Raw genomic sequence first — 55,013 nt, 5'->3', positions numbered from 1 at the left:
GCGAAGCGACGGGCGCCGGCTATGGAGGTGACTACGCCGAGGCGCCGACCGGCATCCTCCAGAAATGGGCCCTGCTCGATGTGCGCCTCGAGATAGCCCACGAGGCTTCCCGGGCGGCGAAAAGCTCCGGGCAGGCGGGCGGGGTCGAGGCCGAAGTCCTGAAACGCCTCGGCGAGGGTGATCCCGTCTTTGTCGGTGAGCTGCCACCAGTCGTCGTTCCAGGTTCCCGCCAGCGCCCGGCTGCCGAGCAGGGCCATGCCGAATCGAGTGCCCTCTTCGTCACCGAACGCGACAACTTCGAGAGCGAAGGGAAGGGGGATGCCGCTGTCGCGGATTCGCGAGACGACCTGAATGGCGAGCAGCACCCCGAGCATGCCGTCGTAACGACCGGCATCGGGGACGGTATCGAGGTGGGAGCCGAGCAGCAGCGCCGGAAGGCCAGGCTCGCTTCCCTCGAGGCGCCCGCACTGGTTTCCGGCGGCGTCCTGCCAGGTGGACAGTCCCGCCTCGGCCATCCAGGTCGCGGCCAGCTCGTTGGCGGCCTTGTGCTCGGGCGACAGGTGAACCCGTTCCATCCGCTCCGGGTGACGGGAGAGTCCCGCCAGGTCGTTGCAGCGCTCGAGGATGAGTTCCGCCTCGGCCAGGGTGGTGGGGTTGGTCGTGGCGAGCGTGGTGCTCGGCGTATGACGGTGGGTGCGGCTCACGCGGCATCCCCCTCGCTCTCATAGAAGTCGAGCGCGGCGCCGACACCACTGCCGCCCGTGACGCTCACTCCCCCGCGGCGGAGCATCTGCTCCAGGGCGGCGAGGGTGAGCAGCACGGTGTCGCGGCGGGCGTTGTAGCCCATGGTGCCGATGCGCCAGACGCGGCCGTGCAGGGGTCCGAACGAGGTGCCAATCTCGATGCCGTAGTCGTTCAGCATCGCCGCACGCCCGGCGTCGCCGTCGATGCCATCGGGGATTTCGACGCCGACGACGTTGTTCATCTTGTAGTTCTGGTCACCGAAGAGCTCGAGGCCCAGGGCGGACAGGCCGGTCGCCATGGCCGCGCCGTGCAGGCGGTGGCGTTCGACGGCCTGCGGAAGCCCCTCTTCCACGAGGAGGCGCGCACATTCGCGCGAGCCGAACAGCATCGTGGTCGCCTCGGTGTGGTGGTTGAGGCGCTTGGGTCCCCAGTAGTCGAGGATCATCGCGAGGTCGAAGTAGTTGGACCGGATCGGCGACGACGAAACCGCGTCACCCTCCACCCGGATGCCCGCCTCGATCGACTTGCGACTGTTGATCACGTCCACTGCCCGCGCGGACAGGCTGATCGGCGCGCTGCCGGACGGCCCGCCCAGGCACTTCTGCAGGCCGGCCGTGGCGACGTCGATACCCCAGGCATCCAGTTCGAAGGTGTTGCCGCCGAGTGACGCCGTGGCATCCGTGTATAAAAGGACTCCGTGTTTGGCGCAGATTGCGCCGAGTTCGTCGAGCGGCTGGGCGACCGTCGTGGAGGTGTCGCCGTGCACCACCGCGAGCAGCTTCGGGGCCACCTTGTCGATGGCCGCCTCGATCTCGCCCGGCGTGAAGACCGTGCCCCACTCGCGTTCGATCACGTGAACCTCGGCGCCGCAGCGCTCGGCAATCTCGCGCAGCAGGTGCCCGAAGCGACCGAAGATGGGAACGAGCACGCGGTCGCCGGGTTCGATCAGCGAGACCAACGCCGCCTCGATCCCGGCCCGACTGGTTCCGTCGATGAGCACGGTTGCCTCGTTTTCGGTGCGGAACACCTCGCGATACAACTCCATCGTCTCGTTCATGTACGACGTCATCGCCGGGTCATACTGGCCCAGCAGCTGCGCCGACATCGCCCGCAGCACCCGCGGGTCAGCGTTGATGGGTCCGGGGCCCATGAGCAGCCGCTGCGGCGGATTGATCTGGTTGGGCACGGCGCGGGGGCTGGGGTTTGGCATAACGACCTTCCGGGGCTGAATCATCTGTTTCAGGTTCCCATGTTACGGAACACCTGTTTCAACGGTGTTACGGATCAGGGTGCTTGATGTACATTTTAAAGATTTAGATGTACATTTTCATTATGTCCACAACGAGCGTCACCGATGCGCGCAGCCGGCTGCCCGAGCTGATCGCGCTGGCCAGCAGCGAGGCCGTCTTCCTGGAGCGTCGAGGAAAGGTTGCCGCCGTCCTCGTCAGTCCCGAGCAGTTCTCCCGCATGCAGGAGGCTCTCGAGGATGCTGAAGATGTCGCCGCCTTCGACACGGCGATGGCCGACGAAGGCGAGAATATTCCCTGGGCGCAGGTCAAAGCCGATCTCGGCTGGTGAGCAAGTACCGCATCAAGCTGCGTCCCGCGGCCGTAAAGGCACTGAGGCACATCGACCCGCAGGATCGCGGTCGACTTCAGGGAGCGATCGCGTTACTGGGTGATGACCCGCGTCCGCCGGGCGCGAGGGCGCTTCAGGGGCGGGACGGTTATCGCGTGCGCGTGGGCAACTACCGGATCATCTACACGATCCACAACGACATCCTTCTCATCGTCATCGTCACCGTCGGGCATCGCCGGGACGTGTACAACCCGTAGGTGACCAGGTAAGTGCAGCGGCGGTCTCAGTCCGGAGGAGGCGGCGCATCGGTGGGGTGCGGCACGCCGCTGCTCTCCAGCCAGTGCACGCGGCTCAGCGCGGGCGGAAGCGGTCCCGTCCCCCACGCCGCCAGTGCCGAACCGCCCACATCAGCGTGCGCGACGAACCCCTGGTCGAGTATCCGGAACCGGAGTGCGTACGCCACGCGCTCGAGGACCATCGGAGTGAACGACCAGCTCGCGTGATCGCGCGCGAGCTCATCGCCCTGAGCGACCACGGTCCGGGCGAGGCGTTTGGCCTCCGCGCGCTGCAATCCCTCGGGAAACGTCTGCAGCAACAATCCGGTTGCTGCCATGCTCGCGATGGAGACCCAGTCGGTAGCGACGCCGTGCACGACGCCCGTCGTCGGGTGCATCCGCCTGCCAGTGCGTACCAGCGTTCGCACCGTAAACGGCTGCTGGGCGCCACCCGGACGAATCGAGATCGAGACGTCCGTCTCCACCCCATCGTCGCTTCCACCGCCGACAACCTCAGACCCCGGAATCCAAGGGTCGGGGACTAGTGCGAGCATGCGCACCAGTAGAACGCGCCGGACCGGACCGGGTCCAGCCCCAGTTCTGGGAGACATGCCCGCGCCGTGCGCCTGTCAGCGGAATCATGCCGGTGTCGTACGCGCCCGTAACCGATAACTCGAAGGTGACTCGCCGAGGTGCCGCTTGAACGCGTTACTGAAGGCGCTCTCCGACGAATATCCGAGCTCGAGGGCGAGCGATCGGATGCGCGTGTCCGGCAGACGAAGTTGCCGTTGGGCGAGCAGCATCCGCCAGTCGATGAGGTACGCCAGCGGAGGGGTGCCGGCGGTCTGGCGGAAGCGTTCCGCGAAGGTGGTGCGCGACATCGATGCCGCGCGCGCCAACTCTTCCAGGCTCCACGCTTTGGACGGCTGCTCATGAATCAGCGCGAGGGCGGGTCGGAGCCGTTCATCGGTGAGCACCTTGAGCCATCCGGCGGGCATGTCCGCGTCGTGCATGTAGCCGCGAACCACGTCGAGCAGGAGGAGCTGACCGTACTGACGGATCGCGAACTGGGAGCCCACACGGTTGCCCGTGATCTCTTCAAACAGGCGTTGCACGTGGCCACGCAGTGGAGCGCCGACCGAACTGAACGGCCCGACGTGCATGACCGGAGGCAACGCTCTCAGCAGCAACTCTCTCCCCGCGGGATTCAACTCCACGCGGCCGCCGATGAGCACATCCGCGCCGTCGGCGTGTGCGTCCTCCGCCCGAATCGTCGACCCCGCCGCCGGAGGCTCGACGCGCACCGGTTCCGCGTCGCCGGTCCCGCCCTCGAGCGTCAGCCAGGTGCGCCCGTTGAGCACCGCAACATCGCCGGAGTTCAGCTCGACGGGTTCCGTCAAACCGTCGGTATTCAGCCGCGCGTGGCCGTGTACCACCGCGATGAACTTCAGGTCGTCGTCGATGGTGCTGCCGGTCTGCCAGCGCTCGCGCATGACGGAGCCGCCGGAGACGACGCTTTTCACTTCGATGAGATCCAGGATCTCCGACAGACGATCTGAGGGCATAACAGGACTATAGAGCAACAAAAGCGAACTAAGCGCTATTCAAAATCCGCACGGTGATCGTCAAGCTTGAGTCACCACCCACTCCCACGAAGGAATATCCATGATGAACTCCATGATCGCCCTGGTCACCGGCGGCAACAAAGGCATCGGTCGCGAGATCGCCGCCCAGCTCGCCGAGCTCGGCCACACCGTGGTGATCGGCGCGCGAAGCATCGAGCGCGCGGAAGCAACCGCTGCCGAACTGCGAGCGAACGGCGGCGAAGTAACGGCGGTCGCCCTCGACGTGACCGACCCGGCGTCGGTCGCGGCCGCAGCCGGGCAGGTGGAGGCCCGGTTTGGCCGCCTCGACGCGCTGATCAATAACGCGGGCATCAGCCATCAGCCCGGTGCCGACTTCGCCGGTCAGCTGCCCCGGTCAGCCGACGTCGACCACGTGCGGTACGTCTTCGAGACGAACGTGTTCGGCGTTATCACCGTCACGAGTGCCTTCCTCCCTCTGCTGCGGCGGTCGAGCGCACCCCGCATCGTGAACGTCTCCAGCAGCGCCGGGTCGTTGGCCTCCATCTCCGACTTTGCCAATACCGACCCCGTCGCCCTCGGATATGTTCCGTCGAAGACCGCGCTCACCGCCGTCACCATGATGTACGCCCGTGACCTCGTTGGTGAGGGCATTCTCGTCAACGCCGTCTGCCCGGGCTTCGTCGCCACCGACCTGAACAACCACCGGGGCATCCGCACTCCCGCTGAGGGCGCGACATCGGCGGTGCGCATGGCAACGATCGACGCCAATGGCCCCACCGGAACCTTCACCGACGATGCGGGCCCTGTGGCCTGGTAGCAGATCGGGATCGATTATGATCCACCCCATGCTTCACTTCGACGGCGCCGGGGCGATCTTCGCCGGGATCGGGCTCGCCACCCTCGCAGCGGCCCTTCTCCCGCGTGTGCTCGGCAAGCTCCCCGTTTCCATGCCAATGGTGTTCCTCGCCGCCGGAATGATCGTGTTCTCCGTCATCCCGGATCTGCCCGACCCGATTCCCAACACCCACCCGGAGATCGCGTTGCACCTCACCGAGGTCTGCGTGCTGATCTCGTTGATGGGAGCCGGTCTCGCGCTGAACCGGCCGCTCGGCAGACATCGGTGGTCGTCGACCTGGCGCCTGCTCGCCATCACCATGCCCCTGTGCATCCTCGCTATGGGATTTCTGGGCTGGTGGGTGCTGGGCCTTGGGGTTGCCAGTGCCGTGCTTCTCGCCGCCGCGCTCGCTCCCACCGACCCGGTTCTGGCGACCGAGGTGCAGGTGAGCGAGCCGGTGACCGACTCCGAGGGCGAGGACGATGAGGCGCGGTTCGCTCTCACCTCGGAGGCCGGACTCAACGACGGACTCGCCTTTCCCTTCACCTACGCCGCAATCGCTATCAGCATCTCCGGCGTTGCGCCGTCGGGGTGGCTCGGAGAATGGTTGTTGGTGGATGTCGCGTGGCGCCTGACCATCGGAGTGGCACTGGGCCTCGCCGTAGGCTGGCTCCTTGGCCGACTGTTCTTCTCCCGGGTAGCAGACCGGCTCCAGCTGACCGAGAAGGCCGAGGGTTTCGTAGCCATCGCCGCGACCTTCCTCGCCTACGGGGTCACCGAGTTGGCCGAGGGCTACGGCTTCATCGCCGTGTTTGTCTGCGCCTGCGCCATCCGCGGATCCGAGCGCGCACACGGGTACCACGGCGTCCTGCACAAGTTCGTCGAGCAGATCGAGCGGCTGCTCACGGTCGCCGTGGTCATCCTCCTCGGTGGTGCGGTCGCCCGGGGGTTGCTGGCCGACATCGGGTGGCCGGAAATCGCGGTGGCGCTCGCGTTCCTGCTGATCATCCGTCCCCTGGCCGGCTGGATCGGTCTCACACCCGGCAAAACCGGACCGAAAGAACGTGCCGTGATTGCGTTCTTCGGGGTGCGCGGGGTGGGATCGCTGTTCTACATCGCGTACGCGCTCCAGGAGGGTGACTTCCCGGGTGGCGACCGACTGTGGTCGATCGTCGGCCTCGTTGTGGTTGGCTCGATTGTCATTCACGGCATCGCCGCGACCCCCGCCATGACGTTCCTCGACCGGCGTCGTCGGCGCGCGGCGAAAGCACTCGGCGACGGCGAGCACGGGGTGGCGTCAACCCCGGTGTAGAGCGTCGCCCGATGTTGCGGCCGCGGCATCCGCCATTTCCTCGAGGAAGCGCGGCATCCGCCCGGCCCCGAAATCGAAGTACCGCGCCCACGTCGGCTCGATCGAGATGCGCACCATCTGTGCGTACATCGTTCGGACCTGCGTCTCGAACTCGGCGAGGTCTTCTGGCGCGAGGTTCTTTGCCGCCGCCTTGAGGTACTCGTCCGGGATGCCGTCAACCGTGTCCAACGTCGCGGACCCGCGGATCAGAAGAGCTTTCGCGTCTGCGGGAGTGTCGCCGACATCGAGTGTGAGGGCGACCTCCGGACGTGCGGACAACGCGGCGACTTTCGGCGACGTCGTCGCAGTGCACACCACGACGAGACCGCGAGTCCAGAGAAAGCCGATCGGAATCACCCGCGGGAAGCCATCTGTGCCGGTGTACGCGAGCCGCACCACCGGCCGCTCCACGAGGAGCTCGCTCGCGCCCGGCTGCTCGAGCTCAGCTGTGATCTGCCGTCGATCCATGGGAGCCTCCTCGCCGGGTGCGTGACAACAGTGTGTCCGCCGTTGCCCGTCAGGGGAAGGGCTTCGCTTCTTCCGTTCATCTTGTTCATGGCCGAGGCCGTACGGGGATGACTCATGTTTTCTGCCCGGAGTCCTCCGACGAGCGCTGCACGGTGGCGCTGATGCTCGCGCCGACGTGCGCGAGTCGATACTCTATATAGAGTCTTGATATAGGGAGTACTCATGGCCATCACATCTATCGACATCGATCGTGACCTGTTGCGTGATGCCAAGGAGCTGCTCGACGCGCCTTCGAACAAAGAAGCGGTCAGGCGTGCGTTGCAGTACACCATCACGATGCAGCGCCAGCGCTTGGCACTGGAACGCATCGCGCACCGGGAGTTCGACAGTGAGCAAGTGAACGCCCCCCAAGTCGACTACCCGCACTAATGGCAACGCGCTTCGCCTCCGGTCGCAGCGGCATCGAGGGCCCGGGCTATCTTGTCGACAACAGCATCTTGCAGAAGCTCTCGCGAAGCTCCAACATCCTGCGACGGTACAGCGCGATAACGAACCAGTTCCCGATCTACACCTGCCCACCGCAGGTTCTGGAGTACTGCTGGTCGGCTCGAGACCCGCAGGAGTACGCCGAACTACGCCGCGATATGGAGCTGTACACATCTGCACCCACCGCGCCGCCACAAACTCTAGTCCTCGACATCCAACAGGCACTCTGGGACAACGGGTTGCTTCGAGGCGCCGGAAACGCCGATGTGCTTATCGCTGCGTACGCAATCGTCAATGGGATCACCATCCTGACCGCAGACCACGACTTTGAGCACATTCAGCGCGCGCTGGGAGACGGCGTTCTGCTTCAGGAGTTCGTCTCAGAATGATGACGCTGAGCGAGATGTACCGCTAGAACGCCCTCAGCGCCGAGGTCCCTCTCGACTGGCTTCGGTACGCAGTGTCCACGCGCGAGACTTGATCTCCGAGATGACGTCAGTCTTGGCATCCGCGTAGGCGTTCATGTCATCCCAATCCTTCGCGAGCAGGCGTCGCTTGGTCTCCTCGTACAGCGCGCGGTCGTCGGCATCAGCGCGCAGATGGTCGCGGAAGACGAGGTACTCGGTCACCGCCTGGTCCCCGCGCTCGTAGATGTGGACGTGCACATCTCGCTCGGGAGTGCGCATCAGACGGTGGCCCGGCTCACGCACCCGCAACTCGTACCCGACTCCGCCCAGGGCGTCCAGGTACTGACCCTCGGCCGTGAGGTCGTTCACGGTAACCGCGATATCGATGATGGGTTTCGCCGCGAGTCCGGGCACGGACGTCGACCCGATGTGCTCGACGTCGCTGTCTGACGCCGCGAGCGCGTCGCGTATTCGGTGGGCATGGTCGGCGAAAACCGCTGGCCAGCGTTCGTCGTAGTCGTGGAGTTCGAGAAGTCGCTTCTCGGTGCCGCCGACGAGCAGCACTTGAGGTGCGGACGGATCCCTCACCAGAAACACGCCGACCGGGTCGGCGTGTTCGAAGACGAAACCGTGACGCTCGTACAGGCGACGGGCCGGGCTGCCCTGCAAAACATTGAGGCGGAACGGGCGCCCGTCGCCGTGGGCGTCGATCATGCTCCGGAGCACCTCGGAACCCACGCCGAGCCCCTGAATCGAGGACTGCAGGTAGAAGTGCTCGATCCAGTGGGCGTCGTCCTCCGAGCGAACCGCGATCAGTCCCACATCGCTGCCGTTCACCAAAATCACCGAAGTCCTGGCCGGATCGAAGGCGTCGAGGAACCGCTGCCGGACGCGAACCGGGTCAAACCTGCGCAGTCGTTCGAGGTCGGGCTGCATCACAACAGCGCGCAGCTCTGCCATCCAATGGGCGTCGGCGGGCGCGCTGGGGCGCAGTAACCACTCCACCGCCGGGCCAGTGGCCACCGCCGGGCGAGCCGCCGCGCCCGCCGGGCGACTCGGGGCCGGGCGGCTAGACACGTCCGCGAGCGAACTCGCCCCCGACATCCACCAGGGAAAGATCGCCGAAGCGCGGCCCGACGAGGCAGAGACCGGCCGGACCGTGCGCGGTCTGCAGCAGCGGAACCGACAGTGCGGGCATCCGCGCGATCCCCGCGATGCAGGTCAGGCGAAGGGTGCCGGCCCGGGTTGCCTCGATCGCGCCGGCATCTGCCGTCGTGGCGGGAGCGACGGATGACGCGGACGGCAGGAGCAAAATCCGGTCGTCCAGGGTCGCCGCGATGCGCGCTTCGGCGACCATGAGGGCGCTGCGCGAGAGCGCTTCTGCCTCCGCGGTGATGGTGGACGCCCAGGCGAAACGGGCGGCGATATCATCCCCCAGAGCGCCGGGGTGGGCCTCAATCCAGGGGCCGTGCTGCGCCCAGGCCTCCGCGGCCTGCACCGTACGGAAGGTCTCGAACAGCTTGTCGATGTCGCCGAGTTCGACGTCGACCAGGTCGGCGAGCAAGCCCTCCTCGGTCAGTTCGGCCAGCAGGTCGCGGAACGCCGCGGCGACCTCGGGGGTGGCGAGGGAGAGCAGCGACGGCGCGACGGCGAACCGGCGGTCGAGCGTCATCTGCTTGCGTCCGGACACCGAGGCGGCTGCCGCGGCGCGCAAAGTGGTGTGGTCGCGGGTGAGCCAGCCGACCGTGTCGAAGGACTCGGCCAGCGGAAGCAGACCCTCGGTGCTGACCGCGCCGTGGGTGGTGCGCAGGCCCCACAGCCCCTGGTACGACGCGGGCACCCTGATCGACCCACCCGTGTCCGTGCCGAGGCCGATCGACGCCTGGCCGAGGCCCACGGCGCTGGCCGGTCCGCTGGAGGAGCCCCCGGAAATACCCCCGACCACGGCGGGGTTCGGCGGGGTGCCGTAGTGCGGGTTCTTGCCGGCGATGCTGTACGCGAATTCGTCGGTCTGGGCGATTCCCTGCACGTCGGCGCCGGCCACCAAGAGTGCCAACACGGCGGGTGCGGTGGATGTCGCGGGCGCCGACCCAGCGAGATAGGCGGGCACTCCGGCGCCCACAGCGAATCCGGCGACCGAGAACAGGTCCTTGACCGCAACGGTCTGGCCGTCGAGCGGAAGCGGGCCGTGCGAGGCGGGGTGATCTTCGTGCGCAGTATGCACGGTGCCGGCGACCAGCGGCGCGCCGACGACACGCCACACGGCGGAGTTGATCGCGGGGGCGGGCGTCGCCACGTGTGCGACCTCGACCGCCCAACCCGACTCGAGTTTGCGCCAGAGCTGCGTCTGCTGGCCTCGTCCGCCCTTCGGGGGAACGGTGACCGCGACCACGAGCACGGCGTCGTCGGTCACGGGACGCAGGTGTACTTCGGCGATCACGCGGGAGGGCGCTCCGCCGCGGCCGTTACGGAAGGAGCTGATGGTGTCGTGGCCGACAAGCAGGCCCGCGGCATCCCCCCTCATCGTGTTTTCACCGGGCGCGAACAGGCGGTCCAGCGCGGGGAGATCGTTCGCCATCAGGGCACGCTCGTACTCCCAGAAAGCATCGAGCAGCCCGTCCGGGGCGACAGAGCCGCTCGGCAGGTGAACGGGTACGGAATGGAAATAGGAATCAGACATTGAAGTCCTCCACACGGATGCGGGCGTGAACGCCCTTGACGAGGTCGACGACCTGGGAAATGTTGAAGTCGGTGGCGGCGCTGAGGTACGCGTAGGCGTGCTCGGCGTCGAGACCGAAGCGTGCCTGCAGCAGGGCGATCGCGGCACGCACGCAGTTCTGCACGGCCTCGTCGAGGTCGGGGCTCATGCCGGTGGGAATGAGGAACTCGTTTGTCTCGGCGAGCGGCCCGACCAGCTCACCGAACGCGGCGAGCGCCTCGGCCGCGGGAACAATGTCGAAGCGCAGGGTAGCTCGCAACGACGCTTCCATCGCGGTGAGGGAGACCTCGCCGTCGCCCTGCGCGAAGTGCGGGTCTCCCACGTAGGCGAGGGCTCCGGCAACCTGCACGGGGAGGTAGAGGGTCGCACCCTCGGTCAGCAGGTTGATGTCGATGTTTCCGCCGTGCGCGCCGGGCGGAACGGAGTGGGGTCGCTCATCACCGGTGACGGCGACACCCATGATGCCGAGGAAGGGCGCCAGCGGGAAGGCGATGCTGCGCTCTCCCCCGGCGACGCGGGCCATGGTTCCGTACGCGACTCCGGCGCGTTCCTCCACCTCCGCGAACACGCTCACCGTGCCGGGCTGCCGGGGATACTCGCCGGGCAGGGCGCCGCGGCCGTGCCGGTTGGAGATGACGCCGTAGGGCACGCGGCGCAGCAACTCCACCACCGTGATCTTGAGCAGGTCGCCGGGCTCGGCGCCGCGCACGGCGATGGGCCCGGTGATCACGTGCGGTCCGTCGACCTCCGGGTCGCGTCGGTAGCCGGATGCGGCGAGCGCGATCGCGTCATCCAGCACCTCCTCGCGGGCGACGCCATGGCCGGCGAAGAAAGTGGCCGGGTCGCGACCCTGGTCTTCGTGGATGCCCTCGTGACTGAGGGTGTCAATGGTGACCTCGGTGCCTGCGTCGATGGTGAGCACCGCGACATCCGCCGCACAGGGAAGCCGACCCCAGAGCACGGACGACGCCTCCGCGGGCAGGTACACGGCGGCCCGGATGGGACCCACACCGCTTTGGAGGATCTCGCTCGTCTGCATTCGGGCCTCTCGGGTGAGCATCGGAGAGCACGGGTGCTCTCCCTCAACTTTAAGGGTCAGCGCGTGAGCGAGTTGTAGTGGCGGTTGCGAACGCTGAGGATGACGCCTCCGATGATGGCCGAGATCAGCGATCCGGCGAGGACGCCGACCTTGACGTGGTCGTCGGATTCGCTGCCGACGCCGAAGGAGAGCTCGCCCACCAGCAGCGACACGGTGAATCCGATGCCGGCGACAAACGCCATTCCGATCATGTCGACCCATTTGATGGTCGGGTCAATGCGCAGCCCCGGCAGCCTTGTGACCAGGAACGTGGTGGCCGTGATGCCGATCGCTTTGCCGAGCACCAGACCCGCGATGATGCCGAGGGCGATGGTGTCCTGGAATGAGTCGAGGAGCCCGCTGATACCGCCGACCGTCACCCCTGCGGAGAAGAAGGCGAACAGGGGCACCGCGACCGCGGTGGAGACAACGCTCCACCGGTCAGCGAAATGAGCGGCGAGCCCGTCGTAGAGCTGCCTGCCGGTGGCGTCGACGCCGTCCTTCACCCTGGCGCGCTTGGTGGCAATGACGGGCACCATAAAGCCAAGGAGCACCCCGGCCACCGTCGCGTGAATGCCGGAGGCGTGCACGAGCGCCCAGGTGATGACGCCGAGCGGGATGAGCAGCCACCACGCCCGCACCCCGCGCTGCACGGCGAAAGCGAAGATCGCGAGCGGGACGAGGGCGAGGCCCAGCGGCACGAAGGCGATGTCGTCGGTGTAGAAAATCGCGATGATCGAGATCGCGAGCAGATCATCGACCACGGCGAGCGTGAGCAAAAACGTGCGCAGCGCGGGCGGCAGGTTTCGCCCGACCACAGCGATGACAGCGACAGCGAACGCGATGTCGGTCGCTGCCGGAATCGCCCAGCCCTGGAGCGCGTCGCTGCCGGACTGCAGGTTGACCACCACGTAGATCAGCGCCGGAACGGCCACCCCGCCCGCGGCCGCGGCGATCGGCACGATTGCCGTGCTGAAGTTGCGGAGTTTCCCGACAACAAACTCCTCCTTGAGTTCGAGCCCCACGACAAAGAAAAAGATCGCCAGCAGGCCGTCGGCCGCCCACGCCCCAACACTCAGATTGAGGTGGAGCGACTCGGGCCCGAAGGTAAAGTCGCGGAGGCCGTTGTAGAACCCCGCGGCGCCGGTGTTGGCGAGCACGAGGGCCAGCAGCGTGGCGGCCAGCAGCAGCGCCCCGCCGACGGTGTCCTTGCCGAGGGTCTGGTGGATTCCGCGCCAGATGGAGTGCGGGGCCTGGTCGACAGGAATCGCGTGAGGGCGCGAGTCGGTGTGAGTCGAGTCGCTCTGGGGCGGGTCGGTGTGGGTCACGTAGGCCTGCTTCTTTCCCGGAAGGGTCCGGTCGCGTCGAGAGCGATCCCATGACCGCCCGCCGACCAGACTTCCCGGCACACCACCGACAACCCTACGCGCTCTCGGCCCCGAACCCGAGTCTGCCGTCAACGAAACTGACACAATCGAAGGTATGCATCCCGCAGCCAGCACCACACCAACATCCAGCACCGCGCCCGCATCCAGCACCACCCCGTCGTCCGACACCCGGTACCTCCGCCAGACGACCCTCCCCGGGTTTGGTGCGTCCGGCCAGTCGGCTCTGGCCGCCGCCCGCGTTCTGGTGATCGGCGCGGGAGGTCTCGGCAGCTCGGTGCTGCCCGCCCTGGCCGCGGCGGGAGTCGGCACGATCGGCATCATCGACGACGACACCGTGGAAACCAGCAACCTCCACCGGCAATATCTTCATACCGAGGCGGATGTCGGGCGGGGCAAAGTCGCCTCTGCCGTCGACTCACTCCGTGCCCTCAACGCGCAGATCACCGTCATCGCCCATCCCGAGCGACTGACCGCGGGCAATGCCCTGCAGCTTTTCGCCGGCTATGACCTGGTCATCGACGGCAGCGACAACTTTCCCACGCGCTACCTCTCCAACGACGCGGCTGCGCTCCGCGGCATCCCGCTCGTCTGGGGCGCCGTCTCGCAGTACGCCGGCCAGGCCGGTGTCTGCTGGGCGGATCGCGGTCCGCAGTACCGCGACCTCTTCCCGACGCCTCCCCCGCCCGGCTCGGTCGTGTCGTGCGCGGTCGGCGGGGTGCTGCCCACGGTCTGCGCCGTGATCGGCGCGATCCTCGCCACCGAAACCATCAAGCTCCTCACGGGCGTTGGCACTCCCCTGCTGGGCAGGGTCACCACCTTCGACGCGCTCAGCGGCGGCTTCCGTGAGATCCAGTACGCGCGCGATCCCGCGGCGGCTCCCATCACCGAGTTGATCGACTACGACCTCTTCTGTGGCATCACTCCCGTACGGGACACCATCACGGCGGAAGAACTCGCCACTGAGATCGCGCGAGGCCACACCCGGGACAGCGCGCTGTCGGCGAGCCCGCAACTCATCACACTGCTCGACGTGCGCGAGCCCTGGGAAGTGCAGATCGCGCACCTTCCCGGCGCGGTCGTCGTCCCCCTCGGCCTCCTCGAGGCGGAACTCGGGGAGGGTATCGCGGGGCTCGATCCCGCGTCCCCGGTCGTCGCGTTCTGTCACCAGGGGGTGCGCTCCGCTGCCGCCCTCGAGATGCTCCAGCGCCACGGCTTCACCGCGGCCCGCCACCTCGAGGGCGGCATCGACGCGTGGTCACGCACGGTCGACCCCGGGTTACCGCGATACTGACGTGACCATGAATGCGCACCCTCACGACCAGGCAGACACCTCCGTAGACCAGCACGCCGAACTCATCCTCGACCTGCTGACCCCGACGCTCGGCACGCTCGGCTCCGAGCAGGTGCCGCTGGCGGACGCACTCGGCCGGGTCACCGCGGCGCCGGTGCTCTCCCCCGTCGATCTGCCCCTGTTCCGCAACTCGCAGATGGACGGTTTCGCCGTGCACGCGGAGGATCTCGCGAGCATCCCGGCGACCTTGCCGATCGTGGGCGAGGTGGCCGCACGCCCGGGCACTCCCGCGCGCCTGCTGCCCGGCACCGCGGTGCGCATCATGACCGGGGCTGTGGTTCCCGACGGCGCGAACACGGTGGTGCCCGTCGAAGACACCTCGGTCACTCTCTTCACCGACGCCGAAACGGTCACGATCGGCCGTGCCCGGGCCGTCGGTGAGTACGTGCGCAACCGCGGGAGCGACGCCCACGCCGGAGACACCCTGCTTCCCGCCGGCATCCGGCTCGGATCACGGCATCTCGCGGTGCTCGCCGCCGCCGGAATAACCGACATCGAGGTTAAGAGGCGGCTGCGGGTCGCCGTAATCACCACGGGCGCAGAGCTGATCGCGCCGGGCGAGCACGCGTTACCCGGCCAGGTGTACGACGCGAACGGGATTGCTCTCGTGGCCGCCATCATCTCCGCCGGGGCCGTCGTCGCGACCACCCACCGCGTCGTCGACGATCCAGAAGCGATGCTCGTCGCGCTCGAGTGGGCGGCGTCAACGGCAGATCTGATCGTTACCTCTGGCGGCATCTCGATGGGCGACCACGAAGTCGTGCGCGAAGTGCTCGGCCCGCTCGGCGCCCACGTCGGACACATTGCGATGCAGCCGGGAGGGCCGCAGGCCACGGGCGAGTTCCAGGGCGTGCCCGTGCTCGGTTTCCCCGGCAACCCGGTGAGCACCCAGATCTCGTTCGAGGTGTTCCTCGCCCCGATCCTCCGCGCCCTGGCCGGCCTGCCTGCCGCCGCGCGCCACCGCCGCGCGCTGAGTGCCGCGCTGCGCTCCGTACCGGGCAAGCGCCAGTTTCTTCGCGGTCGCATCCGCGCGGATGGAAGAGTAGAGGTTGTGGCAGGCCCGGGATCGCACCTCGTTGCCGGACTTGCCGCTTCCGACGTACTACTCGACGTGCCCGCGCACGTCATCGAACTGAACGAGGGCGACCTCGTGGAGACCGTGGACCTGTGACTGAGTCGATCCCTACCGCCGGCGCACACCCCGCCTCGCCCGACGATCATGCCGCCTCACCGAGTGGTCTGACCCACCTCGACTCTGACGGGCGTGCCCGAATGGTGGATGTCGGGGACAAGGCGATCACAACCCGCACAGCCATCGCCTCCGGAAGAATAGAGCTGCTCCCGCACGTGATCGCTCTGGTGCGCGCCGACAACATGCCGAAGGCCGACGTACTGGCAACGGCGCGCATCGCGGGTATCTCCGGCGCCAAGAAGACCTCGGAGCTCATCCCCCTTTGCCACCAGATACCGCTCAGCTCGGTGAAGATCGACTTCGTGTTTGCGGCGGATGCGATCGAGATCACTGCGACGGCGAAAACCACCGGCCAGACGGGCGTGGAGATGGAGGCCCTCACCGCCGTTGCGATCGCCGGGCTGACGCTGCACGACATGGTGAAAGCGCTGGATCCCGGTGCGATCCTCACCGACATCCAGCTGCAGGACAAGACCGGGGGCAAGCGAGGGCACTGGACGCGGGCGGATCGCGAGGGGGCCGCTGAGCCCGGCTCGACATCCGCGTCAGTCCCCGGTGCGACATCCGCCTCGGTCTCCGGCGCGACTGCCGACCCGGTCTCCTCGGCGACCTCGGGCACGCCCCGCCCGCGCACCGCCGCCGTCGTGGTCGCCTCCACCGGTGGCGCTGCCGGAACGCGCGAGGACACCACCGGACCGACCATCGAGCACTGGCTCACCGCCCACGGCTACGCGGTGGACGCTGTCACCGTCGTCGCGGACTCCGCCATCGCCGCGGAACTCGCCCGGGTGGTAGCCACGCGGCCCGCGGTTCTCGTCAGCACCGGCGGCACCGGCCTCAGCCCCACCGACGCCACCCCCGAAGCCACTCGACCCCTGCTCGACCGAGAATTGCCCGGGATTGCGGAGGCGATTCGTGCGCGTGGCATGGCGGTCACGCCGACCGCCGCGCTCAGCCGTGGTCTCGCGGGCACGGCGAACGGAACCGTGGTCGTCAATTTGCCGGGCTCGCCGGGCGGGGTGAAGGACGGCCTCTCCGTGCTCGACGGCCTGCTCGATCACCTCGTTGCCCAGATCAGTGGAGGCGGCCGCCATGAGTGACCCATCGACCGCAAACGCCCGCGTGCTTGCGGTGGTATCCAGTGACGTGCTCCTGACCGAGGACTTCGAGCGGTGGGTCGAATCGGAGACCAGTGGCGCCGTCGTGACATTCCGCGGGGTCATCCGCAACCACGATCACGGCGCAGCCGTGCTGTCGCTCGAATACTCCGCGCACCCCGAGGCCGAACGCTTCCTACGGGAATGCTGCGAAACGGTTGCGGCGGAGACGGGGCTGCTCGTTTCCGCTGGGCACCGCATCGGCGCCCTTGCGATCGGCGATGTCGCCTTGGTCGCTAGCGTTGCCGCTGCTCACCGGGCCGAGGCCTTCGCTGCCTGCGAGCGCCTCGTCGAACTGATCAAATCGAGCGTGCCCATCTGGAAGCGCCAGTACCTCGCCGACGGCGCAACGGAGTGGGTGGGCATCTAGTTCCGCGGTGCGTACGCCTGACTACCAGCGCAGCAGCGTCATCCCCACCGACATCCCCCCACCGAACCCGGCGAGCAAGACGATCTCGCCCTTTTTCACGCGCCCGGCGGCGTACGCGGCGTCGAGCGTAATCGGAATCGACGCCGCACCGGTGTTGCCGTAGTGCTCCAGCGTCAGGTGTGTGGCGACGGCCGGCATCTCCAGCGCCGACACCAGGTCGCGCAGCATCATGCCGTTGGCCTGGTGTGGAATGAAATGGTGGATGTCGCTGAGGGACAACCCATTCTTCGCCAGGAACGAGAGGATCATGTCCGGCATATTCTCCGCGACGAAGGTGCGCACCGCGCGCCCGTCCATACCGAAGTACCTGAGCTCTTCGCTCACGTCCGGCCCGATCGGCAACCGGCTCCCGCCCGCCGGAACCCCAATGATGTCGGTCAGGTCACCGAAGCTGTGCATTCCGGTCGCAATCAATCGGTGCCCCTCGCACTTGGACGAGTGACCGACCACTGCCGCCCCGGCGCCATCACCGAACAGGATGGCGGTGCGCCGGTCCTGCCGGTTCAATATCCGCGAATAGACGTCTGCGCCGATGACGAGGGCGAGTCCGCCGGTCGCGGCGACCATCTGCGTGACAACACCGAGCGCAAAAACGAATCCACTGCAAACCGCGTTCAGGTCGAACACCGCCGCGTTATCGGCGCCGAGCGCGCGCTGCACATAAGCCGCGGTAGGGGGCTGCGACTGGTCTGGGGTGGAGGTCGCGACAACAATCAGCCGCAACTGGTCAGCGCGGATGCCCGCGTCGGCGATGGCGCGCGCACCGGCACGGATCGCGAGGTCGGAGGTCGCCTGGTCGTCGCCCGCCCAGCGGCGCTCGCGAATGGCGGTTTTGCCCTCGATCCATTCCGCGGTCACGCCGGCGGGAGTGCCTACCTCCTCGTTGGTCACCACACGGGTGGGGACGTAGGAGCCGAGGCCGAGTATGGTCGCGCCGGTGCCGACCGCGGGGGCGGAGATCCGTTCGGCGAGCGACGAGCCGCCGGGGCCCGCGGCGACCGCCAGGCTTCCGACGACGGGCAACCGCACAGTGGCGATCGGGGTCGTTGGGGGCGAATCCTGCATCAGAACCATGGTGGCGTCCTGACTACGGCAGATGAAAACATGGAGGCCTCGTTTCGGGTTCGAGCCATCGGTGCTGTGAGGCTGACATCCTCTTGCACGAATTACCCGGGCGCAACGGCTGGACAAACACAGAAAGCGAATGCGACCCTCGCACGCGAGACACAACAGCAACGGAGGATGCCCGTGGGAAACGTCGTCGTGCAACAGTTCGTCAGCGTCGACGGCTTCGCTGCGAACGACCGGGGCGAGTTCGACATCCTGGAGGGTCTGGACGGCGATTCCTCCGACTTCGACCGGAGCAACCTGGGTTGGATCGAGCAGGCTGGCGCGATCGTACTCGCGGCACGCACCTACGAGATGTTCGTCGCCTACTGGCCGACCCCGGTAGCCGTGCACGAGGTGGTCGCCCCGAGTATCAACGCCCTGCCGAAACACGTATTTTCCCGCACCCTTACGTCGGCGCCCTGGGGCAGCTTCAACGAGGCTGCCATCGAGTCCGGCGAGCTTACCGATGTGATACCGAAAATTCAGGCATCAACCGACGGCGACCTGATCATCTGGGGCAGCCTCACGTTGACCGACGATCTCTTCCGAGCCGGTCTGGTCGACGTCGTGCGCCTTGTCGTTGCTCCGGTTGCCATCGGCACGGGCCGTGCAGTATTTCCCGCGGATGTCGGCACTCTGCCGCTCAGGCTGCGGAACACAACGCGATTCTCGGCCGGGCTGGTCGAACTGGAGTACGCGGTCGGTCAGCGGACGGCACCGCGATAGGCCGGTGCAGCGTTAGGCCCGGCACCGCGTTAGCTTGAAGCTACCCGCCGGCGAACGGTGGCAACACGTCGACCCGAGCGCCGAGCGTGCGCGCGTCGTCGCGACTGACGACCCCGTCGACCAGGAACGACCCGGATGCCAGCACGCGGGCCATGTCGTCCCCATAGCGCTGGACGAGCAGACCACGAAGGTCGCCGACGGTCGCGGTTGCGCTCGCTATCGCATCGACCGTCCCACCCTCTATCGCGCCGGCCGGTGGCCCCACCGGCACCTCGAGAGTTTCTTCCTCACGCGCCGCAGCCTCGGCGGCCGCCGCGAAGTACCGCACCGCGACCCGGGTGGTGCTCGGCACCGATATCGTCTGGTCCGCAGTCACCGTGTTCTCCGCACTCTTTCCCCGCCCGTGCAACTCGCGGCCGGGGAACCAGCCTAAGCGACGCACCCGCCGAACCGTTCCGACAGCGCACGTCAACGCAGCGTCCCCACCCTGGCGGGCGAAGGGACGCTGCGCTGCTGGTGCACACGGAACTTACGGATGGTCCTAAAACGGTCAGGCGTCAACCTTCATCTCGTTGCCGTGCACGGTAACTGCCCAGATGATCAGCACGTCGAGCGCGATCATGGCCAGCGACCAGATGGGGTAGGCGGCCAGGAACGTGATGTTCACGAGCGCGCTGCCGAATGCCAGGATGACTGCGACGATGCGGGCCCACAGCTGCCCTGCAATCAGCGCGATGCCGGCGCACAGAACGAGCACGCCGACGGCGAGGTGAATCCAGCCCCACGCCGTGTAGTCGACCTGTACCACGAGTCCCGATTCCTGAACGAGGTAGTACGAGTCCTGGAACAGGGCGACCAGGCCCTGAATGGCGTGGAAGGTGCCCATCATCAACATGACGATGCCGGCGAAGGCGATCCAGCCCAGCCAGCCGGTCGACTCCTGCGTTCCTCCCCATGTCGTGTCTTCCGCTGTTTGCGTGCCAGCGCCTGATTTCCGGGCCCCGGCTCTAGTGTCCGTGGCGTCTCGAGTGGTGTTCATGATTCCTCCCTGCGAGCCCGTTGAATGGTCTCGAGGGGCACGCTACTGCGACCCCAGCACCGCTTCGTCGCCCGAATCGGGTGACGAAAAACCGCCCATAAGACGTATGGTCGGCGCAATCTTCGCGCCGGCCGCCGCTGCGCCGGACCCCGGGGTTTCGCTAGGGTAGTCGTAACCGAAGGAGTGTCACATGGCAGTAATTTCTCGTGGATTCTTCGGGCGAAAGCGGGAGGAGAATCCCGAACTTCCGCCCGGGCAATACCTCACAGAAGACTTCCCCGTGCTCTCCGCGGGTCCGACGCCGGTTGTTGACCTGGCCGACTGGACCTTCAGTATCCAGACCGAGTCCGGCGAGGTACATGCCTGGAACTGGGAGCAACTGAACGCGCTCCCCCAGGAAGACATCCACACCGACATCCACTGCGTGACCCGCTGGTCGAAGCTCGGCACCACCTGGAGCGGCGTCTCTCTCGACACCCTGTTCGCGGGCGTCGATACCACCAACGCGTATGTGATGGTGCACTCCTACGGTGGCTACACCACGAACATGCCGCTCGCCGACCTCATGGACGGCAAAGCCTGGATCGCCACCAGCTTCGAGGGCGAGCCCCTTGACCCCGAGCACGGTGGCCCGGCTCGGTTGCTGGTACCCCACCTTTACTTCTGGAAGAGCGCCAAGTGGGTTCACGGGCTCCGCATGGTTGCCACCGACGACCCCGGCTTCTGGGAGCAGAACGGTTATCACATCTACGGTGACCCGTGGCTCGAGCAGCGGTATTGGTAGACGGACTGCGTTGGTAGACGAACTCTGGAAGGTGGGCACCGTGGTGGAAACTCGGATCCAGACGCCTTCAGCGCGCAGTATCCAGCTGGATGTTCCCGGCTGGCCCGGAAACATAGCCGGGCAACACCTCGACGTGCGCCTCACGGCGGAGGACGGCTACACGGCCGTGCGCTCGTACTCGATCGCCTCGGTCGGCGACGGCGAACGCATCGAACTCGCGGTTGACCGCCTCCCCACCGGCGAGGTCTCGCCCTACCTCGTGGAAGAACTGCGCGCCGGCGATCAGCTCGAGGTGCGGGGTCCCCTCGGTACCTACTTCGTCTGGCACCCCACCGATACCGCCCCCGTGCAGTTAATTGCCGGTGGATCGGGAATCGTGCCGCTCATGGCGATGATCCGCAGCCACGAGACATCCGGCAGCACCGTGCCCTTTCACCTGCTGTATTCAGTGCGGAGCCCGCGCGATGTGTTCTTCGCGGATGAACTCAGGGCCCTCGCCGAGTCACCCCACCTGCGTGTCACCTACGTGTACACACGCCAGGCGCCGCCGGACTGGCCAATCGCTCCTGCCCGGATCACCACGGCCGCGATCGCCGCAGACGCTTTTTCGCGCGAGGAGAACCCGGTGGCCTTCGTGTGCGGTCCGACCGGCTTCGTCGAGACCGTCGCAGACATCATGGTGGGCCTGCGGATCTTCGCGCCGCTGACGATCAAGACCGAACGGTTCGGCGGTAAATAATGTCCGCCCGTGTCGACGGAAACGCCCTGGCAGGGATCCTGTCCGAGTACTTCCGTCTCGACACGACGAGCGCGATTGTGCAGTGCAGCGGATGCGGCACCCGGGCAGCCCTCGCGCGGGAGCTGGTGTACCCCGATCCCATGGGCTTCGTGGTGCGCTGCGAACGATGCGAAGACGTGTTGATGATTGTGGTGGATGCCCCGGGGGGCGCGTGGCTGGACCTGCGAGGCGTCGACGGGGTGCAGTTCAGAGGCTGACGGTCGTGGCCGGAGCGCCGTCCGGCAGGGCATGACCTGGACTGGCCCGCACTACGCCGCACACGGCAAAGACCCAACCGAGGATTCCCGCAAGGCAGATGCGTTCGGCGAGGCCGAGAACGTCGGGGGCGGCCACGATCGAGACGCCGAGGAACACGATTCCGGCGATGGCAAGCAGCAGAAACCCCACGGCGAGCGGGTACGCCCGGCGGAGTTCCCCGGCCGATCGCAGCCACACGGTCAGCAGCGCGAACGCCGCGAGCGCGGCGAGGAACCCGGCGGTGGCCAGCACCAGGTGCACCGCTCCGGCCCCGGTCGTGGTGGCGAGGGCCGCGGAGCTGAGCCCCGCGACATCCGCCTCGCCCCCAACGCTCGCCGATGGTTCGGCTTCGACGTCAGTGGGAAAGAACGCGAGCAATCCGGAGAGGATTCCTGCCACCCCGAACAGCACGAGACCCGTCGTGCGGAGTCGCCCGGGGTTGCCGGACAGCGCGAGCGCGCCGATCGCACAGCCGCTGAGCACGGCGCGGGCCAGGAAGTTGAGGTTCATCACCCAGCCGTAGGGGCCCACTGCGAGGTTGCTCTCCGCCTCGCTGATCGGGCTGTAGTACGGCGGGAGAAATTGCAGGATCACGTCGACCACCACGTACAGCACCACGCCGATCATCGCAGCCGTCGCCAGGCGGCGGCGAAGGAGCATCGGACGCGCGGGGGCCATGAGCCCAGCTTGGCACGTGCTGCTGGCGGACCTCGCTGCCGGTGCGCTCGCTGCTGGCGCACGTGCTGCTGGCGCACGTGCTGCTGGTGGGCCGTGCTGCTGGTGCACTGAGCTGCCGGCGGTGGGCGGAATGGCAGTTCTCGCACGAAAGGTGGCAAGACTGCCACTGGGGCCAGTGCCCGCGTGACCAATATCGTGATCGTATGACTCCTGAGAACCTCTCGCCTGCCCTCGACCGGGAGGTTCAGGGCGATGTCCGCGCCCTGATCACTCCTCCCACGCCCGCTGCCGTCCTCTCGCTCGAGGTGGTGACGGCGATGTGCTCGCCCGCGCTGCTGAATCACAGCATCCGTTCCTACGCGTTTGGCGCGGCGCTCGGGCGCAAGGAGGGCGTCGAGTTCGATCCCGAGCTGCTGTTCGTCGCCGCAATGCTGCACGACATCGCGCTCGTGCCCGCGTTTGACAGCGAAACGGTTCCCTTCGAGGAGGCGGGCGGTCGGGTGGCGTGGGTATTCGGTGCCGGGGCCGGGTGGTCACCGGCCCGGCGCGAGCGGGTGAGCGAAGTCATCGTGCGACACATGTGGACCGAGGTGGATGTCGCGCTCGACGCCGAGGGTCACCTGCTCGAACGAGCCACCAGTCTCGACGTCTCCGGGACGGCCCCCGGCGACTGGACAAACGAGTTCCGTGCCGGCGTTGTCTCGGTGGTGCCGCGCCTCGGCTTTGCTGCTGAGTTCACCCGCTGCATCGTCGACCAGGCCGAGCGCAAGCCCACGAGCAACGCCGCGCGCACGGTGCGCTCGGGGCTGCCCGCACGTGCCGCGGCCAACTCGCTCGACATGTGATGGAATCGAGGGTGTGACCGAAATCTACTCGCGCTATGCCGCCATCGGAGACAGCTTCACCGAGGGGGTGGGCGATGAGTTACCCGACGGACGCGTGCGCGGCTGGGCCGATCTCGTCGCCCTCGGCCTCGCCCTGGCGTCCCCCACGCCGGTGAGTTACGCGAACCTCGCCATTCGCGGGCGTCTCCTCGCCCCGATTGTCGATGAGCAGTTGGATGCCGCGATCGCCCTCTCCCCCGCCCTGATCAGCATCAACGGCGGCGGTAACGACATCATGCGTCCGCGCGTATCGATCACCTCGATCACCGATCAGCTGGAGAGCGCCGTCGACCGGGCCGCTTCCGCGGGCATCCACGTCGTGCTGGCCAGCGGCGCCAACCCCACCCGGCACTTGCCGCTAGGGTCATTCATTGAGGCTCGGGGTGACCGGCTCGCCGACGCGATCCGCACGCGTCTGCCGAAAGAGAATGTCACGTTTGTGGACAACTGGGCAGATCAGGAGCTTAGCGACATCCGCTTCTGGTCCCGCGACAAGCTGCACCTGAACTCCCGCGGGCATGAGCGGGTGGCGAGCAATGTGCTCGCGGCGCTCGGCGTGACGATACCGGACGCCCGCGACGACCACGCGGGCATCCCAGCCCAGCGCACCGCCGACTACTGGCGCCAGTACGTTCTGCCCTGGATCGGCCGCCGCGTGACCGGGCGTTCCTCGGGCGACAACCGGCAACCGAAGTACGCGACGCTGACGCCAGTGGAGCTGCCGCGACCCTGACCCGAGTGGAGCTGCCGCGACCCTAGGCGCTCCCCTACCCGCGACGGACGTGGCGCAGTTGCACGAGCATCCGCCGCCAGCCAGCACGAACGGGGTTCGGGTCGGCAGGTCCGAGCTCTACGCCCACGATCCGCGCGATCTCGTCAGCGACCTCGCTGACCGACCGATCGGTGGTGTCGAGGTGCGGCGCGAACTGGGGTCCGCTGAGCACCGGCGCGACCCGTGAGTACTGTTGCGCGGTCCAGCCCCGTCCGGTTTCTAACCTGCTGCGGAGACGGCGGACGACGACATCCCGCCCGGCAAGTAGTGTCACCTGTCGCACGTCACATCCGGCGTCGCGTAAGCCCGCCATGACCCGCGCGTGACGTTCAGCGTTGGCCAGGGTCATGGGCACGATGATGGGGCCGGGATGCCGCTGCGCCAGGTCACCGAGAATCTCGATGATCAGCGGGGCCCACCAGGATCAGCACACTAGCCGCCCCCGCCGCTGGCTACGCCAATTGCCTGCAGGATTGCCTCAATGGTGCCGCGAACGTCTGCGGGGTAGCCCTCGAACTTCATGAGAGGCTGAATGCCGCTCCCGGCCTCTCCGCTGACGAAGTCTCCACCATTGCGGATCAGGTCTACGGTCGCGCCGAGACGCACATCGGTAGTTGTGTGCAGCACCACTCTGGTCGCGCTGTCCGAGAGCTGCACGTGGCGTTGCACCTGGCGGTCAAGCAGCCGGTATTGGGGCGGGCGGGCGATGATGCCGAGGAATGGTCTCCGTGGTTCCAGCTTCTCCACTATCGCGCGGCCGGCGAGGGTATCGCCCACGACCGCCGCGACCGGCCCGGCCATCCGGGGCACCATCGCCCATGCGGAACGGGGCCGAGAGTCGGCCACCATGAGCGCGAGAACGCGATCGGCCTCGGGCACACCGGTCGGTGTTGCGTCGACGACAACAAGCTTTCGTGACATGGGAAGCTTCTTCGACGGCTCCGGGTCCTTCAGCGAGATGCGCCTCTGTAGTGCGAGTTCGACGAGGGCGGCCGCCGCGCTGAGGGAGTTGGCTCGCCACAGCCTGCCGTCCTCCCCCTCGTTCAGCAGAAACAGCTGCTCTGCCATCGACAGCGTGCTGTTCTCGTTGCCCCGATGCTGTGGCGCCACAGTGGTCCCCCTCGCTGCCTGGCGACCACAAGCGAGCACTCACGGCCGGTAGACAAAGCTTGGCATGTCACGCAAGCTGTCAGAAACACGAAGCGGCCGCCCCGCGCAGCTGGTGCTGCGCGAAACGGCCGCGGTGTTCCGGTGGCCTCTTCTGGAAGACACCGGTGAGTGTGGTGGAGACTAGCGGGCGGCGGAACCGTCCGTGTAGTCGGCGTCCTGCTGCTTCCAGGAGAAGAGCGCACGCAGTTCCTTGCCGGTGGCCTCGATCGGGTGCGCGGCACCCTTCTCGCGGAGCGCGAGGAACTCGGGAGCTCCGGCGTCCTGGTCATCGATGAAACGCTTCGCGAACGCGCCGTTCTGGATGTCGTCCAGGACGGCCTTCATGTTCTCCTTGACGCTCGGGTCGATGACGCGCGGGCCGGAGACATAGTCGCCATACTCGGCGGTGTCGGAAACGCTCCAGCGCTGCTTGGCGATGCCGCCCTCCCACATGAGGTCAACGATCAGCTTGAGCTCGTGGAGAACCTCGAAGTAGGCGATCTGGGGCTGGTAGCCGGCCTCGGTCAGGGTCTCGAAGCCGTACTGCACCAGCTGAGAAACGCCGCCGCAGAGCACGGCCTGCTCACCGAACAGGTCGGTTTCGGTCTCTTCGGTGAAGGTGGTCTTGATGCCGCCGGCGCGGAGCCCGCCGATTGCCTTGGAGTACGACCAGGCGAGGTCCCAGGCGCTGCCCGAGGCGTCCTGCTCGACGGCGACGATGACGGGAACGCCACGGCCGGCCTCGTACTCGCGGCGCACGGTGTGGCCCGGTCCCTTGGGGGCGACGAGAAGCACGTCGACGCCGGCGGGAGCGGTGATGTAGCCGTAGCGAATGTTGAAGCCGTGACCGAAGACGATGGCCTTGCCCTCGGACAGGTTGCCGGCGATGTCGTCGGCGTAGAGGTGACGCTGGCTCTGGTCGGGCGCGAGGATGACGATGACGTCGGCCCAGGCGGCGGCTTCGGCGGAGGGAAGGACGGTGAATCCGGCTTCCTCGGCCTTGACCTTCGACTTGGAGTCGGCCTTGAGGCCAACAACGACCTCAACGCCCGAGTCGCGCAGGTTCTGCGCGTGTGCGTGTCCCTGAGAGCCGTAGCCAATGACAGCCACCTTCTTGCCCTGGATGAGGGACAGGTCGGCGTCGTTGTCGTAGAAGATTTCGGTCACGTCGTGGTTCTCCTTGTTCGGTGGGTACTGAGTTCGGCTGGTACTGAAAAGTGCGCGAAAAACGGGGGAACTAGTTTTTGAAGACGCGCTCGGTGATGCTTTTGCCGCCGCGCCCGATGGCGAGCAGGCCGCTCTGCGCGATTTCCTTGATGCCGTAGGGCTCGAGTACGCGTAGCAGCGCCTGGATCTTGCCGCTGTCGCCGGTCGACTCGATGACCAGTGCGTCGGTCGCGACATCTACCACCCGCGCTCTGAACAGGTTGACGGCTTCGAGAACCTGCGACCGGGTCGTGTTGTCGACCCGCACCTTGATGAGCAGGTGTTCGCGGGTGACCGACTGCGTCGGCTCGAGCTCAACGATCTTGATGACGTTGATGAGCTTGTTCAGCTGCTTGGTGACCTGTTCGAGCGGCAGCTCCTCGACATCCACCACCACGGTGATGCGGGACAGGCCCTCGATCTCGCTTTTGCCCACGGCGAGCGACTCGATGTTGAACCCGCGACGGGCGAACAGGCCGGCGACGCGGGTCAGCAGACCTGGTTTGTCTTCGACGAGAAGGGAGAGAACGTGACTCATGGGCTTACTCCTCTTCCCACTCGGGGGCATGTTCGCGGGCGTACTGCACGGACGAGTTACCCACACCCTGCGGCACCATCGGCCACACCATCGCGTCGCGGCTGACCACAAAGTCGATCACAACCGGACGATCGTTGGTGTCCAGCGCGAGCTGGATGGCGGCGTCGATGTCTTCCGGTCGGGTGACCCGGATGCCGAGCGCGCCGTACGCGTCCGCCATCTTGACGAAGTCCGGGATCATCCGCGTCTGAGTGCCGTCACCGAGGTGTCCGGTGTTCAGGTCGGTGAACGAGTGGCGGCCTTCGTAGAAGAGGGTCTGCCACTGGCGCACCATGCCGAGCGACGAGTTGTTGATGATCGCCACCTTGATCGGGATGTTGTTGATCGTGCAGGTCGCGAGTTCCTGGTTGGTCATCTGGAAACAGCCGTCGCCATCGATCGCCCAGACCACACGGTCGGGGTTGGCGACCTTGGCGCCCATAGCCGCGGGAACCCCGTAGCCCATGGTGCCGGCGCCTCCCGAGTTCAGCCACGAGTTGGGGCGCTCGTACTTGATGAACTGCGCGGCCCACATCTGGTGCTGGCCGACGCCCGCGGCGTAGACGCCCTCGGGTCCGGTCATCTGGCCGATGCGTTCGATCACCATCTGCGGAGACAGCAGGCTGTCGGTCGGCAGATCGTACCCGAGCGGAAATTGGGTGCGCAGGCCGTCGAGGCGGGTCCACCACTCTGTGATGTCCGGCACGGTCTCGACGATGACCTTGTCCCAGGCGGCGGACAGGTCAGAGATCACGTCTCGTGCGTCGCCGACGATCGGCACATCGGCGAAGCGGATCTTGGAGATCTCCGCGGGGTCGATGTCAACGTGCACGACCTTGGCGTCGGGGGCGAAATCACTGACCTTGCCGGTCACCCGGTCGTCGAAGCGTGCTCCAAGCGAGACGAGCAGGTCACTCTCCTGGATCGCGAGCACCGCGGGAACCGTGCCGTGCATACCGGGCATGCCGAGGTGCTGCGGGTGCGAGTCGGGGAACGCGCCGCGGGCCATCAGCGTGGTGACGACGGGGGCGCCGACCTTCTCGGCCAGTTCGAGCAGCTCCTTCGATGCGGCGGCACGGATGACGCCACCGCCGACGTAGAAGACGGGGCGCTTGGCCTCGGCCAACATCTGCGCCGCGGCCTGGATCTGCTTGCCATGGGCCTTGGTGATCGGGCGGTAGCCCGGCAGGTCGACCTTGGGCGGCCAAACGTAGGGGGCGCGCTTCTGCTGCGCGTCCTTCGTGATGTCGACGAGCACCGGACCCGGGCGCCCGGAAGACGCGATGTGGTAGGCGGCGGCGAGCGTGGCGGGCACGTCCTCCGGCTGCGTGACGAGGAAGGAATGCTTGGTGATCGGCATCGTGATACCCACGATGTCGACTTCCTGGAAGGCGTCGGTGCCCATCGAGGCCGAGAACACCTGGCCGGTGATGACCAGCAGCGGAACCGAGTCCATGTGCGCGTCGGCGATCGCCGTGACCAGGTTGGTCGCTCCCGGGCCCGAGGTCGCGATGGCGACGCCGACGCTGCCGGCGAGGGAGGAGGCGTATCCCTCGGCGGCGTGGCCTGCGCCCTGTTCGTGGCGCACCAGGATGTGCCGGATGGTGGTGGATGCCATCAGCTCGTCGTAGAACGGAATAATCGCGCCACCGGGCAGACCGAAGACGTCCTTGACCCCGAGGTGCTCGAGGGTTCGCAGGATCGCTCCGGAGCCGGTGAGGACCTCGGGTTCTGGGCGTGCGACTTTGGTGGGACGCGGGGCGGGTGGCACGGGAACTGCTTCCGTGGACATGGCTTGGTGTCTTTCTACGGTGTCGAGTCGAGGCACGCGGTTATCCGGTAACCGCGCCCTCCGCTGCGGAGTGCACGAGCTTGGAGTATTTCGCGAGGACGCCACGGGTGTAGCGCGGGGGAAGTGGTGCCCAGCCGCTGCGGCGGGCTTCCAGCTCGGCTGGGTCAACCAGTAGGTCAAGGGAGCGAGCTGCGATATCGACCCGTATGAGATCACCATCGCGAACAAAAGCGATCGGGCCTGCATCAACCGCTTCGGGAGCTATGTGGCCGATACACAGTCCGGTTGTGCCGCCTGAGAATCGCCCGTCCGTCAAGAGTAGTACATCTTTACCAAGGCCCGCGCCCTTGATGGCCGCCGTGATGGCCAGCATTTCGCGCATACCTGGGCCGCCCTTGGGCCCCTCGTAGCGGATGACCACGATGTCGCCGGAGACGATCTCGCCGTTGGTGAGGGCGTCCATCGCGGCCCGTTCGCGCTCGAACACGCGGGCGGGTCCCTCGAAGGTCGTGGCGTCGAAGCCGGCTGTCTTTACGACTGCTCCTTCGGGCGCGAGCGAACCCTTCAACACGGTAAGGCCGCCGGTGGGGTGGATCGGGTTGTCGAGGGTGCGCAACACCTTTCCGTCGAGCGGCTCGATCTCGAGGTCGGCGAGGTTTTCAGCGAGGGTTTTGCCCGTGACGGTGAGCGCGTCCCCGTGCATCAGCCCGGCGTCGAGCAACGCCTTCATCAGCACGGGGATGCCGCCGTGACGGTCGACATCGTTCATCACGTACTGGCCGAACGGCTTGAGGTCGCCCAGGTGCGGGATCCTGTCGCCGATGCGGTTGAAGTCGTCGAGGGTCAGCTCGACCTCTGCCTCGTAGGCAATGGCGAGCAGGTGAAGAATGACGTTCGTGGATCCGCCGAGCGCCATCGCGACGGCAATGGCGTTCTCAAAAGCATCTTTGGTGAGGATGTCGCGGGCGGTGATGCCGAGGCGCAGCAGGTTCACCACGGCCTCACCGGAGCGATGCGCGTAGTAGTCACGGCGCCGGTCGGCGGAGGCGGGAGAGGCCGAACCGGGGAGGCTGAGGCCGAGGGCTTCGGCGACGGAGGCCATCGTGTTTGCGGTGTACATGCCGCCGCAGGCCCCTTCTCCCGGCGCGAAGGCACATTCGATGCGCTTGGCGTCGGCTTCCGACATCCGCCCGGCCTTCACGGCGCCCACGGCCTCAAAGGAGTCGATGATGGTGATGTCTTTTTCGGTGCCGTCGGACAGTTTCACCCAGCCCGGCGCGATTGACCCGGCGTAGAGAAACACGCTCGAGAGGTTAAGGCGCGCTGCGGCCATGAGCATGCCGGGGATCGACTTGTCGCACCCGGCCAGCAGCACGGAGCCGTCGAGGCGCTCGGCCTGCATCACCACTTCGACGGAGTCGGCGATGACCTCGCGACTGACCAGCGAAAAGTGCATGCCCTCGTGGCCCATCGAGATGCCGTCGGACACGGACACGGTGCCGAACTGCAGTGGATACCCGCCGCCGCCGTGCACACCTTCTTTCGCCGCCTGCGCGAGGCGGGCGAGCGACAGGTTGCACGGGGTGATCTCGTTCCAGGAGCTGGCGATGCCGATCTGGGGCTTGTCCCAGTCGGCGTCTCCCATTCCCACCGCGCGCAGCATGCCGCGTGAGGTGGTTGCTTCGATGCCGTCGGTGACTACACGGGAGCGGGGCTTGATATCGGGGCTCTGGGGCGATGTGTCCGGCATGTTACGAGTGTAGAACTACGACGGCGGGCGTGCTGACGACGCCGCCGCAGGATCGTCCGGATCGACCATGTCGCCCACGGCGTCGTCTTCCGTGCGGGTCACCCGGTCAATCGCTTCCCCGAGATCGTCCACCAGCAGCTCGTCCTTGCGGAGGTTGCCGGTGCGGTAGCCGGCACGCGCCACCATGTGCGCCGAGATGGGCGCGGTGAGCATCTGGAAAACCAGAACGGGCGCTACCGCCAACAGGGTCGACCAGCTCTGTGCTTCGAGCGCGATCGCGGTCAGCACGAACAGCAATCCGAGAATCTGCGGTTTGGTCGCCGCGTGCAGCCGGCTGGGCACGTCATGGAACCGCACCAGACCGACGCCTGCGGCGAGCGACAGGAAGGCGCCGAGGAGGAGGAAGATCCCCGCTATGAGGGTCAGGATGTCGTCGGTGCTCACGTGGTCGTCTCCACCGGAGACTCGCCGAGCTGCTGCTCGTCGGACTCGTTCAGTCGTTCCTCCGGGGCGGAGGTGTCCTGTTTGGAGACGTACCGGGCGACGGCGACCGTGGCGAACATCGCCGTCGCGGCGAGAACCAGCATCACCGGAATGGTGCGGGTGTGCTCGTTGTAAACCATCTCGGCGCCGACGATGAGCATGAGGGTCGTCAGCAGAACGTCGGACGCAATCATCCGATCAAGAATCGACGGGCCCGCCACCACCCGGTACAGGGCGAGCAGTGCGCCGACCGAGAACAACAGGCCGACGACGAAGTACAGGACCGTCATGACGTCACCGCTTTCACATCTTCCTTCGAACCGAGCACCCGCACGATCAGGTACTCCACCCGGAGTGCCTGCGCGCGCACCGCGTCGACATCGTCCAGGTTGCGGGTGTTGAGAGCGTGCAGGTACAAAATGGACCGTTCGCGGTCTACCTCGACAACGAGCGATCCCGGCACCAGCGACAGCGCGATCGACGTCAGGGTGAGCACGAAGTCCGAGCGGGTGACGAGTTGCACCGCGATGAGCGAGCTCTGCGAGATGCCGCTCGGGCGCAGCGCCTGGTACGCGACCTGGAACGAGGCGAAGACGAGGTCGCCGAAGAATTTCGCGAGGAACAGGGCAAGCCAGAAGATGTTGAATCGACCAGACAGCTCGACCGGCGGGAGAAAGAACACGCGGGTGACCAGCAGCGCCACCAGAATACCCGTGACCAGGTTGAGCAACGAGAGCGAGCCCCACAGCAGCATCCATAACACCACGAGTCCCACCAGCAACGGCAGCTGCTGCCACAACCGTTGACGAACGCGGGCGTCCTGCGTCATTCGATGCCCCCCGGGAAGACGGCGTCCACGTACATGCTCGGACCCTCCAGGTTTTCGCCAGCGCGCGAACTCATTGCGAACAGCGGCCCGGCAAAGACCGTCAGGCCGATGCTCACCACAACCATGGCTCCGGTCGCGGCCACCATCAGGGCCGGGGTGGAGCGGGTCTGCTGCAGCACGGGCGCGTGCGGCGCCTCGGAGACGTTGTGCAGCAGCGGCGAGTCGTAGTCGGCGACATCTGCGGCGGGACGCCAGAACGCCATGTTCCACACCCGCATCAGCGCGTACAGCGTGAGCAGGGACACAAAGGCACCGGCCCCGATGAGCAGGTACGCCAACGGGGTGCCCTGCTCTGCGCTCGCCTCGAACAGCGCCAGCTTGCCGATGAAGCCCGAGAACGGCGGAATCCCGCCGAGGTTCAGCGCCGGGATGAAGAACAGGGCGGCGATCAACGGTGACGCCTTGAGCAGCCCGCCGAGCTCGTTGATGGAGGTGCTGCCACCCCGGCGCTCGATCAGGCCGGACGCAAGGAACAAGGTGGTCTGCACGATGATGTGGTGCACAACGTAAAAGATCGCAGCGGAGGTGCCCGCGACCGTGCCCAGTGCGACACCCAGGATCATGTAGCCGATGTGGCTGACCAGGGTGAACGAGAGCAGCCGTTTGATGTCGGCCTGCGCGACCGCTCCCAACGCACCCACCACCATGGTGAGCAGCGCGACCACCATCAACGCTGGGTTGAGTTCCGGGCCGGGGAAGATGATCGTTTCGGTGCGGATGATGGCGTACACACCCACTTTCGTGAGCAGACCGGCGAACACGGCGGTGACCGGCGCCGGGGCGGTGGGGTACGAGTCCGGCAGCCAGAACGACAGCGGAAACACCGCCGCCTTGATGCCGAAGGCCACGAGCAGCATGGTGTGCAGGAGAATCTGCACGTCGACCGGCACCTCGGCCATCCGCACCGAGATCTGGGCGATGTTGACCGTGCCGACCGCGCCATAGATCATCGCGATGGAGGCCAGGAACAGCGCGGAGGACAGCAGGCTCACCACGATGTAGGTCACCCCCGCCCGGATGCGTGCCTCGGTTCCGCCGAGGGTAATCAGCACATAACTGGCCACCAGCAGAATCTCGAACCCGACGTAGAGGTTGAACAGGTCACCCGCGATGAAGGCGGTGAACACTCCCGTTGCCAGGATCAGGTAGGTCGGATAGTAGATCGAGACGGGCGCTTCGTCGTCTCCATCGGCGAGGCCCTGCCCGACCGAGAACACCAGCACCGCCAGCAGCACGGCGGCAGAGACGACCACCATCAGCGCCGACAGCCGGTCGACGACAAGCACAATTCCGAACGGTGCACTCCAGCCGCCGACCTCCATCACGAGCGGGGCATCGCTGTCCACGACCACCAGCAGCACGGCGCCAATAGCCAGCACCACGCTGAGCGCGAGGAGGGCAACCACGCGCTGCATCCGGGGGTGGCGCCCGAGGATGAGCGCGGAGGCCGCCCCGAGAAGGGGCACCATCACGACGAGGGGAACGAGGGCGTTCATCGGGGGTCCTCCCCGGAACCGCTCTTCTGGGTGACCGGTTTCGCGACGACACTGTTTGCCGCCTCCGCCGCCGCCAGCTCATCCGAGCGTTCGAGGTCGCGCGCGGTGGACACGGCCGCCTCGGCCCGGATGCCGAACTCCGTGTCGGACTCGGACGTATCCATCGTTTCCGACGCGATCCCGCTCACGCCGTCGCGCATGGCGACGTCGGCGGCGTCGTCATCGAGGTCATCGTCCTGTTCGATCCGCCACGACCGGTAGATGAGCGCCATCAAGAAGGCGGAGACGGCGAAGGTGATCACGATGGCGGTGAGAATCAGTGCCTGCGGGAGCGGGTCGCTCATCTCCTCTGCGGTCACTCCATTACCCACAATCGGGGCCAGGCCTGCCTCCCCGCCCATGATCAGGATGAGCAGGTTGGTGGCGTTGCCGACCAGCAGAAAGCCGAGCAGCACGCGCGTCATGCTGCGCTCAAGCAGCAGGAAAATGCCGCAGGCGTACATCACCGCCATCACGATGAGCAGTACGAGTGAAATGCTCACGACTTCACCGCCAAATCTTCCTCCTGTTGGCGGTCCACCTCGGAGCCGAGACTGCGGAGAACGTCAAGCGCGAGCCCGATGACCACGAAATAAACCCCAATATCGAAGATGGTGGATGTCACGAACTCCAGCTCCCCGAACAGCCACACGTGACCGGAAACCCAGGTGGACGTGAGTGCATCCACCCCGAAGAACAGCGGAACCAGCGCGGTGCCCACCGCCAGGGTCAGCCCGGCGCCCAGCAGCTTTCCCGCGTCCAACGGGGTCGCCGCCGCCAGCTCCTCCCGCCCACCGGCGAGGTAGCGCGCGGCGAACGCGAGGCCCGCCACAAGTCCGGCAGCGAACCCGCCGCCGGGGGCGTTGTGCCCGGCGAACAGCAGGTAAATCGAGAGCACCATGAGGGAGTGGAAGATGAGCCGCACGACCACCTCGAGCAGGATCGACCGGTTGCGCGCATCCAGGGTGCGACCGGCCAGCAGCCACGAACCGCGCCCGCTGGCGGTCGGGCTTTCGAGGGTGGCCCGGATCTTGGTGAAGGTGGTGGTGCGGGTGGGGCGCACGGCAGTCTCGGTGCGGCTGCGCAGGAAGATCAGGCTGGCAACTCCGGTGGCCGCGGCGATCACCACAGACAGCTCCCCCATGGTGTCCCAGCCCCGGAGGTCCACGAGAGCGACGTTGACGGTGTTGCTGCCGTGCCCCTGTTCGTAGGCGAGCTTCGGCCAGGCGAGCGAGATCGGCAGCGCGGTGCGGGCTCCGGTGGCTACGACCGCGACAACGGCCATCAGCGTGCCGACCGCGATCGCGATGATCGCCCGCACCACTCGGTGCCCGCTGCCGTTCTGCACGCCGAGGCGAGCGGGAAGGCGGCGCAGCACCAGCACAAACGCGACCAGGGTCATCGTTTCGACCAGAATCTGGGTGAGCGCGAGGTCAGGCGCGCCGCTCAGGGCGAACAGCGCAGACATGCCGAGACCGGTGACCCCCACCAGCACCACGGCCTGGAATCTCTTCGTCGCGCGGGTCGCGGCGAGCGAGGCGATGATCATCACGAGCCCGATCGCCAACTGCGCGGGGAAATCCCAGAGGCGGATGTCGGTGGGCCAGGAGCGGTTCAGGATGGCCGCGAGCCCCACCGTGCCCACGAGCATCGACAGGATGACTCCCAGATAAAACGGCAGGGACCCGCGCTGGGTAAGGCCTGTCGTGCGGGCCGCCGTGCGGTCGATCGCGCCCATCACCCGGCCGTAGCCGGCGGCGGCGCTGAACCGCCCGAGCGAACCGTTCTGGGCGATGCGTCGTCCGCGGAGCATAAAGAGCGCTGCGCCCAACACCAGCGTTGCGGCGGAGAACGCGAGCGCGGGTTCTAGCCCGTGCCAGAGCGCGAGGTGATAGCTCTCACCGGAGCCGGGAGGGAACGATTCCGAATACGCGGCGGCCGAGACATCCATCACTGCGGGAAAAATGCCCAGAACAAGCCCGCTGACGGCAAGTACCGCGGGCGCGAAGAGGAAGTCGATATTTTCGTCAACGGGACGCACGGTTTCGACGTCGCGCTTGCTGAAGAACGCACCCCAGAAGAATCGGGCGCTGTACGCGACGGTCAGTATGGAGCCGAGAGTGACCCCGATCAGGGCCACCCAGCCGAGCGCGGCGCCGGCGGTGGCCTCCTCGAGCAGCGAGGTGAAGACCGCCTCCTTGGCGACGAACCCGGCCAGCGGCGGCAACCCCGCCATCGACAGGAGCGCGAGCGCGGCGATGATCGCGAGCCTTGGGGCCTCCCGCCCAAGGCCGGAGAGGCGGCGCAGGTCGCGGGTTCCGGCGCGGTGGTCGATGATGCCGACAACGAGGAACAGGGTCGACTTGAACAGGGCGTGGGCGAGCAGCAGGGCGAGGCCGGCCAGGGCGGTGTCGCGGCTGCCGAATCCGATGACGATCGTGAGAAAGCCGAGCTGGCTGACGGTGCCGTGGGCGAGAACCAGTTTGAGGTCCGTCTGCTTGAGCGCGGTCCACCCCCCGAGCAGCATGGTGAACACACCGAGGATCACCAGGGTTTCGCGCCACAGGGGAACCTCGGCGAAGCCCGGAGCCATCCGCGCGATCAGGTAGATGCCCGCCTTCACCATCGCGGCGGCATGCAGGTAGGCGCTCACCGGCGTGGGCGCAGCCATCGCCGCGGGAAGCCAGAAGTGGAACGGGAAGATGGCCGACTTGGACAGCGCGCCGACCAACACGAGCAGCATGGCTGTGATGGCGAGAGCGCCCTCGTGGTCCGCGGCGACGATGGCGGACAGGCTCGAGGTGCCGGTTTCGGTTGCGAGCATGACCAGGCCGACGAGCATCGCGAGGCCGCCAAGCGTGGTGACCAGCAGCGCCTGCAGCGCCGCTCCCCTGCTCGCCTTGCGTTCGGTGTAGTGACCGATCAGGAGGTAGGAGAGAACGCTGGTCGCTTCCCAGAAAACGAAGAGCAGGTAGACGTCGTCGGCGAGCACAAGGCCGTACATAGCTCCAGCGAACGCGAGCAGGGTTGCCGCGAACCGGCCAAGATGCGCCTCGTCGTGGTGGAAGTAGCGGGCACAGTAGAGCAGCACCAGCGTGCCGACCCCGGCGACCACCAGCGACAGCGCCCACGACAGCGGGTCGAGGCGCACGGAGACCGCGAGGTCGAGCTGCGGCACCCAGGCGTAGCGCTCGGCGACAACGGTGCCGCCGAGCACGGTTGCACCCTGCCCGAGCGTGTAGATGAACGCGGCAGCGGGAACGAGGGCGGCCACCAGAAAGACGCTCCGGCCGAGCCGATGCGTCAGCGGGAGAAGGAGCAGCGACACTGCCGCAAACGCGATGATGAGCGCGATCACTCGTGCCTCCCAGTGCGTAAGTGCGGCGAGTACACGTCGCTGGGGAGTACTCGGGAGGTCCTGAAGCCGCTGAGCCAGTCTACCGGATGAGACTTAAGTGACGAGCTGGGTCGTTGCGGCTACTGCTCGTGCAGCCCGCCCTCGCGGTAGTCGGCGAGGAGCGCGAGCACCTGCGCCACCTGCTGTGGCCCCGGCACGCGATAGGCAGCGAGGGTCTCGCCGGTTCCGCTTTTCAAGCCGACGTCGTGCGGCACGAGGGTCGCGAAGGCGTCTTCGTCTGTGACGTCGTCACCGGCGTAGAAAACGGCGTCGGCGTTGGTGTACCCGCGGAGGTGCTCGACGGCTTCCCCCTTGGTCGTCGACCGCACCGAGAACTCGAGCACATTCTTGCCCGCGCGGATCTTGAGGTCGTCGACCTCTGCCTGCGCTTCGCTTCGCGCGACGAGGTGTGCGACGCGCGAGTTGTGCTCGGTTGCGAGGCGGGTGTGCAGGGCGAAGCCGAGCGGCTTGCGCTCCAACCAGACCTGGTCGAACGAGTCGGCGACCTGGTCGAGCACGTCGTGCAGGGCGGCCACGCGCCGCTTTTCCGCCGCGTCGAGCGGCACCCGGTCGTCGTCGCTGTCGAGTCGGATTTCGACGCCGTGGGATCCCACCAGGAGGGTGTTGTCCGGGAGGTCGGTGACCGCCTCGAGGCTTTCCAGCGCCCGCCCGGAGACCATGGCCACCCGGGTGTTGGGCAGCGCGAGCAAACGCAGCACTGCCGCGCGGGCCTCGGGGATTGCCCGTGCTTTCTCCGGGTCATCCACCTCGGGCGCCAGGGTGCCGTCGAAATCGAGGGCGATAAGCAGCCGCTTGACCCGAGCAAGTTCGTTCAGTGCTCCGACCAGCTCGCGGGAGAGGCCCTTCTCGCTCGAGCCGGGATGACTGCTGCTCATGATCTGCGGATCCGGTCGATCGTTGTCCCGAGGCCCGGGGTTGGGGCTTCGGCCGCGGTGTCACGCTCGCGCTGCGAGGCCGCCGCTCGGTTGAGCGCGGTCAGGAAGTTGATCGACCAGTGCGCCACGTCGTTGCTGAGCACCTGCTTTCGCATGGCCCGCATGCGCTTTCGCTGTTCGACACGGGGCATCGCGATGGCCTGCACAATCGCATCCTTCACCCCGTCGATGTCGTGCGGGTTAATTTGCAACGACTTCTTCAACTCGTCCGAGGCACCGGTGAATTCGCTGAGCACGAGCACGCCGCTTTCATCGAAGCGGGTTGCGACGTATTCCTTCGCGACCAGGTTCATGCCGTCGCGAAGAGCGGTGACCAGCATGACGTCGGCGGCGAGGTACAGCGCCACCATCTCCTCGCGGGGGTAGCCGTGGTGGTGATAGCTGATCGCGGTGTGGCTGATTGTGGCGTAGTCGCCGTTGATGCGCCCGACCGTCAGTTCGATTTCGTCGCGGAGCTGCATGTACGCCTGCACACGTTCACGGCTGGGGCTGGCGACCTGCACCATGGTGACATCTTCGACGTCGAGACGCCCGTCGGCGAGAAGCTCGCCGAAGGCCTTCAGCCGGTGCGCGATGCCCTTCGTGTAGTCAAGGCGGTCGACACCGAGCATGATCGTTTTCGGGTTGCCCAGGCCCTCGCGGATTTCCTCGGCGCGGGCCTGGATCTCCGGTTGGCGTGCGAGTTCTTCGAAGCTCATCGAGTCGATCGAGATGGGGAACGACTTCGCGATCACGGTGCGCGGGTTCTCCCCCGGCACCTCAATGTTGGTGGTCTTCGTGGTGTACCCGAGCAGGCGACGCACGGCGCGGGCGAAGTTGCCCGCGTCGGCCGTGCGCTGGAACCCAATGACATCCGCCCCAAGAAGTCCTTCGATGATCTGGGTGCGCCAGGGCAGCTGTGAATAGATACCGTAGGGCGGAAACGGGATGTGGTTGAAGAATCCGATGGTGAGGTCGGGACGCGCCGCGCGCAGCATCTTCGGCACCAGCTGCAGCTGGTAGTCCTGCACCCAGACCACGGCGCCGGGCGCGCTGCTCGCTATTGCCGCGTCCGCGAAACGCTGGTTCACGAGAACGTAGGAATCCCACCACTCCCGGTGATACGTCGGGGGTGCGATCACGTCGTGGTAGAGCGGCCACAGGGTGTCGTTGCTGAAGCCCTCGTAGTAGTTCTCCACTTCGAGCGCGCTCAGCGGCACGGGAACGATATGGATCCCGTCGCTCTCGAACGGATCGAGGTCGAGGTCGGGCTGTCCGGCCCAGCCCACCCAGGCTCCGTCAGCAGCGCGCATGACCGGCTCGAGCGCGGTCACGAGGCCGCCGGGCGAGTGCTGCCAAGATGATTCGCCGTCCGGCCCAACGACCCGGTCGACGGGAAGGCGGTTGGACAGCACGAGAAACTCATACGTGCCTGATGCGACGGCTGGGGCGCCTGCCCCACCACCAGCGGGGATACTCTGCTCTGAGTTCTGGTCAGTATTTTGTTCGGTCATTGTCTGAATCGCTCCGTTCGGACTGATGCGCGCACCTTGTCCGGCAAGCAGTTCCACGTTACCAGCCGCACAATGTCACGCGGCTGTGCCAAATGTGACGACCGCGACGCGGCCGTGCCCAAGGCGACGATCGCGACGCGGCTCAGGCGGTGGCGACCGGCAGACCCAGCAGAACGACGCCCTGCTCCACCAGCGTTTCGATGAGCTCGTCTGAGGCAGACTCGCGCCCCACGAACTCGGCGAAAAGAATGGGGCCCACGAGCAGGGAATACTGCTCGAGGGTGGTGGGCCCCAGCAGCGCATTGAACCGACCGACGGACTCCGTCACCGTGTTGCGCACAACCGCAGCGGCGGCCGGATCCTGTGCGGCGTGCGCAACCATCGTCGCCAAGGCCACATTGCTTGCCGGGTCCTGGGCGGAGCTGCGCACGGTCACGAGGAGGTGGCGCAGGATGTCTCGGGGCGCGAGCCCCTCGACCAGTTCGGTCTCGTCCTCACGTGAAAACGTCACGGCCTCGCTGATCACTTGCTGAATCGTGCCCCAGTGCACGTAGAGGGTGCGTCGGGAGACCTGCGCGACGGCAGCGAGCGCGCTCAAAGTCAGAGGGGCGCCCTGTGGCTCGGCAAGCATTTCGCGGGCAGTTCGCAGCACATGGTCTCGGGTGCGCTTAATTCGAGGATCGGTCACGGACCGATCCTATGACAGGTCGGGGGTTATACACCATTTACTAGCACAAGTCGCCCGCGAACTCCGCCGCCGGCCAGCTCCCGGTGTGCAGCCGCGGCCTGCGAAAGCGGGTATGTTCGCGCGATCCGCACCGACAGGGCGCCCGCAGCGGCGAGGTCAGCGACGCCGCGCAGCCTGGTTTTGCTGCGCGTGGCTGGATCGCTCTGGCTGAGCTGCACCCCGAAGAATTCGGCCGATCGGTCGCTGAGGGCGACCACCCGCGCGGGGTCGCCCGTGAGCTGCACCAGTTCGGGGAGGATGCGAGCGCCCGACGTGTCCAGCGCGGCATCGATGCCGTTGGGGCTGACGGAACGCACGCGGCGCCCAAACCCGTGCCCGTACCGCACCGCCGTGATGCCCAGCGACCGCATGTAGAGCAGATCGGCGGGGTTCACGGTCGCCACAACCTTCGCCCCGCGGATCAGCGCGAGCTGTCCGGCCATCGCCCCGATCGCTCCGGCGCCTCCCGCGATCACGAGGGTCTCGCCCGCGCGCAGCTCGAGCTGGTTGAGCACGCGGTTCGCCGTCTGAGACGCGACCGGCAACGAAGCGGCCACGGCCCACGACAGAGAGTCAGGCTTACGCACGTAGGTGCTGAGCGCCGCGAATTGCGCGTACGCTCCCGTGTCGGTGAAACCGAGCACCTCGTCCCCGACCTCGACATCGGTTACCGCGCTTCCTCGCGCGATCACGACCCCGGCGGCTTCGCGGCCGATGACCGACGGCAGGAAGGTGGTGAGGATCCCTTCGAGTTCCCCGGCGCGACGGGTCGCGTCGAGAGCATTCACGGCGGCGGCGGCGACCACAATCACCACCTGGCTCGGCAGCGGCTCGGGCACTTCGGCTCCCGCTGTCCACTCCAGCACCTCTGGGCCGCCAAAGGTAGAGAACAGGATTTCCGACGGCATATGTGCCTCCCCTGAGCGCCGGCTGCCCGGCACGGTGCCAGTTCACCGTTCTCGATGGTAGCGACACCGGGCCGCGCAGACGAATTCGCCGCCGCGAGCGAGATAGCTCCGGTCGCTAGTTCGCGGCGTCCGCGGCCAGGGCCGCCTCGGAGAGCAGGGCGACATAGTCGTCGAGTCCCCACGGCAGGGAGAGAGCGGTGGGCGGCGACACGGAGGCGACAAACGCGGGACCGACGACCGAGGCGACCGTGCCGTTCTGAACCTGCGGCATCACCTGGGAGTAGCTGGCGGAGAGGAAGCCGTCGGCCTCCTCCTGCGTGGCGGCGAAGTTGACCGCGACGTCGCTTTCGAGTTTGTCGAGCTCCTCGTAGCTCAGCATGTAGAAGAAGGTGGAATCGCCGTTGGCGAGTTCGTCCACCGCGGGCGCGTTCACGAATCCGAGGTCGAGGGTGAATTCGACGCGGGGGTCTTCCTTCTTATAGACGTAGAAGACTCCGGCGGTGTCCGAGGTCAGGGCGATCGACTTGCCCTCGAACTCGGGGTGGGCGGCGGCGGCCTCGGCCACGGAGGTGTCGATGTCCTCGAGCACCTGGGTCGCCTCGTCGGACTTGCCGAGCGCCGTGCCGGTCGTCTCGATCAGCTCGCGCCACGGGGTAGCCCAGGCCTCGCCCGGGTACGCGACAACGGGTGCGATTTCGCTCAACAGGTCGTACTGCTCCTCGGTGATGCCCGAGTAGGTGGCAAGGATCACGTCGGGCTCGGCGGCGGCGATGTCTTCGTAGGCGGGCTCGTCGCCGGCGGGAAGCACAACGGGAATCTCCTCGCCCATCTCGTCCAGAGCTTCCGCGACCCAGGGCAGAACGCCGTTCTCGTCTCCGGCGTATCCGTCGAACGGAATCGCGACGGGAACGATGCCGACCGCGATCGCCGCATCGGTGCTGCCCCAGCCGAGGGTGACGACCCGTTCAGGCTGGTCGTCGATCGTGGTTTCGCCGAAGGCATGCTCGATGGTGACCGGGAACGACGCTGAGGCCGCGGCCTCGGGCGCGTCCTCCGGAGTGCTGCTGGCGCACCCGGAGAGAGTCAGGGCAAGCGCGGTCGCTGCTGCGGCGAAAGCGTAAAGGGGTCGACGTGACAAAGGATGCTCGCGATTTCGTTAGGGGAACAGGTGAAGGTAGGTAAGCCTAACCTAATGTACCCGGTGCGGGTGCTCCATGGAACCTTCCGATGGGCACCACCATCGGCGAACCACACACGGGATCGGCGACGATGAGCGCCTCGAGCCCGAACGCGTCGCTCACGACAGCCGTGGTCAGTGTGTCCGCCGGCACTCCGGCGGCGATGATCTTTCCCCCGCCCATGACCACCAGACGGTCGGCATACCGGGCCGCGAGGTTGAGATCGTGCAGCACCATAACCACGGTCGTGCCGCGCTCACGGTTGAGTTCCAGGAGCAGGTCGAGGACCTCGATCTGGTGGGTGACGTCGAGAAACGAGGTGGGCTCGTCCAGCAGCAGGATGTCGGGGTCCTGAGCCAGTGCCATCGCAATCCATACCCGTTGGCGCTGACCCCCGGACAACTCCTCCACCCGTCGCTCCGCCAGTGCGAGGGTATCGGTGGCTGCAAGGGCGTCGGCCACGATCGCATCGTCTGTGCTCGACCACTGCCTGAACCACCCCTGGTGCGGATATCGTCCTCGTCCGACGAGGTCACTCACGGTGATGCCGTCGGGGGCGATGGGCTGTTGGGGCAGTAGCCCGACGACGGTCGCGACTTTCTTGCTGGAGAGCGATGAGATACTCGTGCCGTCGAGCACCACCTCACCCGCCTCTGGTCGGAGAAGCCGCGCGATTCCCCGCAACAGGGTCGATTTTCCCGAAGCGTTCGCGCCCACAATCACGGTCACCCGTCCGGGTTCGATGGTGAGGTCGAGGGTGTCGACGATGGTCGCGCCGTCGTAGCCGAGGCTGAGGCCGACCGCGCGCAGTTCGTGTTCCTGTGCGTGTCGCCGGGCTCCGGCTGCCGCGGGGACGGGGGGACAGACCATCAGGCTCCCTTTCCATTTCTGTTCGCAGTGGCGAGTAGCCACAGCAGATAGGGCGCGCCGATGGCACCGGTGACGATTCCCGCGGGAAGTTGCAGGTCCCCGGGAAGAAGATGTTGGGCGACGAAGTCGGCGCCGGTGGTGATGATCGCGCCGACGAGCGCGGCGGGCAGCAGCGCCAGCCCCCCGGTGCCAACAACGCGGCGTGCGATCGGTGCGGAAACGAACGCGATGAAGGCCAGGGGTCCAACCGCAGCGGTGGCTACCGCGGCGAGGGCAACGGCCAGCACCAGCAGGGCCAGCCGCGCCCGCTCAACGCGGATACCGAGCGCGCTGGCGGCGTCATCCCCCATCTGGAGTCCACGCATCCGCCCGCTCAACACCGCGACAGCGGGCAACAACACCGCGAGGAAGACTGCGACGACGGTGATGTCCTGCCACCGGGCACCGCTTACGCTTCCCACCAGCCAGACGAGGGCCTCCTGGGCGTTGCGCAGGTCCGCGCGGGAGAGGAGGTAACTGACGAACCCCTGCACCATAAAGGCGATGCCGACACCGATGAGAACAAACCGGTAGCCCGCTACTCCGCCCCGCCACGCGAGGACGTAGATGGCGGCGGCGACGATGAGTGCCCCGAGAAAAGCGCTGACGGACGTGGCCACGCCGCCAAGCCCCAGGATGAGCATGCTGAAGACTGCCGCGGCGCTCGCGCCCCCGGTGACACCGATGATGTCCGGGCTGGCGAGGGGGTTGCGCAGCACCGTCTGGAAGAGCGCACCGGAGACCGCGAACGCGACGCCGGCGAGCACCGCGAGGCTCACGCGCGGCAGGCGCAGCTTCAGCACGATGAAGTTCTCGTTGCCGGCTCCGCCACCGAGAAGGGTGCGCACCAGGTCGGGGATGCTCAGGGAGTAGGCGCCGACGGCAAGGCTGAGCACCACAATGGCGAGCAGCACCGCCGCGAGGATCGCGACGACGCGACCCTCGCGGCGGCGCTGGATGAGCCGGGAAGCGGTGATGATCGCGCTCATAGCCCGGCCAACTTCACACGGCGCACCAGCGCGATCAAGACCGGCGCCCCGAGAAACGCCACCACGAGTCCCGCCTCGATCTCGCCGGGTTTGGCCACGACGCGACCGATGACATCCGCCGCGACGAGCAGCGTCGGTCCCAGAAGGGCACTGAACGCGATGATCCAGCGGTAGTCCGGTCCGGTAAACCAGCGCGCGACGTGCGGAACCGCGAGGCCAACGAAAACGATCGGTCCGGCGATGGCCGTCGCGGTGCCACACAGCATCACCACGGCGACCGCGCAGAGGACGCGTGCGGTGACCAGATTTTGCCCGAGACCTCTGGCGAGGTCATCCCCCAGAGCCAACGCGTTCAACATTCGACCCGCCACCACCGCGAGGATAACGCCCGTGATGACAAAGGGGAGCAGCGGCAGCGCGGCGTCGAGCCCGCGCGCGACGAGGGATCCGGCGGACCAGAACCGGTAGCGGTCGAAGGCATCGCCATCGCTCAGCAGGACGATGGTGATGAGCGAGGTGAAGGCGGCGGTGAGCGCGGTTCCCGCGAGCGCGAGCTTGACCGCGGTGGCGCCCTCGCGTCCGAGCGACCCGATCGCGTACACGACGACGGTGGCGATGGCTGCTCCGAGAAAGGCGAACCAGACGTACCCGGAAGCCGCAGTGACTCCGAAGAACGCGATGCCGACCAGCACAAAGAGCGATGCTCCCGCGTTGACACCGAGGAGCCCGGGGTCGGCGAGCGGATTGCGGGTGATTCCCTGCATCAACGCCCCCGAGATGCCGAGCGCGAGGCCGGCGAGCAGGCCGATTACCGTTCGCGGCACGCGCAGGTCACGCACAACCGTGTGATCGGTGATGGTCAGGTCGGGGGCGAAGATCGCGTCCACGACCACCCCGAGCGACACGTCCCGCGTTCCGACCGCGAGCGACAGGGCGATCGCCACGAAGAGGAGCAGAGCCGCCGCGAGCATCCCCCCAACGAGGCGACGAGTGCGCGGGCGCGCCGCAACGGTGGATAAGGCAAGCATTGCCTAAGTATGTCATCGGCAGGATCCGGCCTGCCGGTTCGTTCCGGGAGCGCCCGTGGCGGTACCGTGGAATAACCAATCTGAGGAGACGACTGTGCGCAAGTTCATTTTCAACGGCAGCATCATCAGCGCTATCTTCGGAGGCTTCGGAACGATCCAGGCCACCCGCAAGGGACCGAACGACTGGCGCACCGTATTGATGTGGGTGAGCTGGCTCGCGACCCTCGGAATTGCCATCGGCACGGTTGTGATGAACGCCCGCGACGCGGACGCCCTCGACGACTAAAGTGCCCCGCGCAGAACGCGCCTAGGACAGGAATCCGCGCAGCAGCGCGGCCGAACCCTCGAGGTGTTCGGCCATCGCCTCGGCGGCTCGCTGCTGGTCGCCGGTGAGAATCGCGACGACGATCGCCTCGTGCTGCTGGTTCGAGTGTTCGATGTTTTTTCCGAGCAGCGGAATATTGTCGAGCATCTCGTTGACCCGGCTGCGGTTGTCCGCGAGCAGCGGCACGAGGGACGGCGTTCCCGACAGTTCGCCGATGGTCAGGTGCAACAGCGAATCGTGGCGCCGGTAATCCTCCGCCGACGCCGCCGACGTGGCATTCAACCGGGTCCAGAGCTGGTCCCGCTCGGCGGCGGTGAGGGCCTTGGCCGCCACCGCGCGCACAGCCCCCAGCTCAAGAATTTCGCGCAGCCCGAGCACATCCTCGATCACCGCACGGTCGAGCGCCAACGTACTCACGGGCACCGCCGGAAGGATCTCGCTCACAAACGTGCCGCCATACCGACCGCGCTTGCTCAGCAGGTACCCGGCGTCGGCGAGCTCGCGGATGGCGTCGCGCACCGTGTCCCGGCTGACGGAGAACCGCGCCGCCAGATCCCGCTCCGCTGGCAGCGCCTCCCCCGGAGCCACAATCCCCAGGCGGATCGTCTGAAGCAGGCGTGCCACGGTGTCCTCAAATGCGTTGCCACTGCGCACCGGCCGGAACAGCGCCTCGTCGATGAGGCTGTGCACCTCGTCGGGTGAGACGGCAGTTGCGGCTGGGTCAGTCATAGTCGTGGGTTCCTGAATGCGAAGGGGCGCCGTTTTTACAGCGGAGTGACATAGGCGGAGCTGATGCCCCCGTCGACGATAAACGATGATGCCGTGATGAAGCTGGCGTCGTCGCTCGCGAGGAACGCGACCGCAGCGGCCAGCTCTTCCGGCTCCGCGAACCGCCCCACCGGGATGTGCACCAGGCGGCGTTGCGCACGCTCCACGTCACTCGCGAACAGCTCCTGCAGCAGCGGCGTGTTCACCGGGCCGGGGCACAGCGCGTTCACCCGGATTCCCTGGCGGGCGAATTGCACGCCGAGTTCCCTCGTCATCGCCAGCACACCGCCCTTCGATGCGGTGTATGAGATCTGGCTGGTCGCCGATCCCACGGTCGCGACGAACGACGCCGTATTGATAATCGAGCCGCGCTGCTGGGCGACCATGTGGCGCAGCGCCGCGCGGGAGCAGAGGTACACCGACTTCAGGTTGACGTCCTGCACCCTGTCCCAGGCCGGCAGCTCCGTGGTCTCGATCGAGTCGTCCTCGGGCGGCGAAATCCCGGCGTTGTTGAACGCGATGTCTACCGAGCCGTAAACCTCAGCGGTGTGGTCGAAGAGGTGGTTGACCTGGGCTTCGTCCGTCACATCCACCTGAATAAAAAGTCCCCCCACCAACGCGGCCGCCGCTTCGCCGGTTCTCGCGTTGAAATCACCGATGACGACGGTCGCTCCCTCGGCGGCGAAGCGCTTGGCGGTTGCGAGCCCGATGCCGCTGGCCCCGCCGGTGATCACCGCAATTTTTCCCCCGAGGCGTTGGGTCAGGTCGATCGTGGGGATGGTCATGGTGCGCTCCTCGTGCAGGGGGTTAATGAAATTAGTCGGTACTGGCTAGTCGGTACTGATGAACACGTTCTTGGTCTCGGTGAACGCCGCCGCCGCGTCCGGGCCCAGTTCGCGGCCAAGCCCGCTCTGCTTGAAGCCGCCGAACGGAGTCGAGTAGCGCACCGCGGAGTGAGAGTTGACCGACAGGTTTCCGGTTTCGATGCCGCGCGCGACGCGCAGCGCACGCCCGACATCGCGGGTCCAAAGGGAGCCGGCGAGCCCGTAGACGGTGTCGTTGGCGAGCGCGATCGCGTCGGCCTCGTCGTCGAACGGCAGCACCGTGACGACCGGGCCGAAGATCTCCTCCGTGACCGCCCGGTCGGTGCGGGAGGCGGGCAAGAGCACGGTGGGCGGAAACCAGAAGCCGGGCCCGGAGGGTGCGCTGCCGCGAAAAGCGACACGCGCGTCGTCCGGCACGAAGGATGCCACGCGGTCGAAATGCGCGCGCGAGACCAGCGGTCCCATCTCGGTCGATTCCTTCCCGGGAACATCCACCTTCACACCCTTGACCGCGGGTTCGAGCAGCTCAAGAAACCGGTCGTAGACGCTGCGCTCCACCAGAATGCGGCTGCGCGCGCAGCAGTCCTGCCCGGCGTTGTCGAAGACCGCATACGGGGCGGTCGCGGCGGCCTTTTCCAGGTCAGAATCGGCGAAGACGATGTTCGCGCTCTTGCCCCCGAGTTCCAGGGTGACGGCCTTGACCTGTTCTGCGCAGCCGGCCATCACCCGTTTGCCCACCGCGGTGGAGCCCGTGAACACCACCTTGCGCACCTGCGGATGGGTGACAAAACGTTCGCCCACCACCGGGCCACGGCCGGGCAGCACTTGGAAGAGCCCCGGGGGCAGACCCGCCTCGAGGGCGAGGGCTCCCAGCCGCATTGCGGTGAGCGGGGTCCACTCCGCCGGTTTCAGCAGAACGGCGTTGCCCGCGGCGAGGGCGGGAGCGAAGCCCCAGGCGGCGATCGTCATGGGAAAGTTCCACGGCACGATGATGCCGACGACCCCGATCGGGTCGAGGAACGTGATGTCGATGCCTCCGGCGACGGGAATCTGTTTGCCCGAAAGACGCTCGGGAACCGCGGAGTAGTAGGTGAGCACGTCGCGCACGTGGCCCGCTTCCCAGCGCGCCTGGGTGATGGGGTGGCCGGAGTTGCGCACCTCGAGCCAGGCCAACTCTTCGACCGCGGCATCCACCGCACCGGCAAATCGGCGTAGTGCATCCGCGCGCTCCGCGGGGGGCCTGGCCGCCCACACCCGCTGGGCGTCGACTGCGACTGCGACCGCCTCGTCCACCTCGTCCACCGTGGTGTGCGCCACGATGCGCAGCAGTGACTCGTCTGCGGGGTTGATCAGTTGGATCTGGGGCATGGTGTTCTCTCAGCAAATGTAGTGGCGGCGTCGACGAGTCCGGCGAAGAGTCGAAGGTCTTCCCCGCTCTCCTCCGGGTGCCACTGCACGGCGAGGCCGAACGCGGCGGAGTCGAGTTCCACCGCCTGCACAACGCCGTCCTCGGTGCGGGCCGTGACGCTGAGCCCCGACGCTAGCCGGTCGATCGCCTGGTGATGGTAGACCTTTGCGGTCACCGCTCCGCCGACGAGCGCATCGAGGGCGGTGCCCTCGTCGACATGCACCTGCACCTCGTTGAACTGGCCGCCACCCAGGTTGTACCGGGTGCTGCCGATCACGTCCGGCAGGTGCTGGATGAGCGAGCCGCCGAGGGAAACATTGAGCAGCTGGGCGCCGCGGCAGATGCCGAGGAAGGGGATCTCCCGCTCGATCGCGCCGAGCAACAGTGACTCTTCCCAGGCGTCGCGGTCGCGCCGGGGCTCGTCGGTGGTGGGGTGCGGATCCTGGCCGTAGCGGGCGGGATCGACGTCTTTGCCGCCGGTGATGATCAGGCCGTCGAGTCCGTCCAGCACCCGGGACGTGATCGCCGCGTCGACCGGTTGCGGCGGCAGGAGGACGGCGATTCCGCCGACACGGGTCACCGCGTCGAAGTACACCTGCGGCAGGAAAGCCGCGTTCAGGTCCCAGACTCCCGACTGGGCGCGCTCGAGATAGGTCGTGAGCCCGATCACCGGCCGGGGACGGGTCGCGGCATCGGCGGCATCGGCGCTAGAGACGTCGGCGCTAGAGGCGTCGGCGCTAGAGGCGTTCAAACCCACGGACCCGTTCCCAGTCGGTGACCGCGGCGTCATATGCGCGCAGCTCGATTCGTGCGTTGTTGATGTAGTGCTCGATCACATCGGCGCCGAAGGCCTCACGCGCGATATCGGAGGCGCCGAACAGTTCGGCAGCATCGCGCAGGGTGCTCGGAACGCGGGGCGCCTCGGAACCGTACGCGTTGCCCTCGAAGAGCTCCGGCAGTTCGAGTTCGTTCTCGATTCCGTAGAGCCCGCCCGCGATCAGTGCCGCGGTCGCGAGGTACTGGTTCACATCTCCGCCGGGAACCCTGTTTTCGACGCGAAGGCTCTGCCCGTGCCCGACGACCCGCAACGCGCAGGTGCGGTTGTCGAGCCCCCAGGCGACAGCGGTGGGCGCGAAGCTGCCCTCGACGAACCGCTTGTACGAGTTGATGTTCGGCGCGAAGAACAGGCTGAACTCACGGGTGGTCGCGAGCAACCCGGCGATCCAGTGCTCCATCAGTTTCGAGAAGCCGTACTTGCCGTCGCCCGACATCACCGGTGCGCCGTCGGTGCCCCGCACGCTGAGGTGGATGTGGCAACTGTTGCCTTCCTTCTCGTTGTACTTGGCCATGAAGGTGAGGGCCTTGCCGTGCCGGTCCGCGATCTCCTTCGCGCCATTTTTGTAGATCGAGTGGTTGTCGCAGGTCGCGAGGGCGTGGTCGTAGCGGAAGGCGATCTCCTGTTGGCCGAGATTGCACTCCCCCTTGACCCCTTCGCAGTACATCCCTGCGCCATCCATGCCATTTCGGATGTCGCGCAGCAGCGGCTCCATCCGGGTGGACGCGAGCAGTGCGTAGTCGATGTTGTAGTCGCTCGCGGGAGTCAGCCCGGTGTAGTTCTTGGCCCAGGCCGCGCGGTAGCTGTCGTCGAACACCAGGAACTCGAGCTCGGTGCCCACATAGGGCACCAAACCCTTGGCCTCAAGCCGGGCGATCTGGGTTTTCAGGATTTCGCGCGGGGAGGGCGTCACGGGAGTCTCGTCGAGCCAGGTCAGGTCGGCCATCACGAGGGCCGTACCGGGAAGCCACGGAACCACGCGCAGGGTGTCCAGGTCGGGCATCATCGCCATGTCCCCGTAGCCCGTCTCCCAGGAGGAGATCGTGTAACCGTCGACGGTGTTCATCTCGACATCCACCGCCAGGAGGTAGTTGCAGCACTCCGCGCCGTGCGCTGCCAACTCCTCGAGAAACAGACGGGCGGAGGCTCGCTTGCCCACGAGGCGTCCCTGCATGTCGGTGAACGCGATGATCACGGTGTCGATCTCACGGGCTTCGGCCAGTCGCGAGAGTTCTTCGAGGGTCAGGTTGCCCGACCGGGGGTGTGTGGCGAGTGTCGTCATCGTGCCCTCTTTTTCGCTTGTCAGCGGACGGTTCGACCATTACACCACAGCGCCGGGGTAGCGGAACCGGCTATTCGTAACGCAGTGTTTACATCTAAAGGTAGACGGCACGACCAATACAGCGCCAAGCTCTCCGTTATCCGCAACCGCGGCACTGCCGCGCGCCTACCCTGCTAATTCCCGCTGGAGGAATGAATGGCTGAGAACACGAACGTTTCTGGAGTCACGTACACCAAGGCAGAGGACGGCTACTTCGAGAAACGCAGCCTGAAGCGCACCGCCGGGGTGTGGGGCCTGTGGGGCATCGGCATCGCGGCCGTAATCTCGGGTGACTTCGCCGGCTGGAACCCGGGCCTGGGTGTGGCTGGCTGGGGCGGCCTGCTGATCGCGACCGCCATCATCATCGTGATGTTCTTCACGATGATCTTCTCCATTGGTGAGATGTCCGCCGCCATGCCGCACACCGGCGGGGCCTACTCCTTCTCCCGCGCGGCGATGGGGCCCTGGGGCGGGTTCATCACCGGGCTCGCCGAGACGATCGAGTACGTCGTGACCACGGCGGTGATCGTGCTGTTTTCCGCCTACTACCTCGACAGCATCCTCTTCGAGCTCATCGGCTTCACCCTGTCCCCCGCGGACGGTCCCGACCTGGCCTGGATCTGGTGGGTGATCCTCTACGCCATTTTCATCGGACTGAACTCCCTGGGGGCGGCGGTAGGTTTCCGTTTCGCCCTGATCGTCGCGATCATCTCGATGGCAGTGCTGCTCGTCTATGCCGCGCTGGCTCTCGCGACCGGATCCGTGGACTTCGGCCGCCTGCTCGACATCGCGCCGACCGAGGGGAACAGCGAATTTTTACCCTTCGGCGTCACGGGGATCCTGTTTGCGCTCCCCTTTGCCATCTGGTTCTTCCTGGGGATTGAGGAACTGCCGCTCGCCGCGGAAGAGTCGACCAACCCGACGAAGGACATCCCCAAGGCCAGCGTGTGGGGCGTAGTCACCCTCGCGTTTTTCGCCCTCCTCGTGTTGTTCCTGAATCCTGGGGTGACCGGCTCAGCTGCGCTGACTGAATCCCCCGGACTGGACGAGCCGATCCTGGTGGGCTTCCGCGAGTTCCTCCCCGACAGCGTCGCCGCGATCATCTCCGCGTTCGCGCTCGTCGGTTTGCTGGCCTCGCTGCAGGGCATCATGTTCGCCTACGGTCGCAACATGTACTCGCTCTCCCGCGCGGGCTACTACCCGAAGTTCTTGTCGCTCACCGGCAAGAAGCACCACACGCCCTGGGTGGCGCTCGTCGTCGGCGGTGCCATCGGATTCATCATCCTCGTCGCGGTAAATCTCGTCGGAACACTCGTTCCGGACATCGCGGGCGCGGTCAACGGCATCATCCTGTTTATCGCGGTGTTCGGGGCCGTCATCTCGTACATCATGCAGATGATCTCCTACGTCGTTCTGCGCAGGAAGTTTCCGAACGCCACGCGCCCGTACTCGAGCCCCACGGGGATCGCGGGAGCCGTCATCGCCGGGATCATCGCGTTTCTCGCGTTTGTCGGCATCCTCCTCGCGCCGGACTTCCGCCTCGCGGTCGTCACCTTCCTCGTTATCTTCGTCGTGGGCATCGTCATCTTCGCCGTCATCGGACGGCACCGGCTGGTGCTCTCCCCCGAGGAGGAGTACGCGCTCAGCGGTGGACTTCACGGTGATCCGGCTGCCGAGGGCTACGACGCGATGGAAGATGAGATGTTCGGAAAGAAGTAAGAGCGCGCGCTGCCGTTGCGCGGCGAGGCCGACACGCCCGGAATACGAGCGGCGTGTCGGCCTCGCCCCGTTTGCGCCGCGGGCGCACAATGGGGTGAACTCGCCCACGAAAGGCGTCACTGTGGTCACGATCTCGCACGTCCTGCGCTCACTCACCCGCCGCTCGCGCCCGGTGCCTGCAGTTGCAGAGACCCTCGTCGGCTCGCCGCCCGTCGACGAGTCGCCCGCCGTTGCAGAGACTCCCGTTGCCGAGACTCCCGTCTGTCCACCGCCCGTCGCTGAGTCGCCCGCCGTTTCTGACCCGCCCGCTCACGACGACTCCGCAGCCGCGGGCTCAGAAATCATCGAAGCGACTCTCGTCGAATACAGCGTCCCCGTGGTGGTGCAGCGGCCCGTCGACCGCGACACCAGCCGCGCCGAAGAAGCCCTCTACGATCTGGTGCGCGAGCGCGTGCTCGGCATGGTGGGTCCAGGCGGAACCTTCAATGTCTCGATGCGCACGGCCAACGACGACGACCTCTTCTTCAGCCAGGCCTTTGCGCAGCTCATCGCACGCGAGCTCGTGTCGCAATTGCATGCCAGCGCTTCCCAGCCCTCCTCCGCCGAGCTCGGTCCTTCGGTCGCGCCCCCGGCTGCCATCGGGGCCGGCAAGGAGCCGGGTCCCGAGCAGGCGACCACTCATGACTCGCGCCTGATTGCCTGAGTCCGCCCCGCTCCCGCCCGGCTCGCCCGCACCGCCGCGTCCAGCCCGCGCCGGCACCACGCGCACCCGCCACCGGTCACGCGGACGCGTCGTCGTCCGCTCTGTTCTGGCCGCCGCGCTCGCTCTGGTGCTCGGTTTCCTCGTCTACGCCAGCATCCCGCTGACCGCCGAACCCGCACCGCTGCAGGCCGCACGCGACAACCCGGCATTCACCCTCGTCGAGACCGCCGACAGCGTCGTGCTCTCTCCCGCAGGTTCCGGCTCCGACGACCCGGCGGGGTCGACCACCGCTGAGAACACCGCCGAGAACACTGGACTCGTCCTCCTCACCGGCGCACGCGTCGACCCCGCCGCCTACGTCTCGAAGCTTTCCGGGCTGGCCGAAGCCGGAATCACCGTCGTCATCGCTCGCCCCATTCTCGGCTTCGCCATCGTCGAGTGGCGGCCGATCAGCGACTTTACCGCCCTGGCCCCCGGCGTCGACACGTGGGTTGTGGGCGGCCACTCGCTCGGCGGGGTAAGGGCCTGCCAGTATCTCGCGGACCAGGAAGCGGCCGGCAGCCAGAGCGCGGGCGCGGGCACAGAGGTGTCTGGCCTCGTACTCTTCGCCTCCTATTGTGCGGCGGATGTCTCGGGCGCAACTCTCCCCGTGCTGAGCATCGCCGGCACCGAAGACGGACTCAGCACCCCGGCCAAGATCGAGGCGGCGGCCGGTCGGCTGCCGGCATCCGCCTCATTCATCGAGATCGAGGGAGCCAACCACGGGGGCTTCGGCGATTACGGCGCGCAACCCGGTGATGGCACCGCGACAGCCAACGATGCCGACGTGACCGAGGCGATAACCGCCGCCGTGGTCGAGTTCGTCGAGCGCGACTGAAACTCGGCCCGACGGTCACCCGGCCTGACCTGGCCGCCCCGCGAGACAGTTACGTCAGTTTTTGTTACCCGTCAGCGCCATCGCGCCCCCGAGACCGATCATCGCGACCCCGCCACCGGCCCCCATGACTTCAAGCCGCCTGGGCGACCGGGCGAACCAGCCCCGCGCAGCACTCGCTCCCAGAGCCCACACGCTGTCGCTGAGAACGGCGAGCGCCGCGAAGATGAGCCCAAGGGTGAACAACTGCAGCGGAATGTTGCCCGCGGACAGAGTCACAAACTGGGGCAGCACCGCGATAAAAAACACTATCGATTTGGGGTTAGTCACGCCCACCACGGCTCCCTCGCCGAGCGAACGCCACCGGCTGACCGGTGTGTAGGTGGCCGAGCCCGGCTTCGGTTTGCGGTGACGAATGGCCTGCACGCCGAGATAGACGAGAAACAGCGCGCCCACGATCTTGACGATGGTGAAAAGCACAATCGAGCGTTCGATGAGCACGCCGAGGCCGAACGAGATTCCCACGATCTGAACTACAAAGCCCAGTGCGTTTCCCAGCACGCTGAGCAGTGCTCCGGTGCGACCGAGCGACAGTGCGCGTCCGATTACAAACAAGACACTGGGGCCCGGGATCACCACAAACAACAGCGCAGTGAGGGTGAATGCGAGCAGCGTCGGCATCGGGATCATACCCAGACGATAGTCCTCGACGCACACAGATTGGGCGCCTACGGTAGAACATGAGCGCAAAACATCTTGCTCAATAATCCGAAGGAGCACCAATGACGAACATCGATCCCGACGCCGGCCTGCCCGACGACTCCACCACCCCCGATGTGCCGCAGTCTGCCGGAAGCGCGGCGGAGGTTCCCGACGAGATCGTGAGCCCCGGCTCAACCGCGACCGGTGCGGGAACCGCTGATGAGGGCGACGCAGACTCAGCAGAGAAGAGTCCCGGCGAGGTCGAAGACGGCATCACCGACGACGACATCGACGCGGCTCTGGGCACCACAGAAGGCGACGTCTCTGACGGCAGCGAGCAGAAGCTGCCTGAGCACTAATGCTTTCGCCGACGTGACAGGTCGGTATGGAACAGGTGGGAATTAGTTGCGGCGTGAGCGTGGTTGTCCCTGAGGAATCTCCTGAAAGGACACCATGCCCACGATTGGCTCCTCCGACCTCGATGTTTACCCGCT

61 protein-coding genes (2 of these 61 cut by a window edge) are annotated in these 55,013 nt (G+C 66.7%); 22 read left to right on the top strand and 39 right to left on the bottom strand.

Annotated elements, in window-relative coordinates; all coding sequences use genetic code 11:
• Together B0I08_RS07295 and B0I08_RS07290 are read right to left on the bottom strand one after the other, a co-directional pair.
• Positions 1–704, bottom strand: the 5' portion of a protein-coding gene (locus B0I08_RS07295; protein ID WP_245884667.1) for an allantoate amidohydrolase. The gene continues 601 nt to the left of window position 1, outside the view; only the first 704 of its 1,305 coding nucleotides appear in the window; its start codon is at positions 702–704; its stop codon lies beyond the left edge, outside the window.
• A complete protein-coding gene (locus B0I08_RS07290) occupies positions 701–1,978 on the bottom strand; it encodes a pyridoxal-phosphate-dependent aminotransferase family protein (protein WP_245884664.1) in 1,278 nt (425 codons plus the stop codon). Before B0I08_RS07290 ends, B0I08_RS07295 begins: the two co-directional genes overlap by 4 nt.
• Before the next feature lie 98 nt (positions 1,979–2,076).
• On the opposite strand from B0I08_RS07290, the gene B0I08_RS07285 reads away from it, so the two are divergent.
• Together B0I08_RS07285 and B0I08_RS07280 are read left to right on the top strand one after the other, a co-directional pair.
• Entirely contained in the window at positions 2,077–2,322 is a 246-nt protein-coding gene (locus B0I08_RS07285; RefSeq protein ID WP_106211631.1) for a type II toxin-antitoxin system Phd/YefM family antitoxin, read from the top strand.
• On the top strand, positions 2,319–2,579 hold the full coding sequence (locus B0I08_RS07280; RefSeq protein ID WP_106211305.1) for a type II toxin-antitoxin system RelE family toxin: 261 nt from the start codon (positions 2,319–2,321) through the stop codon (positions 2,577–2,579). Before B0I08_RS07285 ends, B0I08_RS07280 begins: the two co-directional genes overlap by 4 nt.
• A gap of 26 nt (positions 2,580–2,605) precedes the next feature.
• Here B0I08_RS07280 and B0I08_RS07275 read toward each other — a convergent pair whose 3' ends face one another.
• Together B0I08_RS07275 and B0I08_RS07270 are read right to left on the bottom strand one after the other, a co-directional pair.
• Positions 2,606–3,151: a hypothetical protein gene (locus B0I08_RS07275; RefSeq protein ID WP_146134344.1), complete on the bottom strand. Its 546-nt coding sequence runs from the start codon at positions 3,149–3,151 to the stop codon at positions 2,606–2,608.
• An 84-nt stretch (positions 3,152–3,235) separates the two neighbouring features.
• Complete coding sequence (locus B0I08_RS07270; RefSeq protein WP_106211301.1) at positions 3,236–4,162, bottom strand: AraC family transcriptional regulator; 927 nt, start codon at positions 4,160–4,162, stop codon at positions 3,236–3,238.
• Positions 4,163–4,262: 100 nt separating this feature from the next.
• Between B0I08_RS07270 and B0I08_RS07265 the strand changes: the two genes are divergently transcribed.
• Positions 4,263–5,000: an SDR family oxidoreductase gene (locus B0I08_RS07265; RefSeq protein WP_106211299.1), complete on the top strand. Its 738-nt coding sequence runs from the start codon at positions 4,263–4,265 to the stop codon at positions 4,998–5,000.
• Positions 5,001–5,028: 28 nt separating this feature from the next.
• Positions 5,029–6,330 (top strand): cation:proton antiporter, encoded by a 1,302-nt coding sequence (locus B0I08_RS07260; protein ID WP_106211629.1) that lies wholly within the window; start codon positions 5,029–5,031, stop codon positions 6,328–6,330.
• Here the strand turns inward: B0I08_RS07260 and B0I08_RS07255 are convergent.
• Positions 6,316–6,837, bottom strand: coding sequence for a pyridoxamine 5'-phosphate oxidase family protein (locus B0I08_RS07255; RefSeq protein WP_106211297.1), 522 nt, complete (start codon positions 6,835–6,837; stop codon positions 6,316–6,318). The two genes, B0I08_RS07260 and B0I08_RS07255, sit on opposite strands and share 15 nt — an antisense overlap.
• 222 nt (positions 6,838–7,059) lie before the next feature.
• Between B0I08_RS07255 and B0I08_RS07250 the strand changes: the two genes are divergently transcribed.
• The gene (locus tag B0I08_RS07250) at positions 7,060–7,266 is read left to right on the top strand and encodes a hypothetical protein (protein ID WP_106211295.1); all 207 of its coding nucleotides are present in this window, start codon (positions 7,060–7,062) and stop codon (positions 7,264–7,266) included.
• A complete protein-coding gene (locus tag B0I08_RS07245; protein ID WP_106211293.1) occupies positions 7,266–7,712 on the top strand; it encodes a PIN domain-containing protein in 447 nt (148 codons plus the stop codon). The genes B0I08_RS07250 and B0I08_RS07245 overlap by 1 nt, the downstream gene beginning before the upstream one ends.
• Before the next feature lie 33 nt (positions 7,713–7,745).
• Here the strand turns inward: B0I08_RS07245 and B0I08_RS07240 are convergent, their stop codons facing one another.
• The 4 genes from B0I08_RS07240 to nhaA are packed head-to-tail and all read right to left on the bottom strand — an operon-like array spanning position 7,746 to position 12,795.
• A complete protein-coding gene (locus B0I08_RS07240) occupies positions 7,746–8,807 on the bottom strand; it encodes a GNAT family N-acetyltransferase (protein WP_245884662.1) in 1,062 nt (353 codons plus the stop codon).
• Positions 8,800–10,410 (bottom strand): AtzH-like domain-containing protein, encoded by a 1,611-nt coding sequence (locus B0I08_RS07235; RefSeq protein ID WP_106211291.1) that lies wholly within the window; start codon positions 10,408–10,410, stop codon positions 8,800–8,802. The genes B0I08_RS07240 and B0I08_RS07235 overlap by 8 nt, the downstream gene beginning before the upstream one ends.
• Positions 10,403–11,488, bottom strand: a complete 1,086-nt coding sequence (locus tag B0I08_RS07230) for an acetamidase/formamidase family protein (RefSeq protein ID WP_219905625.1) — start codon at positions 11,486–11,488, stop codon at positions 10,403–10,405. Before B0I08_RS07230 ends, B0I08_RS07235 begins: the two co-directional genes overlap by 8 nt.
• A 56-nt stretch (positions 11,489–11,544) precedes the next feature.
• Positions 11,545–12,795, bottom strand: coding sequence for a Na+/H+ antiporter NhaA (nhaA, locus tag B0I08_RS07225; RefSeq protein WP_106211625.1), 1,251 nt, complete (start codon positions 12,793–12,795; stop codon positions 11,545–11,547).
• A gap of 214 nt (positions 12,796–13,009) precedes the next feature.
• Between nhaA and B0I08_RS07220 the strand changes: the two genes are divergently transcribed.
• Genes B0I08_RS07220 through B0I08_RS07205 form a run of 4 tightly spaced genes read left to right on the top strand, consistent with a single transcriptional unit; the run spans position 13,010 to position 16,985 of the window.
• A complete protein-coding gene (locus tag B0I08_RS07220) occupies positions 13,010–14,206 on the top strand; it encodes a ThiF family adenylyltransferase (RefSeq protein ID WP_106211287.1) in 1,197 nt (398 codons plus the stop codon).
• A gap of 7 nt (positions 14,207–14,213) precedes the next feature.
• A complete protein-coding gene (locus B0I08_RS07215; protein ID WP_106211623.1) occupies positions 14,214–15,437 on the top strand; it encodes a molybdopterin molybdotransferase MoeA in 1,224 nt (407 codons plus the stop codon).
• Positions 15,434–16,558: a bifunctional molybdenum cofactor biosynthesis protein MoaC/MoaB gene (gene moaCB, locus B0I08_RS07210; protein WP_342748165.1), complete on the top strand. Its 1,125-nt coding sequence runs from the start codon at positions 15,434–15,436 to the stop codon at positions 16,556–16,558. Before B0I08_RS07215 ends, moaCB begins: the two co-directional genes overlap by 4 nt.
• Positions 16,551–16,985, top strand: coding sequence for a molybdenum cofactor biosynthesis protein MoaE (locus B0I08_RS07205; RefSeq protein ID WP_106211619.1), 435 nt, complete (start codon positions 16,551–16,553; stop codon positions 16,983–16,985). Before moaCB ends, B0I08_RS07205 begins: the two co-directional genes overlap by 8 nt.
• Positions 16,986–17,006: 21 nt before the next feature.
• On the opposite strand, the gene B0I08_RS07200 is transcribed toward B0I08_RS07205, so the two are convergent.
• Complete coding sequence (locus B0I08_RS07200) at positions 17,007–18,119, bottom strand: 3-oxoacyl-ACP synthase III family protein (RefSeq protein ID WP_245884660.1); 1,113 nt, start codon at positions 18,117–18,119, stop codon at positions 17,007–17,009.
• 168 nt (positions 18,120–18,287) lie between these two features.
• On the opposite strand from B0I08_RS07200, the gene B0I08_RS07195 reads away from it, so the two are divergent.
• Complete coding sequence (locus B0I08_RS07195; RefSeq protein WP_181243302.1) at positions 18,288–18,881, top strand: dihydrofolate reductase family protein; 594 nt, start codon at positions 18,288–18,290, stop codon at positions 18,879–18,881.
• 40 nt (positions 18,882–18,921) lie between these two features.
• On the opposite strand, the gene B0I08_RS07190 is transcribed toward B0I08_RS07195, so the two are convergent.
• Positions 18,922–19,257 carry a MoaD/ThiS family protein gene (locus B0I08_RS07190; protein WP_245884657.1) on the bottom strand — a complete coding sequence of 112 codons (336 nt, stop codon included), beginning with the start codon at positions 19,255–19,257 and terminating at the stop codon, positions 18,922–18,924.
• Positions 19,258–19,431: 174 nt separating this feature from the next.
• Complete coding sequence (locus tag B0I08_RS07185) at positions 19,432–19,920, bottom strand: DUF7144 family membrane protein (protein ID WP_106211283.1); 489 nt, start codon at positions 19,918–19,920, stop codon at positions 19,432–19,434.
• Positions 19,921–20,110: 190 nt separating this feature from the next.
• On the opposite strand from B0I08_RS07185, the gene B0I08_RS07180 reads away from it, so the two are divergent.
• From B0I08_RS07180 to B0I08_RS07170, 3 genes are read left to right on the top strand one after another with little or no spacing between them, the layout of a single operon-like run.
• A complete protein-coding gene (locus B0I08_RS07180) occupies positions 20,111–20,704 on the top strand; it encodes a sulfite oxidase-like oxidoreductase (protein ID WP_106211281.1) in 594 nt (197 codons plus the stop codon).
• A 40-nt stretch (positions 20,705–20,744) separates the two neighbouring features.
• Positions 20,745–21,443, top strand: coding sequence for an FAD-binding oxidoreductase (locus B0I08_RS07175; RefSeq protein WP_342748164.1), 699 nt, complete (start codon positions 20,745–20,747; stop codon positions 21,441–21,443).
• On the top strand, positions 21,443–21,700 hold the full coding sequence (locus B0I08_RS07170; protein ID WP_106211279.1) for a DUF6510 family protein: 258 nt from the start codon (positions 21,443–21,445) through the stop codon (positions 21,698–21,700). Before B0I08_RS07175 ends, B0I08_RS07170 begins: the two co-directional genes overlap by 1 nt.
• Here B0I08_RS07170 and B0I08_RS07165 read toward each other — a convergent pair.
• Positions 21,690–22,418 (bottom strand): DUF998 domain-containing protein, encoded by a 729-nt coding sequence (locus B0I08_RS07165; RefSeq protein ID WP_106211277.1) that lies wholly within the window; start codon positions 22,416–22,418, stop codon positions 21,690–21,692. The two genes, B0I08_RS07170 and B0I08_RS07165, sit on opposite strands and share 11 nt — an antisense overlap.
• A gap of 203 nt (positions 22,419–22,621) precedes the next feature.
• Here B0I08_RS07165 and B0I08_RS07160 point away from each other — a divergent pair, with 203 nt between their 5' ends.
• Together B0I08_RS07160 and B0I08_RS07155 are read left to right on the top strand one after the other, a co-directional pair.
• Positions 22,622–23,263, top strand: coding sequence for an HD domain-containing protein (locus B0I08_RS07160; protein WP_106211275.1), 642 nt, complete (start codon positions 22,622–22,624; stop codon positions 23,261–23,263).
• Between the two features lie 13 nt (positions 23,264–23,276).
• On the top strand, positions 23,277–24,035 hold the full coding sequence (locus tag B0I08_RS07155; protein WP_106211273.1) for an SGNH/GDSL hydrolase family protein: 759 nt from the start codon (positions 23,277–23,279) through the stop codon (positions 24,033–24,035).
• Between the two features lie 34 nt (positions 24,036–24,069).
• Here the strand turns inward: B0I08_RS07155 and B0I08_RS17540 are convergent, their stop codons facing one another.
• The 20 genes from B0I08_RS17540 to B0I08_RS07060 form a co-directional block, all read right to left on the bottom strand.
• A complete protein-coding gene (locus B0I08_RS17540) occupies positions 24,070–24,423 on the bottom strand; it encodes an adenylate kinase family protein (RefSeq protein WP_146134343.1) in 354 nt (117 codons plus the stop codon).
• An 83-nt stretch (positions 24,424–24,506) separates the two neighbouring features.
• Positions 24,507–25,184 carry a GPP34 family phosphoprotein gene (locus B0I08_RS07150; protein ID WP_106211271.1) on the bottom strand — a complete coding sequence of 226 codons (678 nt, stop codon included), beginning with the start codon at positions 25,182–25,184 and terminating at the stop codon, positions 24,507–24,509.
• Positions 25,185–25,364: 180 nt separating this feature from the next.
• The gene (gene ilvC / locus B0I08_RS07145; protein ID WP_106211269.1) at positions 25,365–26,390 is read right to left on the bottom strand and encodes a ketol-acid reductoisomerase; all 1,026 of its coding nucleotides are present in this window, start codon (positions 26,388–26,390) and stop codon (positions 25,365–25,367) included.
• Positions 26,391–26,460: 70 nt separating this feature from the next.
• The gene (ilvN, locus tag B0I08_RS07140; RefSeq protein ID WP_106211267.1) at positions 26,461–26,967 is read right to left on the bottom strand and encodes an acetolactate synthase small subunit; all 507 of its coding nucleotides are present in this window, start codon (positions 26,965–26,967) and stop codon (positions 26,461–26,463) included.
• Between the two features lie 4 nt (positions 26,968–26,971).
• Positions 26,972–28,798: an acetolactate synthase large subunit gene (locus B0I08_RS07135; protein ID WP_106211265.1), complete on the bottom strand. Its 1,827-nt coding sequence runs from the start codon at positions 28,796–28,798 to the stop codon at positions 26,972–26,974.
• 40 nt (positions 28,799–28,838) lie between these two features.
• Positions 28,839–30,548 (bottom strand): dihydroxy-acid dehydratase, encoded by a 1,710-nt coding sequence (ilvD, locus tag B0I08_RS07130; protein ID WP_106211263.1) that lies wholly within the window; start codon positions 30,546–30,548, stop codon positions 28,839–28,841.
• Positions 30,549–30,563: 15 nt separating this feature from the next.
• Positions 30,564–30,992 (bottom strand): monovalent cation/H(+) antiporter subunit G, encoded by a 429-nt coding sequence (mnhG, locus tag B0I08_RS07125; protein WP_106211261.1) that lies wholly within the window; start codon positions 30,990–30,992, stop codon positions 30,564–30,566.
• Positions 30,989–31,321 carry an MrpF/PhaF family protein gene (locus tag B0I08_RS07120; protein WP_106211259.1) on the bottom strand — a complete coding sequence of 111 codons (333 nt, stop codon included), beginning with the start codon at positions 31,319–31,321 and terminating at the stop codon, positions 30,989–30,991. The genes mnhG and B0I08_RS07120 overlap by 4 nt, the downstream gene beginning before the upstream one ends.
• Positions 31,318–31,860 carry a Na+/H+ antiporter subunit E gene (locus tag B0I08_RS07115; RefSeq protein WP_106211257.1) on the bottom strand — a complete coding sequence of 181 codons (543 nt, stop codon included), beginning with the start codon at positions 31,858–31,860 and terminating at the stop codon, positions 31,318–31,320. The genes B0I08_RS07120 and B0I08_RS07115 overlap by 4 nt, the downstream gene beginning before the upstream one ends.
• The gene (locus B0I08_RS07110) at positions 31,857–33,416 is read right to left on the bottom strand and encodes a Na+/H+ antiporter subunit D (RefSeq protein ID WP_106211254.1); all 1,560 of its coding nucleotides are present in this window, start codon (positions 33,414–33,416) and stop codon (positions 31,857–31,859) included. The genes B0I08_RS07115 and B0I08_RS07110 overlap by 4 nt, the downstream gene beginning before the upstream one ends.
• Positions 33,413–33,958, bottom strand: a complete 546-nt coding sequence (locus B0I08_RS07105; RefSeq protein ID WP_106211252.1) for a Na(+)/H(+) antiporter subunit C — start codon at positions 33,956–33,958, stop codon at positions 33,413–33,415. The genes B0I08_RS07110 and B0I08_RS07105 overlap by 4 nt, the downstream gene beginning before the upstream one ends.
• The gene (locus tag B0I08_RS07100) at positions 33,955–36,813 is read right to left on the bottom strand and encodes a Na+/H+ antiporter subunit A (protein WP_106211250.1); all 2,859 of its coding nucleotides are present in this window, start codon (positions 36,811–36,813) and stop codon (positions 33,955–33,957) included. Before B0I08_RS07100 ends, B0I08_RS07105 begins: the two co-directional genes overlap by 4 nt.
• A 119-nt stretch (positions 36,814–36,932) precedes the next feature.
• Positions 36,933–37,748: a trehalose-phosphatase gene (gene otsB, locus B0I08_RS07095; protein WP_106211248.1), complete on the bottom strand. Its 816-nt coding sequence runs from the start codon at positions 37,746–37,748 to the stop codon at positions 36,933–36,935.
• Positions 37,745–39,301: an alpha,alpha-trehalose-phosphate synthase (UDP-forming) gene (locus tag B0I08_RS07090; RefSeq protein ID WP_106211611.1), complete on the bottom strand. Its 1,557-nt coding sequence runs from the start codon at positions 39,299–39,301 to the stop codon at positions 37,745–37,747. The genes otsB and B0I08_RS07090 overlap by 4 nt, the downstream gene beginning before the upstream one ends.
• A 142-nt stretch (positions 39,302–39,443) precedes the next feature.
• Positions 39,444–39,989 (bottom strand): TetR/AcrR family transcriptional regulator, encoded by a 546-nt coding sequence (locus B0I08_RS07085; protein WP_146134342.1) that lies wholly within the window; start codon positions 39,987–39,989, stop codon positions 39,444–39,446.
• Between the two features lie 26 nt (positions 39,990–40,015).
• A complete protein-coding gene (locus B0I08_RS07080; protein ID WP_106211244.1) occupies positions 40,016–40,936 on the bottom strand; it encodes an NADP-dependent oxidoreductase in 921 nt (306 codons plus the stop codon).
• 115 nt (positions 40,937–41,051) lie between these two features.
• The gene (locus B0I08_RS07075) at positions 41,052–42,074 is read right to left on the bottom strand and encodes an iron-siderophore ABC transporter substrate-binding protein (RefSeq protein ID WP_106211242.1); all 1,023 of its coding nucleotides are present in this window, start codon (positions 42,072–42,074) and stop codon (positions 41,052–41,054) included.
• A 46-nt stretch (positions 42,075–42,120) separates the two neighbouring features.
• Positions 42,121–42,984 carry an ABC transporter ATP-binding protein gene (locus B0I08_RS07070; RefSeq protein ID WP_106211240.1) on the bottom strand — a complete coding sequence of 288 codons (864 nt, stop codon included), beginning with the start codon at positions 42,982–42,984 and terminating at the stop codon, positions 42,121–42,123.
• Positions 42,984–44,012 (bottom strand): FecCD family ABC transporter permease, encoded by a 1,029-nt coding sequence (locus B0I08_RS07065; RefSeq protein ID WP_106211238.1) that lies wholly within the window; start codon positions 44,010–44,012, stop codon positions 42,984–42,986. Before B0I08_RS07065 ends, B0I08_RS07070 begins: the two co-directional genes overlap by 1 nt.
• Entirely contained in the window at positions 44,009–45,040 is a 1,032-nt protein-coding gene (locus B0I08_RS07060; protein WP_106211236.1) for a FecCD family ABC transporter permease, read from the bottom strand. The genes B0I08_RS07065 and B0I08_RS07060 overlap by 4 nt, the downstream gene beginning before the upstream one ends.
• Positions 45,041–45,134: 94 nt before the next feature.
• On the opposite strand from B0I08_RS07060, the gene B0I08_RS07055 reads away from it, so the two are divergent.
• The gene (locus tag B0I08_RS07055) at positions 45,135–45,326 is read left to right on the top strand and encodes a hypothetical protein (protein ID WP_106211234.1); all 192 of its coding nucleotides are present in this window, start codon (positions 45,135–45,137) and stop codon (positions 45,324–45,326) included.
• 21 nt (positions 45,327–45,347) lie between these two features.
• On the opposite strand, the gene B0I08_RS07050 is transcribed toward B0I08_RS07055, so the two are convergent.
• From B0I08_RS07050 to B0I08_RS07030, 5 genes are all read right to left on the bottom strand, one after another.
• On the bottom strand, positions 45,348–46,094 hold the full coding sequence (locus B0I08_RS07050) for a FadR/GntR family transcriptional regulator (RefSeq protein ID WP_106211232.1): 747 nt from the start codon (positions 46,092–46,094) through the stop codon (positions 45,348–45,350).
• A gap of 35 nt (positions 46,095–46,129) precedes the next feature.
• Positions 46,130–46,918: a 3-oxoacyl-ACP reductase gene (locus tag B0I08_RS07045; protein WP_106211231.1), complete on the bottom strand. Its 789-nt coding sequence runs from the start codon at positions 46,916–46,918 to the stop codon at positions 46,130–46,132.
• A 45-nt stretch (positions 46,919–46,963) separates the two neighbouring features.
• Positions 46,964–48,325 carry an aldehyde dehydrogenase family protein gene (locus B0I08_RS07040; protein WP_106211229.1) on the bottom strand — a complete coding sequence of 454 codons (1,362 nt, stop codon included), beginning with the start codon at positions 48,323–48,325 and terminating at the stop codon, positions 46,964–46,966.
• Positions 48,307–49,035, bottom strand: coding sequence for a gamma-glutamyl-gamma-aminobutyrate hydrolase family protein (locus tag B0I08_RS07035; RefSeq protein ID WP_425432991.1), 729 nt, complete (start codon positions 49,033–49,035; stop codon positions 48,307–48,309). The genes B0I08_RS07040 and B0I08_RS07035 overlap by 19 nt, the downstream gene beginning before the upstream one ends.
• A 67-nt stretch (positions 49,036–49,102) precedes the next feature.
• The gene (locus B0I08_RS07030; RefSeq protein WP_106211225.1) at positions 49,103–50,482 is read right to left on the bottom strand and encodes a glutamine synthetase family protein; all 1,380 of its coding nucleotides are present in this window, start codon (positions 50,480–50,482) and stop codon (positions 49,103–49,105) included.
• 195 nt (positions 50,483–50,677) lie between these two features.
• Here B0I08_RS07030 and B0I08_RS07025 point away from each other — a divergent pair, with 195 nt between their 5' ends.
• The 3 genes from B0I08_RS07025 to B0I08_RS07015 all read left to right on the top strand — a co-directional run bounded on the left by B0I08_RS07025 (position 50,678) and on the right by B0I08_RS07015 (position 53,820).
• Complete coding sequence (locus B0I08_RS07025) at positions 50,678–52,240, top strand: amino acid permease (protein ID WP_106211223.1); 1,563 nt, start codon at positions 50,678–50,680, stop codon at positions 52,238–52,240.
• Positions 52,241–52,361: 121 nt separating this feature from the next.
• Positions 52,362–52,943: a hypothetical protein gene (locus B0I08_RS07020; RefSeq protein ID WP_106211221.1), complete on the top strand. Its 582-nt coding sequence runs from the start codon at positions 52,362–52,364 to the stop codon at positions 52,941–52,943.
• Positions 52,936–53,820 (top strand): alpha/beta hydrolase, encoded by an 885-nt coding sequence (locus B0I08_RS07015; RefSeq protein WP_106211219.1) that lies wholly within the window; start codon positions 52,936–52,938, stop codon positions 53,818–53,820. The genes B0I08_RS07020 and B0I08_RS07015 overlap by 8 nt, the downstream gene beginning before the upstream one ends.
• Before the next feature lie 54 nt (positions 53,821–53,874).
• Here the strand turns inward: B0I08_RS07015 and B0I08_RS07010 are convergent, their stop codons facing one another.
• The gene (locus B0I08_RS07010) at positions 53,875–54,507 is read right to left on the bottom strand and encodes a LysE family translocator (RefSeq protein ID WP_106211216.1); all 633 of its coding nucleotides are present in this window, start codon (positions 54,505–54,507) and stop codon (positions 53,875–53,877) included.
• Positions 54,508–54,599: 92 nt separating this feature from the next.
• Between B0I08_RS07010 and B0I08_RS07005 the strand changes: the two genes are divergently transcribed.
• Together B0I08_RS07005 and B0I08_RS07000 are read left to right on the top strand one after the other, a co-directional pair.
• Positions 54,600–54,878 (top strand): hypothetical protein, encoded by a 279-nt coding sequence (locus tag B0I08_RS07005; RefSeq protein WP_106211214.1) that lies wholly within the window; start codon positions 54,600–54,602, stop codon positions 54,876–54,878.
• A gap of 94 nt (positions 54,879–54,972) precedes the next feature.
• On the top strand, positions 54,973–55,013 hold the 5' portion of the coding sequence (locus B0I08_RS07000) for an aldo/keto reductase (protein WP_106211212.1). Its footprint extends 919 nt past the window's final position; only the first 41 of its 960 coding nucleotides appear in the window; it begins with the start codon at positions 54,973–54,975; its stop codon lies off the right edge, out of view.

The organism is Glaciihabitans tibetensis (assembly GCF_003003265.1).
Taxonomy (GTDB): domain Bacteria; phylum Actinomycetota; class Actinomycetes; order Actinomycetales; family Microbacteriaceae; genus Glaciihabitans; species Glaciihabitans tibetensis.
Note: the sequence above shows the minus strand (reverse complement) of the source record. Positions and strands in the feature narration are given on the sequence as shown.

Bases quoted from the DNA above. Each gene is read 5' to 3' on its own strand.
- B0I08_RS07290 (WP_245884664.1), bottom strand. From the start codon at position 1,978: ATGATTCAGCCCCGGAAGGTCGTTATGCCAAACCCCAGCCCCCGCGCC.
- B0I08_RS07285 (WP_106211631.1), top strand. From the start codon at position 2,077: ATGTCCACAACGAGCGTCACCGATGCGCGCAGCCGGCTGCCCGAGCTG.
- B0I08_RS07275 (WP_146134344.1), bottom strand. From the start codon at position 3,151: ATGCTCGCACTAGTCCCCGACCCTTGGATTCCGGGGTCTGAGGTTGTC.
- B0I08_RS07270 (WP_106211301.1), bottom strand. From the start codon at position 4,162: ATGCCCTCAGATCGTCTGTCGGAGATCCTGGATCTCATCGAAGTGAAA.
- B0I08_RS07265 (WP_106211299.1), top strand. From the start codon at position 4,263: ATGATGAACTCCATGATCGCCCTGGTCACCGGCGGCAACAAAGGCATC.
- B0I08_RS07260 (WP_106211629.1), top strand. From the start codon at position 5,029: ATGCTTCACTTCGACGGCGCCGGGGCGATCTTCGCCGGGATCGGGCTC.
- B0I08_RS07255 (WP_106211297.1), bottom strand. From the start codon at position 6,837: ATGGATCGACGGCAGATCACAGCTGAGCTCGAGCAGCCGGGCGCGAGC.
- B0I08_RS07250 (WP_106211295.1), top strand. From the start codon at position 7,060: ATGGCCATCACATCTATCGACATCGATCGTGACCTGTTGCGTGATGCC.
- B0I08_RS07245 (WP_106211293.1), top strand. From the start codon at position 7,266: ATGGCAACGCGCTTCGCCTCCGGTCGCAGCGGCATCGAGGGCCCGGGC.
- B0I08_RS07235 (WP_106211291.1), bottom strand. From the start codon at position 10,410: ATGTCTGATTCCTATTTCCATTCCGTACCCGTTCACCTGCCGAGCGGC.
- B0I08_RS07230 (WP_219905625.1), bottom strand. From the start codon at position 11,488: ATGCAGACGAGCGAGATCCTCCAAAGCGGTGTGGGTCCCATCCGGGCC.
- B0I08_RS07220 (WP_106211287.1), top strand. From the start codon at position 13,010: ATGCATCCCGCAGCCAGCACCACACCAACATCCAGCACCGCGCCCGCA.
- B0I08_RS07215 (WP_106211623.1), top strand. From the start codon at position 14,214: ATGAATGCGCACCCTCACGACCAGGCAGACACCTCCGTAGACCAGCAC.
- B0I08_RS07205 (WP_106211619.1), top strand. From the start codon at position 16,551: ATGAGTGACCCATCGACCGCAAACGCCCGCGTGCTTGCGGTGGTATCC.
- B0I08_RS07200 (WP_245884660.1), bottom strand. From the start codon at position 18,119: ATGGTTCTGATGCAGGATTCGCCCCCAACGACCCCGATCGCCACTGTG.
- B0I08_RS07195 (WP_181243302.1), top strand. From the start codon at position 18,288: ATGCCCGTGGGAAACGTCGTCGTGCAACAGTTCGTCAGCGTCGACGGC.
- B0I08_RS07185 (WP_106211283.1), bottom strand. From the start codon at position 19,920: ATGAACACCACTCGAGACGCCACGGACACTAGAGCCGGGGCCCGGAAA.
- B0I08_RS07180 (WP_106211281.1), top strand. From the start codon at position 20,111: ATGGCAGTAATTTCTCGTGGATTCTTCGGGCGAAAGCGGGAGGAGAAT.
- B0I08_RS07170 (WP_106211279.1), top strand. From the start codon at position 21,443: ATGTCCGCCCGTGTCGACGGAAACGCCCTGGCAGGGATCCTGTCCGAG.
- B0I08_RS07165 (WP_106211277.1), bottom strand. From the start codon at position 22,418: ATGGCCCCCGCGCGTCCGATGCTCCTTCGCCGCCGCCTGGCGACGGCT.
- B0I08_RS07160 (WP_106211275.1), top strand. From the start codon at position 22,622: ATGACTCCTGAGAACCTCTCGCCTGCCCTCGACCGGGAGGTTCAGGGC.
- B0I08_RS17540 (WP_146134343.1), bottom strand. From the start codon at position 24,423: ATGACCCTGGCCAACGCTGAACGTCACGCGCGGGTCATGGCGGGCTTA.
- ilvN (WP_106211267.1), bottom strand. From the start codon at position 26,967: ATGAGTCACGTTCTCTCCCTTCTCGTCGAAGACAAACCAGGTCTGCTG.
- B0I08_RS07135 (WP_106211265.1), bottom strand. From the start codon at position 28,798: ATGTCCACGGAAGCAGTTCCCGTGCCACCCGCCCCGCGTCCCACCAAA.
- ilvD (WP_106211263.1), bottom strand. From the start codon at position 30,548: ATGCCGGACACATCGCCCCAGAGCCCCGATATCAAGCCCCGCTCCCGT.
- B0I08_RS07120 (WP_106211259.1), bottom strand. From the start codon at position 31,321: ATGACGGTCCTGTACTTCGTCGTCGGCCTGTTGTTCTCGGTCGGCGCA.
- B0I08_RS07115 (WP_106211257.1), bottom strand. From the start codon at position 31,860: ATGACGCAGGACGCCCGCGTTCGTCAACGGTTGTGGCAGCAGCTGCCG.
- B0I08_RS07110 (WP_106211254.1), bottom strand. From the start codon at position 33,416: ATGAACGCCCTCGTTCCCCTCGTCGTGATGGTGCCCCTTCTCGGGGCG.
- otsB (WP_106211248.1), bottom strand. From the start codon at position 37,748: ATGAGCAGCAGTCATCCCGGCTCGAGCGAGAAGGGCCTCTCCCGCGAG.
- B0I08_RS07090 (WP_106211611.1), bottom strand. From the start codon at position 39,301: ATGACCGAACAAAATACTGACCAGAACTCAGAGCAGAGTATCCCCGCT.
- B0I08_RS07080 (WP_106211244.1), bottom strand. From the start codon at position 40,936: ATGCCGTCGGAAATCCTGTTCTCTACCTTTGGCGGCCCAGAGGTGCTG.
- B0I08_RS07070 (WP_106211240.1), bottom strand. From the start codon at position 42,984: ATGGTCTGTCCCCCCGTCCCCGCGGCAGCCGGAGCCCGGCGACACGCA.
- B0I08_RS07065 (WP_106211238.1), bottom strand. From the start codon at position 44,012: ATGAGCGCGATCATCACCGCTTCCCGGCTCATCCAGCGCCGCCGCGAG.
- B0I08_RS07060 (WP_106211236.1), bottom strand. From the start codon at position 45,040: ATGCTTGCCTTATCCACCGTTGCGGCGCGCCCGCGCACTCGTCGCCTC.
- B0I08_RS07050 (WP_106211232.1), bottom strand. From the start codon at position 46,094: ATGACTGACCCAGCCGCAACTGCCGTCTCACCCGACGAGGTGCACAGC.
- B0I08_RS07045 (WP_106211231.1), bottom strand. From the start codon at position 46,918: ATGACCATCCCCACGATCGACCTGACCCAACGCCTCGGGGGAAAAATT.
- B0I08_RS07040 (WP_106211229.1), bottom strand. From the start codon at position 48,325: ATGCCCCAGATCCAACTGATCAACCCCGCAGACGAGTCACTGCTGCGC.
- B0I08_RS07030 (WP_106211225.1), bottom strand. From the start codon at position 50,482: ATGACGACACTCGCCACACACCCCCGGTCGGGCAACCTGACCCTCGAA.
- B0I08_RS07025 (WP_106211223.1), top strand. From the start codon at position 50,678: ATGGCTGAGAACACGAACGTTTCTGGAGTCACGTACACCAAGGCAGAG.
- B0I08_RS07010 (WP_106211216.1), bottom strand. From the start codon at position 54,507: ATGATCCCGATGCCGACGCTGCTCGCATTCACCCTCACTGCGCTGTTG.
- B0I08_RS07005 (WP_106211214.1), top strand. From the start codon at position 54,600: ATGACGAACATCGATCCCGACGCCGGCCTGCCCGACGACTCCACCACC.